A 54669-nucleotide genomic window follows, 5' to 3' on the forward strand; every position below is an offset into this window, starting at 1 on the left:
AGAACACCCGCACCAGCCGGCACCGTCGGAATCAACATCCCCGACACAGCCGTCACAAACTAACCCGAGTGGCTCCACTCAGCTTGACATCGCGCGACGAAGGTACTTTCTCCGCAACTCAGCCAACGCGCGCGACAGCGGGAGGGCACACGAAAGAGGGACCCGACCGAAGTCGGGCCCCTCTCGAGATGGAACTGGTGAAGCTGGTGAAACTGGTGAAGCTGGTGTTACTTGGCTTCTTCGGCGTCTACCGCGGCGTCTGCCTCGGCCGGAGCCTCGGTGGATTCGTCCGTGGACTCCTCGGCGACCGGAGCCTCGGTGGGCTCCTCGGCAGCGGGCTCTTCGACAACCGGCGTGGCAGCCTTGGCGGATGACATCTTGGACTTCTTCACCTTCGGCGTGACGGGCTCGAGAACGAGTTCCATCTGAACCATCGAGGCGTTGTCGCCCTTGCGGAAGCCGAGCTTCGTGATGCGGGTGTAGCCACCCTCACGAAGAGCAACCTGCGGCGCGATCTCGGTGAAGAGCTCGTGCACGACGGTCTTGTCGCCGATGGTGGCGAGCACGCGACGACGAGCGTGCAGGTCGCCCTTCTTGGCGAACGTGATCAGTCGCTCGGCAACCGGACGCAGGCGCTTGGCACGGGTCTCGGTCGTCTTGATCGACTTGTGGGTGAACAGGGACGCGGCCAGGTTGGCGAGCATGAGGCGCTCGTGGGCCGGTCCGCCGCCGAGGCGGGCTCCCTTAGTGGGCGTAGGCATTGGTAATCTCCAGTATCAAAAGTCGAAAGTCAGTCTGAACGACTGCTTTAGATGGTTTCTTCGTCGTAACCGCTGTAGAAGTGAGCGCCGTCGAATCCGGGCACCGAGTCCTTGAGCGACAGGCCGAGCTCTACGAGCTTGTCCTTGACCTCATCCACCGACTTCTGACCGAAGTTGCGGATGTTCATCAGCTGGGTCTCCGAGAGGGCGACCAGTTCGCTGACGTTGTTGATGCCCTCGCGCTTGAGGCAGTTGTACGAACGGACCGACAGATCGAGGTCTTCAATCGGGATCGACAGCTCGTTCGAGAGCACGGCGTCAACCGGCGCGGGGCCGATTTCGATGCCCTCGGCGGCGGTGTTGAGCTCGCGGGCCAGGCCGAACAGCTCGGTCAGGGTGCGACCGGCGGATGCGATGGCGTCGCGGGGGGTGATCGCCGGCTTGGTCTCCACGTCAACGACGAGGCGGTCGAAGTCGGTGCGCTCACCGGCACGGGTGGCCTCAACGCGGTAGGTCACCTTGAGCACGGGCGAGTAGATGGAGTCGACCGGGATCTGGCCGGCTTCCGAGTACTCGTTCCGGTTCTGGGTGGACGACACGTAGCCGCGGCCACGCTCGATGGTCAGTTCGAGTTCGAACTTGGCCTTGTCGTTGAGGGTCGCGATGACGAGCTCGGGGTTAAGAACCTCGACGCCGGCCGGAGCCGAGATGTCGGCGGCGGTGACCTGGCCGGCACCCTGCTTGCGCAGGTACGCGGTGATCGGCTCGTCGTGCTCGCTGGAGATGACGAGGCCCTTGATGTTCAGGATGATCTCCGTGACATCTTCCTTGACACCGGGAACGGTGCTGAACTCGTGCAGCACACCGTCGATGCGGATGCTGGTGACAGCCGCGCCGGGAATCGAGGAAAGAAGGGTGCGGCGCATCGAGTTGCCGAGGGTGTAACCGAAACCGGGCTCAAGCGGCTCGATCGTGAACTTGGAGCGGAACTCCGAGACGTTCTCTTCGGTGAGCGTGGGACGCTGTGCGATAAGCACTATTGATTCCTTTCGGCTAAGTGTCCGCTATATGACACTTGCGATGATGTTTTGAGTTATGAAAGAAAACGAAGAACCGGTGAAGGAGCAGGCCCGCGAAGGCCTACTCCTTCACCGCAGGGTGGTTAGACGCGGCGACGCTTGGGCGGGCGGCAACCGTTGTGCGCCTGCGGGGTGACGTCGTTAATCGAACCGACCTCGAGGCCTGCGGCCTGAAGCGAGCGGATCGCGGTCTCGCGGCCGGAGCCCGGTCCCTTGACGAAGACGTCAACCTTCTTCATGCCGTGCTCCTGCGCCTGGCGGGCTGCCGACTCGGCGGCCAGCTGTGCGGCGAACGGGGTCGACTTGCGCGAGCCCTTGAAGCCAACGGCGCCTGAGGACGCCCAGCTGATGACCGCACCGGTGGTGTCGGTGATCGAGACGATGGTGTTGTTGAAGGTGGACTTGATGTGGGCCTGGCCCACAGCAATGTTCTTCTTTTCTTTCTTACGCGGCTTCCGTACGGCCGACTTGGGTGCTGCCATGAATTTCTCCTGAATCCTAAAGGCGTGGGCGCGCTGGGCCGAGGCCTAGCGAGCCTTCTTCTTGCCGGCTACGGTGCGCTTCGGGCCCTTGCGGGTGCGAGCGTTGGTCTTGGTGCGCTGGCCGCGAACGGGCAGGCCCTTGCGGTGGCGAATACCTTCGTAGCTACCGATCTCGACCTTGCGGCGGATGTCAGCGGCAACCTCGCGGCGGAGGTCACCCTCAACCTTGAAGGTTCCTTCGATGTAGTCACGGAGCAGGACGAGCTGGTCGTCGCTCAAATCCTTGACTCGGATGTTTCCATCGATTTCGGTGTCGGCGAGGGTCTTGAGGGCCCTCGTGCGTCCAACGCCATAGATGTAAGTCAGTGCAACTTCCACGCGCTTGTCGCGGGGAATGTCAACGCCGGCTAGACGTGCCATTGTGGCTTCTCCTGTAGATGAGTGGAGGTCTGTAGCAGCACCTGTGCATCGGCCTCCAACCGATGGTGTCGCCCCGAAGGGTTCCCGGTGCTGCTATGAAACTGTGGTGGTCGAGATCCGGCCGGCTGGGCGCCGGGTCGGACTCTAACCCTGGCGCTGCTTGTGACGCGGGTTTTCGCAAATCACCATGACGTTTCCGTTACGGCGAATTACCTTGCACTTGTCACAGATCTTCTTGACGCTGGGCTTGACCTTCATGGTGATTCCTTGTGTTCGCTGTCTTCGTACCCACGGGATGCCGCGGGCCGTTACTTACAGCAGCCGTTACTTGTAGCGGTAAACGATCCGGCCGCGGGTCAGGTCGTACGGGCTCAACTCAACGATCACGCGGTCCTCGGGGAGGATGCGGATGTAGTGCTGACGCATCTTGCCCGAAATGTGGGCAAGAACACGGTGGCCGTTGGTCAATTCAACGCGAAACATCGCGTTGGGAAGAGCTTCGACTACTGCGCCCTCAATTTCGATGACACCGTCTTTTTTCGCCATAGCCTCACTGTCGCTCAATGCATTGGTTGCTGGTCATGCGTGGATTGTGATGTAAAGACACGCCGGATTCGACGGTGCAAGACACCAAGGATCAACTCTAAGGTATGAAGTTGCCTTATAGCAATTCTCTCCTATAATCCCCGGCCTCCCGAGGAGGGGAATTAGGGGATCGGGACGGGCGTGATGCCGAGCGGCTTCAGGCCGGATGCGCCGCCGTCTTCGGCGGTGAGCACCCAGATGCCGTCCTTGTGCACGGCAACGCTGTGCTCCCAGTGCGCGGCGGCCTTCAGGTCGCTCGTGGCGACCGTCCACTCGTCCTCGCGCACGAACGTTTCAATGGAGCCGAGCACCACCATCGGTTCGATCGCGACGACCAGGCCGGGCTTGACGTCCGGGCCCTTCTGGCGCACCCGGTAGTTGAACACCGGCGGAGCCTCGTGCATCGAGCGTCCGATGCCGTGGCCGACGTAGTCGGTCAGGATGCCGTAGCTGCCCTGCGACTCGACGTAGTCCTCGATGGCCTCGCCGACCTCGTTGAGGTGCCGGGCCACGGCCAGGCGGGCGATCCCGTGCCACAGCGACTGCTCGGTGACCCGGGACAGCTCCTCGCGCGCGGCGACGAGCTCCGGGCGGGACGGGTCGGGGATCACGAAGGTGAAGGCGGCATCGCCGTTCCAGCCGTCGATGACGGCGCCGCTGTCGATCGAGACGATGTCGCCGGCGGCCAGGCGCCGTTCGGTCGGGATGCCGTGCACGACCTCTTCGTTGATCGACGCACACACGGTGTGCCGGTAGCCGGGTTCCAGCTTGAAGTTGGAGGTGCCGCCGAGGGCGACGATCGCGGCCTCAGCGGCCGCGTCGAGCTCCAGCGTCGAGACGCCCGGCCGCATGACGGCCCGGGCCGCGACCAGCGACGCCGCGGTCGCGAGGCCCGGCGCGATCATGAGGCGCAGCTGCGCCGGCGTCTTGTAAATCGAGCGTCGGAGGCTCATCGGATTCCCCGCGAACCGGTCAGGATGCTTCGACCGGGCGAACGGCATGCAGCCCCCGCGCGGCGAGGCCGACCAGGATGCGGTCGGTCACCTCGTCCACGGGACCAAGCCCGTCGACGGTGAAGACGAGGCCGCGCGACCCGTAGACCTCGGTCAGCGGCGCGGTCTGCTGCTCGTAGATGTCCATCCGGTGACGGATCACCTCGACGGTGTCATCCGCCCTGCCCTGTTCGGCGGCCCGCTTGAGCAGCCGGGCGACGACCTCGTCGGTGTCGGCGACGATCTGGACGACCGCGTCGAGTGCCGTGCCGTCGGCGAGCAGCAGGCGATCGAGTTCGTGCACCTGCTCGGTCGTGCGCGGGTAGCCGTCGAGGAGGAATCCGCCGGCGGCGTCGACCTCCTGCAGGCGGTCGTGCACGATCGCGTTGGTCAGGGAGTCCGGCACGTACTCGCCGGCATCCATGAACTTCTTCGCTTCGAGACCCAGTTCGGTGCCGTTCTTCAGGTTCGCCCGGAAGATGTCCCCGGTGGAGACGGCGGGAACGTCGAACGCCTCGGCGAGGCGCGCGGCCTGGGTTCCCTTGCCGGCGCCCGGCGGGCCGATCAGGAGCAGTCGGGTCATCGGAGAAGCCCTTCATAGTGACGTTGCTGGAGCTGCGAGTCGATCTGCTTGACCGTCTCGAGGCCGACGCCGACGATGATCAGGATGCTCGCGCCGCCGAACGGGAAGTTCTGGTTGGCGCCGATCGCGACGAACGCGATGAGCGGTATGAGTGCGATCAACCCCAGGTAGATCGATCCGGGGAGCGTCACTCGCGTCAGCACGAAGTCGAGGTACTCGGCCGTCGGGCGCCCGGCACGGATGCCCGGGATGAACCCGCCGTACTTCTTCATGTTGTCGGCGACCTCTTCGGGGTTGAAGGTGATCGCGACGTAGAAGTAGGTGAACCCGACGATGAGCAGGAAGTACATGAGCATGTAGAGCGGGTGATCGCCCTTGGTCAGGTAGTTCGTGATCCAGACAACCCAGGCTGCGGGCTCCTGGCCGGCCGCCGGCTGGTTGAACTGGGCGATCAGCGCCGGCAGGTAGAGCAGCGACGACGCGAAGATGATCGGGATCACGCCCGCCATGTTCACCTTGATCGGGATATAGGTGTTGTTGCCGCCGTAGGTGCGCTTGCCGACCATCCGCTTGGCGTACTGCACCGGGACGCGACGTTGCGACTGCTCGACGAAGACCACGGCCGCGACGATCAGCAGGCCGATCGCAAGCACGATAAGCAGGATGTCGATGCCGCGCTGCTGGGCGATCGACAGGAGCGAGTTCGGGAACTGGGCTGCGATCGAGGTGAAGATGAGGATCGACATGCCGTTGCCGATGCCGCGCTCGGTCACCATCTCACCCATCCACATGATGACGCCGGTGCCGGCGGTCATCGTGAGGACCATCAGCATGATGGCGTACCAGGCGTCATTGGTGAGCAGCTGCGAGCACTCGGGGCTGCCCGACGTGCCGAACAGGGCGCCACTGCGGGCGACGGTGATCAGCGTGGTCGACTGGAGGATGGCCAGCGCGATCGTCAGGTAACGCGTGTACTGCGTCAGCGTGCCCTGGCCGGACGCACCCTCCTTGTAGAGGGTGTCGAAGTGGGGGATGACCACGCGCAGCAACTGCACGATGATCGAGGCCGTGATGTACGGCATGATCCCCAGGGCGAAGATGGAGAGTTGCAGCAGTGCGCCACCGCTGAACAGGTTGACGAGCTGGTAGAGGCCGCTGGCGTCCTGGTTGGCTGCGAGACAGGCCTGGACGTTCCCGAAATCCACAAAGGGGGTCGGGATGAACGAACCCAGGCGGTACACCGCAATGACGATCAGGGTGAACCCGATCTTCCTGCGAAGGTCCGGTGTGCGGAATATCCGCGCAATGGCGCTAAACAAAAGGCCTCCAGTTAAATGCGTTGATCGAGCTTGTCGAGATCCGCCACTAATTTCTTGGTGGGATCACTCAACAAGCTCGACCAGCGTCTACGGACTTACTTGATCGAGCCACCTGCTGCGACGATCTTCTGCTCTGCTGAGCCGGAGACCTTGTCGACTGCAACTGTCAGCTTAACCGCAATGTCCCCGTTACCGAGAACCTTGACCTTCTCATTGTCGCGAACGGCACCCTTGGCAACCAGGTCGGCGACGGTTACGTCCCCACCCTTCGGGTACAGCTCGGCCAGGCGCTCCAGGTTGACAACCTGGTACTCGACGCGGAACGGGTTCTTGAACCCGCGCAGCTTCGGGGTGCGCATGTGCAGGGGCATCTGCCCACCCTCGAAGCCGATACGCACCTTGTAGCGTGCCTTGGTGCCCTTGGTGCCACGACCCGCGGTCTTACCCTTGGATCCTTCACCTCGGCCGACGCGCTGCTTGGCCTTCTTCGCACCGGGAGCCGGGCGAAGGTGGTGAACCTTCAGCACGTGCTCGCGGGTCTCGGTGGGCTCGGCGGCGGCCTTCTTCGGCGCGGCAGCCTTGGCCGGAGCCTTGGTTGCAGCAGCCGTCTTGGGCGCGGCGTCCTTGGCCGGAGCCTTGGCAGCAGCCTTCTTCGGCGCGGCAGCCTTGGCCGGAGCCTTGGCAGCTGCCTTGGCAGCAGCAGCCTTGGGGGCAGCCTTCTTCGCGGTGGCGGGCTTGTCGGCTGTCTTCTTGACAGCGTCCTTCTCGTCAGCCATTAGTCAATCTCCTCGACCTTCACAAGGTGAGCGACGGTGTTGACATAGCCACGGTTCTGCGAGTTGTCCTCGCGAATAACCACGGCGCCAATGCGTCGGAGACCCAGGCTGCGAAGCGTGTCGCGCTGGTTCTGCTTCTCACTAATTTTGGACTTGATCTGCGTCACTTTGAGGCGAGCCATCAGGCACCTGCCTTTGCTGCCGCTGCAGCAGCTGCTGCGTCGGCGTCGGCGCGCAGGAAACGGGCCGGAGCCACATCTTCGTACGCGAGGCCACGACGAGCTGCGACTGCACGCGGCTCTTCGAGCTGGTGCAGCGCCTCGACCGTAGCGTGGACGATGTTGATGGTGTTCGACGAACCGAGCGACTTGCTCAGCACATCGTGGATGCCGGCGCATTCAAGCACGGCGCGAACCGGACCACCGGCGATAACGCCGGTACCGGCAGCGGCGGGACGGAGCAGGACAACGCCTGCTGCTGCCTCGCCCTGCACCGGGTGCGGGATCGTCAGGCCGACGCGGGGAACGCGGAAGAAGTTCTTCTTCGCTTCCTCGACGCCCTTGGAGATCGCCGTCGGGACCTCGCGAGCCTTGCCGTAGCCAACGCCTACCAGGCCGTTGCCGTCACCGACGACAACGAGCGCGGTGAAGCTGAAGCGACGACCACCCTTGACCACCTTGGAAACGCGGTTGATGGTGACAACCCGCTCCAGGAACTGGCTCTTCTCGGCGTCGCGGCTGCCGCGGTCCTTGTTCGGGCTGCGCTCACGTCCGCCACGACGAGCCTCGCGGGGCTCGTTCTGGGGCGGAGTCGTTGATGCAGCGGTCTCCACTGGTGCCTCTGCAGCCACCACGGTCTCTTTTGTTGCTGTCTTAGCAGTTTCAGTGCTCACAGGTTCAATCCACCCTCTCGAGCTCCCTCGGCGATGGCCGCGACGCGACCCGCATACTTGCTGCCACCACGGTCGAATACGACGGCGTCGACACCGGCTGCCTTGGCGCGCTCGGCGACGAGTTCGCCGACCTTACGAGCCTTGGCGGTCTTGTCACCATCGAAGGTGCGCATGTCCGCTTCGAGCGTCGAAGCCGAAGCGAGGGTGAAACCCTTGCTGTCGTCAACGACCTGCACGAATACGTGGCGAGCCGAACGGGTGACGACGAGGCGCGGACGAACCGCGGTGCCCTCGATTTTCTTGCGAAGACGTGCGTGCCTGCGTCCGCGGGCAGCCGACTTGCTTTTTCCTCTAGTTCCGAGACCCATGGTTACTTACCACTCTTTCCGGCCTTGCGGCGAACAATCTCGCCGGCGTAACGCACACCCTTGCCCTTGTAGGGCTCAGGCTTGCGAATCTTACGGATGTTGGCGGCAACCTCGCCGACGGCCTGCTTGTCGATGCCACCGACCGTGAGGCGGTTGACGCTGTCCACGGTGAGGGTGATGCCGGCGGGCGGTTCGATGAGGACCGGGTGCGAGAAGCCGAGGGCGAACTCAACTGAGGTGCCCTTCTGCGCAACGCGGTAACCGGTACCGACGATCTCGAGGCCCTTGGTGTAGCCCACGGTCACCCCGATGATCTGGTTGGCGATCAGGGTGCGGGTCAGTCCGTGCAGCGAACGCGAGTTGCGCTCGTCGTCGGGACGCGTGACGACAACCTGGCCGTCTTCGACCTTGACCTCGATGGGCTTGGCGACGGTGAGCGCGAGCTCACCCTTCGGGCCCTTGACGCTGACGGCCTGGCCGTCAGCCTCCACCGTGACCCCCGCGGGGATCTGGATGGGAACTCTTCCAATACGTGACATTGTCGGCTACCACACGTAAGCGAGAACTTCTCCGCCTACGCCCTTCTTCTCAGCCTGGCGGTCCGTGAGGAGTCCGCTGGACGTGGACAGGATGGCAACGCCGAGGCCGCCGAGAACCGTGGGGATCTCGGTCGACTTTGCGTACACGCGAAGGCCGGGCTTGGAAACCCGCTTGATGCCGACGATGGAACGCTCGCGGTTGGGGCCGAACTTGAGGTTCAGCGTGAGGGTCTGGCCTACCTTGGCATCCTTGACGTCCCAGGCGGAGATATAACCCTGAGCCTTGAGGATGTCAGCGATGTGCGCCTTGAGCTTGCTGTGCGGCATCGACACTGTGTCGTGGTACGCCGAGTTAGCGTTGCGCAGTCTGGTCAGCATGTCTGCGACCGGATCTGTCATTGTCATGTTGTGGTGCCTTTCTCGCCTGGTTTCGTGCACCCGTTACACGGATGACGACCTTCGCGGCTGTGGGGCTGAACGGCTGTCCAGCCCCCGGGGGTAATACTGGCCCGTGTTACGGGGTGTTCTCGGCCGTCTTGAAGGGGAAGCCGAGCGCCTTGAGCAGCGCGCGTCCCTCTTCGTTGTTGCGGGCGGTCGTCACAACTGTGATGTCCATTCCGCGGATACGGTCAATCCGGTCCTGGTCGATCTCGTGGAACATTACCTGCTCGGTGAGACCGAAGGTGTAGTTACCGCTGCCGTCGAACTGCTTGTCCGAGAGGCCGCGGAAGTCACGGATACGGGGAAGCGCGAGGCTCAGCAGGCGGTCGAGGAATTCCCACATGCGGTCGCCACGAAGCGTGACGTGGGCGCCGATGGGCTGTCCCTCACGCAGCTTGAACTGCGCGATCGACTTGCGTGCCTTGGTGACCTGCGGCTTCTGGCCGGTGATCTTGGTGAGGTCGGCGACGGCGCCGTCCATGATCTTGCCGTCGCGGGCAGCCTCGCCGACACCCATGTTGACGACGATCTTCACCAGGTTCGGCACCTGGTGCACGTTGGTGAAACCGAGGTCCTTGGAGAGCTGGGCGGAGATCTCGTCGCGGTACTTCTGCTTGAGACGCGGCTGGATTTTGCCAGCTGCAACTGCTGTGTCAGTCATTACAGGTCCTTACCAGACTTCTTTGCGTAACGAACGCGGACCGTCTTGGTGACGCCGTCCTTCGTTACCTCTTCAATGCGAACTCCGACGCGAGTCGGCTTCTTGGACTCCGGGTCGACCAGGGCCACGTTGGACACGTGGATCGGGGCCTCCATGGTCTCGATGCCGCCGGTCTTGGTGCCGCGCTGGCTCTGGCCGACGCGGCTGTGCTTGGTGACGAAGTTGATGCCCTCAACGAGGACCCGGTTCTTCTCTACCTGCACTTCGAGGATGCGACCCTGCTTGCCTTTGTCGCCTCCGCGAGCCTGGCTGCGGCCGGTGATGACCTCAACGAGGTCACCCTTCTTGATTCTGGCCATGACTAAATAACCTCCGGTGCCAGCGAGATGATCTTCATGAACTTCTTGTCGCGAAGCTCGCGACCGACCGGTCCGAAGATGCGGGTGCCACGAGGGTCCCCGTCAGCCTTCAAGATCACTGCGGCGTTCTCATCGAACTTGATGTACGAACCGTCTGAACGACGGGTCTGCTTTTTGACTCGAACGATGACGGCTTTGACGACGTCACCCTTCTTGACGTTGCCGCCCGGGATGGCGTCCTTGACCGTGGCGACGATGACGTCACCGAGACCGGCGTAACGACGGCCTGAGCCGCCGAGCACGCGAATGGTCAACAGTTCCTTGGCACCCGTGTTGTCGGCAACCTTGAGTCGTGATTCCTGCTGAAGCACTTTCTAACTCCTTATGTCAAGCAAGCGCGAGGCTTACTTGGCCTTCTCGAGAATCTCGACCAGGCGGAAGCGCTTGGTGGCACTCAGCGGACGGGTCTCGCTGATCATGACCAGGTCGCCGACGCCGGCGATGTTCGCCTCGTCGTGCACCTTCAGCTTGGAGGTACGGCGGATGACCTTGCCGTACAGCGGGTGCTTCACGCGGTCTTCGACCTCAACGACGATGGTCTTGTCCATCTTGTCGCTGGTCACGAATCCGCGCATGGTCTTGCGGTAGCCGCGCTCGAGAGCCGTGGCCTCGGCTGCGACGACCTTCTCGTCTGACTTCGCCATGACTAGGCCTCCTTCGTCTCGACGGCCTCGGCTGAGACGTCATCCGTTACGGGTGCAGTCTCGGCCTTGGCCTTCTTGGTCGTCTTCTTCTCAGCCTTGGCCGGAGCCTCGACTGCGACGGGAGTGGCACGAATGCCCAGCTCGCGCTCACGGAGAACCGTGTAGATACGAGCGATGTCCCGCTTGACCGCGCGGAGGCGGCCGTGGCTTTCGAGCTGGCCGGTGGCCGACTGGAAGCGCAGGTTGAACAGCTCTTCCTTGGCCTTCTTCAGCTCGTCGAACAGTCGTTCGTTTTCAAAAGTGTCGAGCTCGTCTGAGGCGAGCTCCTTGGATCCGATCGCCATTATGCGTCGCCCTCCTCGCGCTTGATGATGCGTGCCTTGAGGGGCAGCTTGTGAATTGCGCGGGTGAGCGCTTCGCGAGCGACGGCGTCAGAGACACCGCTCAGCTCGAAGAGCACGCGACCCGGCTTGACGTTCGCAACCCACCACTCGACGGAACCCTTACCGGAACCCATGCGGGTTTCGGCCGGCTTCTTGGTGAGCGGACGGTCGGGGTAAATGTTGATCCATACCTTGCCGCCGCGCTTGATGTGACGCGTCATGGCGATACGAGCGGACTCGATCTGACGGTTGGTCACGTAAGCGGGGGTGATGGCCTGGATGCCGTATTCACCGAACGAAACGGTGGTGCCACCGGTTGCATGGCCACTACGGCCGGGGTGGTGCTGCTTGCGGTGCTTGACTCTGCGTGGAATCAACATGGTTATGCCTCAACTCCTGCCGCTGCGGCCGGAGCCGCAGGTGCCTCTGCGCGGGGCGCACGGCGGGGACGGTCGTCGCCGCCGCGGCGCTCGGGGCGCGATGACTTTGCGCTTGCCTGCTCGCGGGCGAGTTCCTTGTTCGTGATGTCGCCCTTGTAGATCCAGACCTTCACGCCGATGCGGCCGAAGGTGGTCTTGGCTTCGTAGAAGCCGTAGTCGATGTTCGCGCGAAGCGTGTGCAGGGGCACGCGGCCTTCGCGGTAGAACTCCGACCGGCTCATCTCAGCGCCGCCGAGACGGCCCGACACCTGGATGCGAACACCCTTGGCGCCGGCACGCTGGGCGCCCTGCAGGCCCTTACGCATCGCGCGGCGGAAAGCCACACGAGCGGAGAGCTGCTCGGCAATACCCTGGGCGACGAGCTGGGCATCCTGCTCGGGGTTCTTGACCTCGAGGATGTTCAGCTGGATCTGCTTGGCGGTGAGCTTCTCGAGGTCGGAGCGGATGCGCTCGGCCTCGGCGCCACGGCGACCGATCACAATGCCCGGACGGGCGGTGTGAATGTCGACGCGGACGCGGTCACGGGTGCGCTCGATCTCGATGCGGGACACGCCCGCACGGTCGAGGCTCGTGCTCAGCAGACGACGGATCTTGACGTCTTCAGCAACGAAGTCGCTGTAACGCTGGCCCGGCTTCGTGCTGTCAGAGAACCAACGCGACACGTGGTCGGTCGTGATTCCCAGACGGAAGCCATAGGGATTTACTTTCTGACCCATTACTTCGTCCCCTCCTCAGGAGTGGTGAGCACAACCGTGATGTGGCTGGTGCGCTTCTTGATCTGGAATGCGCGGCCCTGTGCCCGTGCCTGAAAACGCTTGAGGGTGGTTCCCTCATCGACGTATGCCTGGCTCACGAACAGGTCCTGCTCGTCCAGGTAGGTGTTCGCCGCGTCTGCCTTGACCCTCGCGTTAGCGATGGCCGAAGCAACCAGCTTGTACACCGGGTCGCTTGCACCCTGCGGTGCGAACTTCAGAATGCCCAGGGCTTCCTGCGCCTGCTTGCCGCGGATCAGGTTGACAACGCGACGAGCCTTCTGGGGGGTAACGCGGATGTGACGCACGCGTGCGATCGACTCCACCATTTCTTCTCCTCCTTCACGTCCCCGCGTTAGCGGCGACGGCCCTTCTTGTCGTCCTTCACGTGTCCACGGAAGGTGCGGGTGGGAGCAAACTCGCCGAGTTTGTGCCCAACCATGGTCTCGGTGACGAACACCGGGATGTGCTTGCGCCCGTCGTGCACGGCGATGGTGTGTCCCAGCATGGCGGGGATGATCATCGAACGGCGCGACCAGGTCTTGATCACATTTTTGCTGGAGGCTTCATTCGCCCTGACAACCTTGCGAAGCAGGTGGTCGTCAACGAAGGGGCCCTTCTTAAGACTTCTTGGCATCGTCTACTCCTACTTACGCTTCTTGCCGACGGTACGGCGACGAACAATGAGCTTGTCGCTTTCCTTGTTGATGTGCCGGGTGCGGCCTTCCTTCTGGCCCCAGGGGCTCACAGGATGACGTCCACCGGAGGTCTTGCCCTCGCCACCACCGTGGGGGTGGTCGACCGGGTTCATGGCGACACCACGAACTGTGGGGCGAACGCCTTTCCAGCGCATGCGGCCGGCCTTGCCCCAGTTGATGTTCGACTGCTCGGCGTTGCCGACCTCGCCGATCGTGGCGCGGCAGCGGGCGTCGACGTTACGGATTTCTCCGGACGGCAGGCGCAGCTGGGCGTAGATGCCATCCTTCGCGACGAGGCGAACCGATGCACCAGCGGAGCGGGCCATCTTGGCACCGCCGCCGGGGCGGAGTTCGATCGCGTGAATGATGGTACCGGTGGGGATGTTCTTCAGCGGCAGGTTGTTGCCGGGCTTGATGTCAGCACCGGCGCCCGACTCCACAATGTCGCCCTGGTTGAGCTTGTTCGGGGCGATGATGTAGCGCTTGGAACCATCCAGGAAGTGCAGCAACGCGATGCGTGCCGTACGGTTCGGGTCGTACTCGATGTGAGCGACCTTCGCGTTGACGCCATCTTTGTCATTGCGCTTGAAGTCGATCACGCGGTACTGGCGCTTGTGGCCACCACCGATGTGACGAGTAGTGATTCGACCCTGGTTGTTGCGGCCACCGGTCTTCGACAGGGGGCGGAGCAACGACTTCTCGGGGGTCGAACGGGTGATCTCTGCGAAGTCCGCAACAGATGATCCGCGACGACCCGGGGTCGTGGGCTTGAACTTACGAATAGCCATTTCTTAGTCCTCTTGTCCGCGCCGCTTAGCCGACGGCCGTGAAGATGTCGATGGAGCCGGACTTCAGCGTGACGATGGCACGCTTCGTGTCCTTGCGCTTGCCGAGTCCGAACTTGGTGCGGCGAGTCTTGCCCTGACGGTTCAGGGTGTTGATCGACGCGACCTCGACCTTGAAGATCTTCTCGATAGCGAGCTTGATCTCGGTCTTGTTCGCGCGGGGGTCCACAACGAAGGTGTACTTGCCTTCATCGATCAGGCCGTAGCTCTTCTCAGAGACGACCGGAGCGATGATGACGTCGCGGGGGTCCTTCTGGATCTGGGTAGCCATTATGCGGACACCTCTTCCTTCTTGGTCTTGCTCTCCACGAACGCGTCGAACGCGCCCTTGGTGAAGACGATGTCGTCGCTGACGAGCACGTCATAGGCATTCAGCTGGTCCCACGAAAGAACGTGGACCGTCGGGACGTTGCGCACGCTGCGAAGCGTGAGCTCATCGGTGCGCTCCAGGACGACCAGCACGTGCTTGCTGGTGGCAATCTTGGTGAGCAGCTCGATGGCGCCCTTGGTGCTGGGCGTCTCGGCGCTGAAGAGCGCCGTGACGACGTGCAGGCGGTCACCGCGGGCGCGGTCGGAAAGCGATCCGCGCAGTGCTGCCGCGATCATCTTCTTGGGGGTGCGCTGCTCGTAGTTGCGCGGCGTCGGGCCGTGCACGATGCCACCACCGGTCATCTGAGGGGCGCGGATCGAGCCCTGACGAGCGCGACCGGTTCCCTTCTGCTTGAACGGCTTGCGCCCTGCACCGGAAACCTCGCCGCGACCCTTGGTCTTGTGCGTGCCCTGGCGTGCGGCAGCGAGCTGCGCGACAACGACCTGGTGGATGAGCGGAACGTTGGTCTGAACGTCGAAGATCTCGGCGGGCAGCTCAACGGTGCCGGCCTTCTGACCCTTCGCGTCAATGAGGTCAAGTGAGTTAGCCATAGTGACTACGCTCCCTTCACTGCGTTGCGGACGAATACGAGGCGGCCCTTGGCGCCGGGAACGGCACCTTTGACCAGCAGGAGGCCCTTCTCGGCGTCAACCGCGTGAACCTTGAGGTTCATGACGGTAACGCGCTCTCCACCCATACGACCGGCCATGCGCATGCCCTTGAAGACACGGCTCGGGGTCGAGGAAGCACCGATGGAACCGGGCTTGCGGTGGTTACGGTGTGAACCGTGCGAAGCGGAAACACCCTTGAAGTTGTGGCGCTTCATGACCCCGGCGAAGCCCTTGCCCTTGCTGGTGCCCATGACGTCGACCTTGGTGCCGGCAACGAAGACACCGTCAACGGTGAGTTCCTGGCCCAGGGTGTAGTCAGCGGCATCCGCGGTGCGGAGCTCGGTGAGGTGACGGCGCGGCGTGACGCCGGCCTTGTCGAAGTGGCCTGCGGCCGGCTTGTTCACCTTGCGCGGGTCGATGGCGCCTGCAGCGATCTGAACGCCGGCGTAGCCGTCGATCTCCTTGCTGCGGATCTGGGTCACAACGTTCGGCGAGATCTCGATGACGGTGACGGGTACGAGCTTGTTGTTCTCGTCCCACACCTGGGTCATGCCGAGCTTCTTGCCGAGCAGACCCTTGGTGGTCTTGGTATCGGAGTAAGACATACCGGCCCCTACAGCTTGATCTCGATGTTGACGTCGGCCGGGAGGTCGAGACGCATAAGCGAGTCGACGGCCTTCGGCGTCGGGTCAATGATGTCGATCAGACGCTTGTGGGTGCGCATTTCAAAGTGCTCCCGGCTGTCCTTGTACTTGTGAGGCGAACGGATGACACACACCACGTTCTTCTCGGTCGGAAGCGGCACGGGGCCGACGACGGTGGCACCCGCACGGGTGACTGTGTCGACGATCTTGCGCGCCGAGGTGTCGATGACCTCGTGGTCATACGACTTAAGCCGAATGCGGATTTTCTGTCCCGCCATGTCGAACTCTCTCTCTGTCAAGGCTTCTTACATCCCGAAGGCTGCATTGGACGCCGTAGTAGCACTACTGCTGAAGCACCACTGTTCTTCTGTCAATTTCAGCTCACACCGAATGATCGGTCTTCGCCAAGGCCAACTCCCACGCACCGGCGAACCGGAGGGCGGACGTGGTTCTACCCACATCTTTTGAAGAGTTGATTCAAGCTGTGCTCTGCTACCCGCGGCCTAACCTGGGCTCCCCTGGGGAGCGGTTATGCACTGCCTGGCAGTGATTCCAGCCGCTGCGCAGAACGCGGGCCGAAAGTGTTGAACTAGAAGAGTCTGCCACACGGTTGATGCTTTCTGCAACCCGGGCGTGTCGCTTTGGGCGTGTCCCTCTCGCTCAATGCCCGCCCGGGAGTCGCGCGACGACGGTGCGGACGCGGGAACCCGCGCGCCGATGTGCATTCCTGCGAGTTTCTCCCGAATCTCGCGTTGCGCGGGTGGTGCGCCGCTGCGCGGGTGGCGCACGTCCCGCGCAGCGGCGTATTACCCGCGATTCAACCGCGAAGGTCCGACCGGAAGCCCGAGCTGGAGCAAACGCGCCCGTAGCCGGTACTGATTCAGCCCGGTGGCGGTGTCCCAGCGTGTGAACGCACGTACCTGTCGCCGGATGCCGTCCTCCCGCAGTTTCTCCGCGTACACCACCTCGGCCGGCGTCCGCCCCCCGAGCATCACCGGGTCGAAGTATTTGCCTGCACCGTCGCACTCGCCGACGGAGTCGTAGTCCCGCCAGAAGAAGTCCGTTTCCACGGCTCGGCCGTCAACCTCGAAGCGATGCTGGAGTTCCGGGACCGGGAATCCGCTCAGCGCGATGTTGACGCGGCTCCCCGATTCGCTGGAGGATCCGGACAGGTGGGTGCCGAAGTCGATGATTGCGCGCGCCCGAACGGATCCTCGGAAGGGAAGCATCCTTTCCCAGGTGTCAAATAGCTCCTCCTTGGTCGTCAAAGGGAGCACTCGGCCGAAGCGGTCGACTGCGAGCGCACGATCGACCGCCGCGACCGCCGACTTCAGATCCATGGTGGCGGCGAGATCGACGACCGTTCGCCCGACGGTCGTCAGGAGCACTCCATCGCGTTCGGTCACGTCTGCCTCGTGAATGCCCAATGCGTGCTTTCGAATCCCGGGATCAGACCGACCGCCGGCCGCGCGTTCGATCAGGAAGTGGACCTCCCGCGGCCATGGCACAAGAATCGGCAGCCCCCAGAGGACCGCGGCAGATTGATGGGATACCGGCAGGGAGCCCCTGCGGGCCAGCGCGCACCGCGCACCCGAAGCTCGTACTGCTGGTCCGGCGTGAACTCCCGCCAGCGAGCAGCAACGATGTACTGCCCGCGGTAGAACCGATATAGGTGCCCACGCCCAGCCAGGCGACGCAGACGAAGGTCTTCGCCGAAGGCACTGTTGAGGTCGGAGGCGAGCACGAGCCCGTCGGTGAGGGCGTCTGCGTCATTCGGCTCGAGCATCCGTTCAGTCTGTTCGACGGACACGCACGCCGAGTGGGTACGGCGCCAATCGGGTGGAGGATCCCCATGCGCGCCCACTGGGGAGGACTCCCGTCCGCCCGAGTTACGCGGGCGTTGCGCCCGTGCGCGGGCGGCGCAACGCCCGCGAAGCGGCGCACTACCCGCGCTCGGCCCGGCTGCCGCTATTCGTTGCCGACCTTCTTGTCGGCTGCGTCGCGGGCGCCCTCGATCTGTTCGTCGAACTTGCCGCCCGTGACCTTCTTGACGGCATCCGCTGTTCCGCCGAGCAGCTTGTCGCTGATGTCTTCGGCCTGCTGGCTGTTCAGCGCTTCCTTGACCTTGTTGTCGTCCAGGAATTCCTGGGCCTTCCTGGTGATGTCCTCGAGTCCCACGATCGCTCCTCCGCCCTCGGCCGCCCTGCGCGGCCCCTCCCGTCAAAGCTAGAACGACCCGGCGCCCTGCGCAATGCCCGGCGCCGGGCACGGCGCCCGGGCACGCAAAAAGGGGCCGGGCCCGAAGGCCCGACCCCTTTCGGATCGACTAGCTCAACATGCGAGCCGGCAGAAGGTTGTTACTTGAGTACCTTGGTGACGGTTCCGGCGCCGACGGTGCGGCCACCTTCACGGATAGCAAAGCCGAGGCCCTCTTCCATGGCGATCGGCTGAATCAGCGTGACCGTCATGTCGGTGGTGTCGCCGGGCATGACCATCTCGGTGCCCTCGGGCAGCGTGATGACGCCGGTGACGTCCGTGGTGCGGAAGTAGAACTGCGGGCGGTAGTTCGCGTAGAACGGGTTGTGACGGCCACCCTCATCCTTTGACAGGATGTAGGCGGTGCCCTCGAACTCGGTGTGCGGCGTAACCGAACCCGGCTTGACGACGACCTGGCCGCGCTCGACATCTTCGCGCTTGGTGCCACGAAGAAGAAGACCACAGTTCTCGCCGGCCCAAGCCTCGTCGAGCTGCTTGTGGAACATCTCGATACCAGTGACCGTGGTCTTCTGCGTCGGGCGGATGCCGACGATCTCGACCTCGGAGTTGATCTTGAGGGTTCCACGCTCGGCGCGGCCGGTGACAACGGTTCCACGACCGGTGATCGTGAAGACGTCCTCGACGGGCATGAGGAACGGCTTGTCCTTGTCGCGGACGGGGTCCGGGATGAAGTCGTCAACAGCCTTCATGAGCTCAAGGATGTTCGCGGTCCACTTGGGGTCGCCCTCGAGCGCCTTGAGTGCGGAAACGCGCACGACGGGAGCGTTGTCCCCATCGAAGCCCTGGGCGGAGAGGAGCTCGCGAACCTCGAGCTCAACGAGCTCGAGGATCTCTTCGTCATCGACCATGTCGGCCTTGTTCAGCGCGACCATCAGGGACGGCACGCCGACCTGCTTGGCGAGAAGAACGTGCTCGCGGGTCTGAGCCATCGGGCCGTCAGTAGCGGCAACCACGAGGATTGCGCCGTCCATCTGAGCAGCACCGGTGATCATGTTCTTGATGTAGTCAGCGTGGCCCGGGGCGTCAACGTGTGCGTAGTGACGCTTCTCGGTCTCGTACTCAACATGCGAGATGTTGATCGTGATGCCGCGCTGGCGCTCTTCGGGAGCGGAGTCGATCGACGCGAAGTCGCGCTGAACGTTGGTCTTGGACGGATACGTGTCGGCAAGGACCTTTGAGATCGCTGCAGTCAGCGTGGTCTTTCCGTGGTCAACGTGACCGATCGTTCCGATGTTTACGTGCGGCTTGGTCCGCTCGAACTTGGCCTTGGCCACTGTAGGTCCTCCTCAGGATCCTCGTGCAGTCCACCGGCCGCTTTTCACGGCGACCGGTGACGCTGCTGGAGATGTGTCTACTTATGTTACTTGGGCCAGGCGGCCTAAGCGATTCGGCCCGAAGGCCAGGGGTTGGGCTATTCGCCCTTGTTCTTCTGGATGATCTCGTCGGCGACAGCCCTCGGGACCTCCGCATAGCTCTCGAAAGTCATCGAGTACACGGCGCGGCCGGAGGTCTTCGACCTCAGGTCACCGATGTATCCGAACATCTCCGAGAGGGGCACGTGGGCGCGAATTACCTTCACGCCCTGCGCGTCCTCCATGGTCTGGATCTGCCCGCGACGCGAGTTGAGGTCTCCGATGACGTCTCCCATGTATTCCTCAGGGGTACGCACCTCGACGGCCATCAACGGTTCGAGCAGAACGGGGTTTGCCTTGCGAACGGCTTCCTTGAAGCCCATCGATCCGGCAATCTTGAACGCCATCTCCGAGGAGTCGACGTCGTGAGCGGCACCGTCGAGCAGGCTCGCGCGGACGCCGACCATCGGGTAGCCGGCCAGGACGCCAACGTGCAGCGCGTCCTGGATACCAGCGTCGACCGACGGAATGTACTCGCGCGGGATGCGGCCACCGGTGACCTTGTTCACGAACTCGTACGTCTTGTCGACGGTGATTTCCATCGGCTCGAGTGCGATCTGGATCTTCGCGAACTGGCCGGAACCACCGGTCTGCTTCTTGTGCGTGTAGTCGTGACGCTCAACCGACTTGCGGATGGTCTCACGGTAGGCAACCTGCGGCTTGCCGACGTTCGCCTCAACGTTGAATTCACGCTTCATGCGATCGACGAGGATGTCGAGGTGAAGTTCACCCATTCCCTTGATAACCGTCTGGCCAGTTTCCTGGTTCTGCTCGGTGCGGAAGGTGGGGTCTTCTTCGGCCAGCTTCTGGATCGCGAGACCCAGCTTTTCCTGGTCCTGCTTCGTCTTGGGCTCGATGGCAACCTCGATGACCGGCTCCGGGAACGTCATCGACTCGAGCACGACCTGTGAGTTCGGGTCGCACAGGGTGTCGCCCGTGGTCGTGTCCTTGAGGCCGATGACAGCGTAGATGTGACCGGCGGTCACGAAGGCCACCGGGTTCTCCTTGTTGGCGTGCATCTGGAAGATCTTGCCGATGCGCTCCTTCTTGCCCTTGGTCGAGTTGATGACCTGGGCTCCGGAGTCGAGGCGGCCGGAGTACACGCGCACGTAGGTCAGGCGACCGAAGAACGGGTGCACGGCAACCTTGAAGGCGAGAGCGGTGAACGGCTCGTCGGCATCCGGGTGACGCATGACGACCTTCTCTTCGTCGCGTGCGTCGTGCGCCTCAATGGCGGGCACGTCGAGCGGCGTCGGGAGGTAGTCAACGACTGCGTCGAGCATCGGCTGGACGCCGCGGTTCTTGAATGCGGAACCGCAGAGAACCGGGTAGATCTCGCTGTTGACGGTGAGCTTGCGGATGGCGCCCTTGATCTCGGCGACAGTCAGCTCTTCGCCGGCGAAGTAACGCTCCATGAGGTCATCGTCGGTCTCGGCGACGGTCTCGAGGAGGAGCTTGCGGTACTCGGCAGCCTTCTCAACGAGGTCGGCGGGGATCTCTTCGATGGCGTACTTGGCGCCCATCTCGACGTCACCCTTGGAGTCGCCGCGCCAGGTCAGCGCACGCATCTGGACGAGGTCGACAACACCCTCGAAGTTCGACTCTTCACCGATGGGCAGCTGGATGACCAGCGGCTTCGCGCCGAGGCGCTTGATGATCGTGTCGACCGTGAAGTAGAAGTCGGCGCCGAGCTTGTCCATCTTGTTGACGAAGCAAATGCGGGGCACGTCGTACTTGTCGGCCTGGCGCCAGACGGTCTCGGACTGGGGCTCAACGCCCTCCTTGCCGTCGAACACGGCGACGGCGCCGTCGAGGACGCGGAGCGAACGCTCCACCTCGACGGTGAAGTCAACGTGACCGGGGGTGTCAATGATGTTGATCTGGTTGTTGTCCCAGAAACACGTCGTCGCAGCAGACGTGATCGTGATGCCGCGCTCCTGCTCCTGCGCCATCCAGTCCATCGTCGAGGCGCCGTCGTGGGTCTCGCCGATCTTGTGGTTGACACCCGTGTAGAACAGGATGCGCTCAGTCGTGGTGGTCTTGCCGGCATCAATGTGCGCCATGATGCCAATATTGCGGACCTTGCTCAGGTCGGTCAGCACGTCAAGTGCCACGGGAGTCCTCCGGAAGTCTGTGGTTTGGTGGGGCTAAACAAGCACGGTGATCGAGCTTGTCGAGATCTGTGACCTCGACAAGCTCGATCATCGAAACGACTACCAGCGGTAGTGTGCGAAGGCCTTGTTCGCCTCAGCCATCTTGTGAGTGTCTTCGCGACGCTTCACCGCGGCGCCGAGGCCGTTGGATGCGTCGAGAATCTCGTTGGTGAGACGCTCGGTCATGGTCTTCTCGCGACGCGCCTTGGCGTAGCTGGTCAACCAGCGGAGGGCCAGGGTGTTGGCGCGGTGAGGCTTGACCTCAACCGGCACCTGGTACGTGGAGCCACCGACGCGGCGCGAACGCACCTCGAGGGTCGGGCGCACGTTGTCGAGTGCCTTCTTCAGCGTGACAACGGCATCCGCGTTGTTCTTGGCGGTGACTCCTTCGAGTGCGTCGTAAACGATGCGCTCGGCGAGTCCCTTCTTGCCGTCGAGGAGGATCTTGTTGACCAGCTGGCTGACGATGGGAGCACCGTAAACCGGGTCAGCGATAACGGGACGCTTGGGCGCTGGGCCTTTACGAGGCATTACTTCTTCTCCATCTTGGCGCCGTAACGGCTACGAGCCTGCTTGCGGTTCTTGACGGCCTGGGTGTCCAGTGCGCCGCGAACGATCTTGTAACGAACACCCGGGAGGTCCTTAACGCGACCGCCGCGGACGAGCACCATCGAGTGCTCCTGCAGGTTGTGACCCTCGCCTGGGATGTAGGCGGTGACCTCTGTGCCGTTCGACAGCTTGACGCGGGCGACCTTACGCAGAGCCGAGTTCGGCTTCTTCGGGGTGGTGGTGTAGACACGGGTGCAAACGCCGCGCTGCTGTGGGTTGGACTTCAGGGCGGGAGCCTTGGTCTTGGTGACCTTGGGGCTGCGGCCCTTTCTGACCAACTGCTGAATGGTGGGCACTAATTACTCCTTGATATAACTGCACGGTGACAGCTCATTGATGGCTAGCATTCGTTCCGCACGTCTCCGGGCGAATCGAGTTCATCTGGACCCACCAGCGCGCGCGGAACGTGTTTCCGCGATTCAGGTGGGTATGCCGTGGGGGCTGCTCGGAGAGCAAACCCTGGTGCATGGTCCTGTCGACGGCATAGTTCAACCGCACGACAAAGCGCACACCTCGAAATACTAACCCGCGCCTGCCCACCCGGTCAAATGGACGCCGGTGATCGAGCCCGTCGAGATCCCGCTACCCGCTACTCGGCCAGAGCGGCGAATCCAGCGCGCTCTCGAGGTCGGCGAGCAGCGCCTTCACCTGCGGTTCGACGTACTCGGAGACCGCCCGGTGGATCCGTTCGCGGTGCTCGGCGAGTTCGGCGCAGACCCGCTTGCCCACGAGGATTGCGTAGTCGTCGGCGAGCTTCAGTTCGGCGCGGATGGCCGCCTTCTCCTCGAGTGAGAGCGGCGGGGGCGGCGGCTGAACGTCGACGGGTTCCTCGGCGTTGGCGAGTTCGCCGAAGGTGAAGAGGTACGGGGCATCCGGGGCGGCCGGCGGGTCGAGGTCGAGGCCCTTGAACTCGGGCTCGAGCCCCTCGGCCGGCCGGTATTCCGTGGAGGCCTTGCGGGCCTCATTGAGGCGGAGCTCCCGGCTGAGCAGCGGCAGGTTGCGGTCGGTGTACTCGTCGACGGAGGCGTCGATCACCAGTTTCATGCGCATCGAGAGCGCGTGCTGAACCGCGTGCGGGACATCCGTGGCCAGGCCGGCGGCGGCGACGATCGGCGACCCGAAGCATTGCCGGCAGAGCCGGGCGCGGCCTCGGTGCGTGCCGGGGCGCCAGCGGGGAACCCAACGCAGCCAGTTGTCAACCTCGTGGCTGACGCGCGACTCGATGGACCCTTCCATGGATACTGAGGATACTCCCTGCGGCTACTCGCCGCGGCGTTCCCACGGCCACAGCGGGCGACCGTTTTCGCCCACGCGGGCCGCGAGGATCCAGGAGTAGACGAGCACGACGATGAAGGCGAGGATGCCGGTGGCCGCGGCGTAGGGGCCGAGCAGCATCGATGACGCGAAGGTGAGCATGCTGATCGACTGCCCCTCCCCCACCGCGTAGAGCACGGCGCCGGCGGCCACGAAGGCGGCGACGGCGGCCAGGCCGGTGCCGACGGCGAATCCGACCGCGATCCGCTGCCGCTCCGGCGGGGCGTTCACGCCGAGCACGAGCAGGAGGATGAAAACGAGCAGCACGGCCGTTCCGGTCATGCCGGGCCCGACGAGGGGCCCGGCATCCGGCTGGGTGATGACATCCGTGTTGGTGGCCAGGCTGATCAGGCCGAAGGCGGCGACCACCAGCGCGAGGTAGAGCACCGCCGTGAAGACGGCGAGGATCGTCGCGTATTTCTGGTAGTCCCGCACAAGGGCGAGCTTAGGCCGAACGGGTGAGCTGCGGACCTTCGGCGAGCTGGCGCTCGTACTCGGCGCGGGATTCGGCGTTGCGGGCGGTGACGGAGCGTCCGCTGCGGGCGATCCAGGCGCCGGCCCAGATCGGCACCTCGCGGGCGATGACCGCCGCGGCGATGGCGAGCGGGTTCAGCCAGAGCGTGTTGACGAACCGCAGGGCCTCATCCGGGGAGTAGTTCCACGCCTGCACGGTGAGCAGGGCTCCACCGATGTAGGAGAAGTACACGACGGCTGCAACCACGAAGCCGAAGAGCACGTAGGCCCACCAGCCGCCGCGGTTGACGAGGGCGACGAGCACCGCGAGGGCGAGGAAGAAGAAGAAGACCGGGATGTAGAACACGGGCCGGATGACGAACTCGGTGAACCGTGCGGTCGCTTCGGCGGCGCTGTCAACGTTGACGCCGACGACGATCATCGCGACGAGCGCGTAGACGGCTGCGTAGACGACCGTTGCGAGTGCGGCGACGAGGATGCCCGGGGCGCGGTTGCCGCGGTTGCGCGGAGGCGTGGGGGCCTGCACGTAGATGGGCTGCGCGGTGGGGGTCTGGGCTGCCGTCGGCGTTTCGGCCTGAACGGCCGGTTGGGTCTTCGTCGGGGAGTACTCGGGGTACTCGTCGCGCGGCGTGTACTCGGGGGCCGGGGGCGCGGCGGCGGCTGCGGCGGCTGTCGCTGCTCCTGTGCCGACCGTGGCGGCGGGCCGGTACGGCTCGTGCGTGAGGGTCTCGTCCTGCCCGGTGTCGGAACGGTCCGCGGACGCGGCCTCCGGCTCGGACGCGGCGGCGTGCGAGCCCGTTCCCGTGAAGCCGTTCGGGTCGGTCTCGGTGGCGGCGTGGCGCTCGTCGGAGTGCTGCTCGGTGGACTCCGGGGAGTCGGCGGGCTCGCGAGCCTCGCCGGCATCCGACGGGTTCTCGTCCCGGTTCTGGTCGTTCCGGTTGCCGTTGTTGGGCGTTGTGTCGCTCATGCTGCGCTCCTCGTGGCCTGCGCCGTAGTTCTCTGCAGCAACTGTAGCAACGCGCCGGCCCGGATCAGCGAACGACTGGGCGCGCGGCGCGCCTAACCCGTCTCGACGAGCGCGTTCGCACTCGGGTCGAGCAGCACGTAGACGAAGGCGGTGATCGTGCCGGTCACGTTGCCGGAGTCTTCTTCCTCCGAGGTCTTGAACGTGGTCACCATGACCAGTCGCTTGCCCTTCTGCAGCCCCTCGACAAAGGTGAGCACGTCGTCGTAGCGACCGTTGACCTCGAGCGAGATGGGTACGGCGACGAAGTTCTGCGCAGTCACCAGCGGATTCACGACCGGGGCAGGAACCGCGGCGGCTGCCGCCGCTTCTGCCGCGACTGCTGCTGCAGCGGCAGCGTCGACAGGTGCCGCGGCCGCGGCATCGCCCGTAGCGGCGCCCTCATCCGCCGCAGCCTCGGCGGCGGGGGCAGCGATGACGGGCACATACGGCTGGGCGTCGCTGACTGTGAGCTGGGTGAGCGCGACCCTGTGCTTCTCAGCCATCGTGCCGAGCTGGCCGACGAACGCCGGCATGTCCGGCCCGCTCGGCACGGACTCCCGAAGGTCCGCGAGCTCGTCGCGGAGGTCGTCGATGCTCTCGAACTGTTCTTTGAGCGTCACCAACTGGGCCTCGAGATCGGTGTTCTGCGTCTCCACTGTCTCCTGTTGGGCCTTGGCCTCCCGCGCTTCGCTGAGCTTGGGCGAAATGCCGAGCATCCAGCCCAGCACGGCGACGATGCCGATCAGAAGGACAGCTCCGAGCACCCACAACCTGTTCATGTTCATGGCTACTTCTCCTCGGTGTCGGCGAAGCGGTTGGAGTACGCGCCTTCATTGATGTGCAGGGTGAGGTCGACCTGGTACGCGCCCGTGTCGGCGCGCCTGATTGAGGTCGGTGAGCCATCGGCATAGCCCGGCAAGGCCTTCATCCCCTCGAGCCAGTCGGGCACAGTCGGCAGGCCCGGGCTGGTCATCGTGATCATGATGGTGGCGATCCGCGCCGCCTGTAGCGGAACGGTCGGCTGTTCGAAGAGCACGAGCGGCGACGCCGCGCTGATGTCGACCGTGTCGATCGTCACATCCGATGGCAGCACGTCGCGGATCTCTTCGAGGTAGGCCTTCCAGTCCACCTCGGTGGAGGCGCCGACCTGGCGTGCGGCCATCGACAGGTCCACGTCATCCTGCACCTGGCGCACCTCCACGAACTTGGCCTGTTCGGCCAGGAGTTCGGTAGTGCGCTGCTGCACGGAGGCGAGCTGCGCCTGGCTCACGGCGGCCTGCCAGAACGCCACACCCGCGCCGGCGGCCACGAGCACGACCACCGCGACAACGGCAAAGCCGAGGTTCCGGCGGAGGACCTTGCCTCGCTGTCTGGCCTTGACGATGGGAGGCAGCAGGTCGACCCGCGGCTCCCCGCCGATGATCAGTTCGTCGGTTTCGGATGTGCGGCTCATGCTTTGCTCCCCAGCGCCAGGCCCAGCGCGACCAGGAATGCGCCCCTGGTGTGCGTCAAGGCAGTTGCGTCCACGCCGCGACCGAGGGTCACGGACCCGATCGATTCCGGAGCCACAACCGGAAGCCTCGTCATCTCCCCGAGCGCCTCGGCGAACCCGCCCAGTTGCGCCCCGCCGCCGGTGAGCACGATGCGCGTCACCGTGAGGTGGTCGCGTGTGTTGGTGAAATAGTTGACGGTGTTCCGCAGGCTGTTGAGCAGCTCGGTCGTGACCTCGCGGATGATCGTGACGGCAGCGTGGTGTTCGGGCAGAGCGCCCGCCGGGGACAGGCCAAGGTTCCTCTTCATGGCCTCTGCCTGTTCGGCGTCGATGGTCAGGCGAACGGTGAGGGCCTGGGTGAGGTCGTCGCCGCCGGTCGGGATCAGGCGCACGAACTGGGGCACGCCGGCGATGGTAATGACCACGCTCGTCGTTCCGGCGCCGACGTCGATCTGCACGACCGCCCCATCGGTGTTCTCGCCTCGGTGGATGGCTCGGCTAAGCGCGAACGGGATGAGGTCGACTTCGACGGGTGTCAGCCCGGCGAGCTCGGCTGCGAGCACATTGCCGAGCACCGCTTCCTTCACCGCCGCGATCAGCAGGCCATTGATCTGCGGGCCGGTTTCTCCCTCGCTCTCGGAGATCGGGTAAAAGTCGAGCAGCGCGTCGGCGACCGGCACGGGCAGCATGTCCTGTACCTGGAAGGGCAGCGCCTCGCGGATGTGCTTCATAGAGGCCTTGGGCACCGCGAGATCCCGAGCCAGCACCCGGTGGTTTCCCATGCCGAGCACGACGTTCTTGCTTTTGAACCCCCCGGCAGACCACAGCTGCTTGATGGCGGCCGCGACGGTGTTCGGCTCGACCACTTCGCCGCGGTTGACAGCACCACCCGGGAGCGCCACCTCATGGAAGCGCACCAGGGTTGGCTTCGCCTTGCCCGCGTCGCTCAGCTCCACGGCGCGCACCGCGGCGCTGCCGATGTCGATCCCTACGACGCTGGTCGTCATGGCTTCTCCCCCGCTATTCGTGTCGTCATGCCAAACCAAAGAGTGACAGGTACCACATGGCGATCGTCTCGCCGCCGAAAATGCCCAGCCACGCTCCGGCCAGCATCCACGGACCGAACGGAATACCGCTCTTCCTATTTGCCCTGCGGGTGATGACAAGCACAAGACTAAAGACACCGCCGAGCAGGAACGCGCTGAACACGCCGACGGCGAGCGGAGCCCAGCCGAGCCAGCCGAGGTAGAGGCCGAGCAGCCCGGCCAGTTTCACGTCACCCAGGCCCATGCCGCCGGGGTAGATGAGCGCAAGCAGCAGGTAGAGGCCGAACAGCGCCGCCCCGCCCGCCAGGGCTGTGAGCAGGCGCTCGGGCGTTCCCGCCAGGAGGGCGCCGCCGGTCAGCAGCACCGTCGCCACCGGGTACGCCGGCAGCACGATCCGGTTCGGCAGGGTGTGCGTGTCCAAGTCGATCATCCCGAGCGCCACGCTCACCGCCGCCAGGTACAAAAATGCCACGAGGACAACCACGAGCCCCGCGGTCGCGGTGGTCGAGCCCAGCCCGGTGGTCGAGCCTGTCGAGACCAATCCCCCCGACAACGCCCACAACGCCACAACCCCGAAGAACACAGCAGTCCCCAGCTCAACTAGCGGATACCGCACCGAGATCCCCGCCGCACAGTCGCGGCACCTCCCGCGCAACACCAGCCACGAAAACACCGGAACGTTGTCCCACGGCCGAATCCGCTCGCCGCAGCTCCCGCACGCGCTCGGCGGCGCGACGATCGAGCGCCCAGCAGGAAGACGGAATATCACCACGTTCAGAAACGATCCGATGAGAGAGCCGAAGACCCCGGCCACACCGGCCAGTGCGCCGACCATCAGCTAGCTCAGGTCCCGGAAGCTTGTTCTGCTCCCCAGGTGCGCGGGGATCGGCGGGGTGGGCGGCGGCCCGCCGAGGTTCACGCCCGGGATTCCCACCGGTGCGAAGTTCATCTGGGCCTGTTGGTTGAACTGCACCTTCGCCCCGTACAGCTGACCGCGCCAGTTGTTGCGGTCAATCAGGATATTGCAGGGCGTGTAGACCATCACGGACAGGGTCACGTCTGTGTTCGTCTCGTTGTTGAGGTAGATGTCCCCGGGTGCCACGCAGGTCGGTGCGTTGTTTGCGGTGTTGTCGGGCACAATGAGCCAGAGCTTGCGGCTACCCCCCGTCCCGGTGGCCTCGAGCTTGGTGATCGTAAAGCTCTTGGCAATGATGGCGACGTTGGCGTGCAGGGCAATCGGCTTGATGCTGCTCTCCGTCGTTATCCCGTTGGGGCAGTTCAAGGCATTGATCACGGTGGGAACGACAATGGCCTCCATCCACGCGGCTTCGAGGTTCTTGATCGAGCAGCTGGCGGGCGCCCCACCCCAGGGGATCTCCACATACCCCTGCCCTTTCCAGGTCGAGGTGAGGAACCACGCCGCCGAGGCAGGAGAGGCGTAGGGGTAGGGCACATCCACCCAGCTCGGAATGACCGGTGCCGGCGGCGGCGTCAGGCTCCCGACGCCGGTGCGGACAGTGCCCTGAACGGCGCCCGTGGCGACGGTGGCAGTGCCGCTCGAGAGGAGGTCACCCATGACCGTGGAACCCGCGGTGACGGTCGCGACGCTGGTTGCGGTTCCCGCCAGGATGATCGATTTCTTCACAGTGCTGCTCGACACGGTGGTGTTGCCGCCGGCCCAGATGCTGCCGTTGACGGTTCCCCCCACCGTCACGGCGCCATTTGCGATCACGTCGCCGTGGACCGTTCCTCCGGTGAGGGTGACGTTCTTCGACGCGTGAATGGAGCCGGTGACGTCGCAGTTGTTCAGGATGATGGAGCCGTCGCCCGCCATGACGCTGCCGGCGATCCCGCCGTTGGTCTTGCAGTCGATGTCGATGTCACCGTTCCCGACCTGCACGTCGGCAAGGATGCTGTCCGTGATGATCGGGTCGACGATGCCGAACTGGCTGTGCGTGGCCGCGAAGGTTTCCGCGTAGATCGCGGCCCCGGTCGCGGCAATCTGGGGTATGCCCGGGTAGGCGGGGATGTAGTCATAGAGGACCTCAATGCGTCGGGTGTCTCCGGATGATGCCCCGGACACGCCGTTAGCTTGTGCAAATCCGGTCGATGTGATGCGCACTTGTGAGGTGGTCGGGGACGGACAACCGGCCACCCAGCTGCCCGCCGTCAGCCCCGGAATCTCAACAATCGCGCTGTACTTCGGAATCTGCCCGGTCGGGGATGTGCTCGTGGGCGAACAGCCTCCGGCCGTCTGAAGGCCCACGAGTGCGACATCGATTCCGGATTCCGCGGCCGCTCGAGCCTGGACGGAGGCCTTGCTGCTGCTGGTGGCTTTGAGCCCGTTTATGCTCGCAGCAGTGATCGTCAGTCCGATCACGACGGTAACTGCCATCACACCGAGTACAGCCATGAGCGCGCTTCCGCCTTCCCCGTGGCGAACGTTCTTGACTCCGTGGGCTAGAAACATGGCGCGCTCACTTCCACTCCTGATACGGGCACGGGCTGGCGGCTGGTCAAAGTTGTGCTGATGCGTACGGCTTTGCCCTGTCCGCTTTTCACGTCCAGGGTGAGGTCCACCTGGCGACCAGACTTCGGGAAGACAGGGGCACCTGAAACCGGCGCTATTCCGGCTCCCAAGAGCGTCCAGCTGGCCACGCTCGCTGGGATGGTAGAGATCAACGTTGTCGAGGTCTTGGTGCGTACTTCGCCGTTGGCATACGACCACGCCTGGCAGTACCAGCTCGCCGTGGCGCCCGCGCCGGCCGTCCGGACAATGAGCAGTTCCGGTTGCACGCCGGCCGGGGTGTGCCAGATTGCACTCGCATTGCGAACGCCCTGGCCCAGGGATTTCGAGATGAGCTGCCCCGCAGTGCTGGCCTGGGTCGCGTCTCGCACGGTTCTCTCGGCGTTCAGCGAGTTGATCAGGAGCCCTCCGACAATCAGGAGGACCACCACCGAGAGCACCATGTAAATGAGGAGCTCGATGAGGGTGAAGCCACTGTCGGCGGAATCCCCGGCAGCAATCTGCCGGCGGGCGGGCATCAGGGCGCCCTCAGGTAGACCAGAGTCGTCGCTGACAGCGCCGGAATGGACGATCCCGTCACGGCGACCGACACGGTCACTTGTGTCGTCCTGGGGAAGACCGGCGACCCCGAAGTGCAGTTCGCCACTGTACGGGAGGCCTGGAAGGTCACGCCGCGAGCGTCGGTCACGCTTGGGACGGCGACAGCCCCAAACGATGTCAGGGATGCGCAGGTGTCGCCGGCTTGTCGGGCGGCATCCATCTGCTGGCTGACCATTTGGGTTGCTGTGGCTATCGTGGAATTGGTGAAGGAGGTCTTCATGGCACCGATCAGGAGCGGCAGAAATGCGATTGAGAGGAGGGCGAGCAGGAACATCGACACAACGATCTCGATCATGCCGAAACCGTTCTCTCGAGTTCCACGCGCTTGGCTCGACGGTGCGTGCTTCACGGCTGCGGATCTCCTCTCCCGAACCCATTGGACTCGTCTCCATAGGACAAGTGGGGCGCCGCGTGTGCGACGCCCCACCCCCATGTGGCTGCTTAGCAGGCAGTGCCTACGGCTACCCCGGTGCTGTCGGTGGTGCGGAAGATCGTCGCGCCGGCGCCGTTCGCGGTGCTCGTGCCGGAGATGCAGAACGCGGTGGCCGTCGCCGTCATGGTGAGGTTCGAATCGGCGCTCTTGGTGAAGTCAGCGGAAAGCGCCGCAAGGTTCGCCGGGGGAGTGCCGTTGTTCTTGACCATGTAGGAAACAGCGGCCGTCTTGGCGTTGGTGAGGTCCGACTTGACCGCGCTGTCGCGGGCTCCGGTCTGCTGGCCGAGGAAGACGGGGATGGCGATCGCGGCGAGCACGCCGATGATGAGAACGACGACAAGAAGCTCGATCAGAGTGAAGCCCTTTTCTTTGCTGTCCTGGTTGGAGCGCTTGCGGGCAAGCGCCTCAGTGATACTTTTGATCATGTGAGTGTCCTTTGCTGGATGGGTTCTGGGAAAGGCTTTGCGTTGCCTGATTTGAAGCTTATGGGCCACGGCGTGGGGGAATATCCCACGTACAGGGGGTTTAGCGTCTGATCACGCCCCCAGTGCGGGGGCGGCTATTTGACGTATTGGAAGATTGTGAACATGGGCATGTAGAGCGCAACGATCATTCCGCCCACCACTATGCCGATGAACGCGATCATCAAAGGCTCGATCAGGGCCGTGAGCTGCTCGGCCGTGGCCTGCACCTCCTGGTCGTAGAAGTCGGCGATCTTGCCGAGCATCTGCTCCAGAGCGCCGGCGTCTTCTCCGACAGCGATCATCTGAGTGACCATGGCAGGGAAGACCGGCTCGAGGCTGAGCGGACCGGCGATCGACCTGCCCTGGCGCACAGATTCCTGCACCTTATGCAGGGCCGATTCCACTACCCAGTTGCCCGAGGTCTCGCCAACGATGCTGAGCGATTGCAGAATGGGAACACCCGCGCCGATCATGGTGGAGAAGTTACGACTGAAGCGGGCTATCGCCAGCTTCTTCATCAGCGGCCCGAAGACGGGCAGTCGGAGCTTGAGCGGGTCGACGATCTTGCGAACCCGTTCGGTGTTCTTGTTCTTCTTCCACCAGACGGTGAAGCCAACCCCGCCGATGATCAGCAGCGGCAGAAGCCACACCATTGCCTTCGAAACGACCACGAGCACCATGGTCGGCGCCGGCAGTTCGCCGCCGAAGCCTTTGAACATCTTCTCGAACACCGGAACGATAAAGGTGAGCATGCCGATCACGGCGACCACCGCCATGCAGAGCACGATTGTCGGGTAGGCCATCGCGGACTTGATGGTGTCGCGGAGCTTGCCCTCCGCCTCGAAGTTGCCCGCCACCGAGTTGAGCGAACTCTCTAGGAACCCGCCGGTCTCCCCCGCTTTGACCAGGTTGATCATGATTGGAGGGAAGACCGTGTTGTGTTTGTCCATGGCCTCGGACAGGGACACACCGGTCTCGACGTCGTTGCGGATAGTGGTCAGGATGCGGGCAAGTTCTTTGTTCTCGGTCTGCTCCGCGAGGATGTTCAGCGTGCGGAGCAGCGAGAGTCCGGCAGAGGTCATCGTCGCCATCTGGCGGCTCATGATGGCAAGGTCCTTGAGCCCGACGCCCTTGCCGAAGCCCGGAATCTTGATCTCCATGCTAAGGCCGGTGCCCACCGGGACTTCGGACACGGTGATCGGCGCCAGCCCCATGGTGCGCATGCGGCCCATGGCCGCTGCCTCCGAGGCGGCGTCCAAACGACCCTTGACGACCTTGCCGGCCGCGTTGCGGCCCTTGTAGGCGAAGGCCAGGCTGGGGGCCACTTACTTTCCCTTGGGCGAGAAGGAGTCGCCGAAGTCGATGCCGCCGGACATGGGAGAATCGGAGGGGTCAATTCGGCGGATCAGTTGCGCGAGCCCCTCGAGGTCCTGCGCCTTCTCTTCTGCGGACAGGCGCGTGATCAGGCCGCTGTTGACGAGCTCGGCCAGGTGCTGGTCCATGGTGTGCATGCCCTGGGCGCGACCAGCCTGCATCGCCGAGGCGATCTGGTAGGTCTTGCCCTCGCGGATGAGGTTCGCGATCGCGGAGGTCGTGGCAAGGACCTCGGTGGCGACCACGCGGCCGCCGCCGACCTTCTTCACCAGGGTCTGACAGACGACGCCCTGCAGGGTGGCGGCGAGCTGCGCCCGCACCTGCCCCTGCTGGTGCGGCGGGAAGACGTCGATGACCCGATCGATCGTCTGCGCGGCCGACTGCGTGTGCAGGGTGGCGAAGACGAGGTGGCCGGTCTCGGCGGCGGTCAGGGCGACCGAGATGGTCTCAAGGTCGCGCAGCTCGCCGATCAGGATGACGTCGGGGTCCTGCCGCAGCACGTGCTTGAGCGCGGCCGCGAAGCTGTGCGTGTCGCTGCCGACCTCGCGCTGGTTGACCAGCGACTTCTGGTGCCGGTGCAGGAACTCGATCGGGTCTTCGACGGTGACGATGTGGTCGGCGCGGGTGCGGTTGACGAGGTCGACGAGCGCGGCCAGGGTGGTCGACTTGCCCGAACCTGTGGGGCCGGTGACGAGCACGAGACCACGCGGGATCGCCGCGAACTGGGCGACCGACTCGGGCACGCCCAGGTCCTTCAGCTGCTTGATCTCTCGCGGGATCAGTCGGAAGGCACCGCCGATCGAGCTGCGCTGCTGGTAGTAGTTCACGCGGAACCGCGCCCCACCGGCGGTGTAGGCGAAGTCGAGTTCGAGTTCACGCTCGAACTCCTCGCGCTGCGCCTGGGTCAGGATGCTGTAGAGCGCCGACAGGACCTTGTCGCGCATCCACTTAGTCGAGCCGTCGATGGGACGCAGGCCGCCGTCGACGCGGATGCTCGGCGGCGCGCCTACCGTGACGTGCAGGTCGGAGGCGTTGAGGTCGAGCACCTCGGCGAGGGCGCCCATGAGGTCGGGGTCGGGCGCGTTCGTGTCGCCGGCGCGGCTGCGGCGCGGGCGATCGGAGAAGGTCACGATCTCCGCCTCGGGGACGCCGCCGAACTGACCGAGCTGGCCTTCGGGGAGACCCGAGGGCGGGCGCAGGGCAGGCGTGTTGAAGTCCGACTCCACCTCGGTCGCCGCCGCGGCCTCGGCATCAACGGCGGCAGCCGCGCCGAGCTCGGGCTCGCTGAGACTCCAGCTGGCCGCCGTGGTGCCCGGCGGCGTGACCGGAATCTCGTAGATGGGCTGGTTCATGCGGATTTCCCCTTCGGCACTATGCGACCACCCGGAGAATTTCCTCGATGGACGTCAAACCAAGTCGAACTTTCGCCCAACCGTCTTCACGCAGCGTGAGCATCCCCTGCTCGCACGCGGCCCTGGAGATGTCCGCGCTCGACGCGCGGGCAACCGTGAGGCGTTCGATCTCTTCCGAAACCGTCATGACCTCGTGCACGGCGACGCGCCCTCGGTAGCCGGTGTTGGAACAGCTCGCGCATCCAACCGGCTTGTACAGCGTCGGCGGCGGAAGACTCGGATCGAAGCGTATGCCCAGGCTTTGCAGCTCGGCCGCGTCATGCTCGCCCGGCGCCTTGCAGCGCGGGCAGAGTCGCCGCGCGAGCCGCTGGGCCACGACGCAGTCGAGCGCGGAGCCGACCAGGAACGGCTCAATGCCCATCTCGGTGAGGCGGGTGATCGCGCTGGGCGCGTTGTTGGTGTGGAGCGTGGAGAGCACGAGGTGGCCGGTGAGGGCCGCCTCGATGGCGATCTGCGCGGTCTCGTGGTCGCGGATCTCACCGAGCAGCACGACGTCGGGGTCCGAACGCAGGATCGAGCGCAGGGCGCTGGCGAAGGTGAGGCCGGCCTTGACGTTGACCTGCACCTGGTTGATGCCCGCCATCCGGTACTCCACCGGGTCTTCGACGGTGATCACGTTGATCTCCGGCCGGGCGACCGAGTTCAGGGTCGTGTACAGCGTCGTCGACTTGCCGGAGCCCGTGGGCCCGGTCACGAGGATCATCCCGTACGGCTTGGAGTACGCCGTCTTGTAGGCCTCGGCGTTGTACTCGAGCAGGTTGAGGGCCGAGAGGCTCATGGTGGTGCTCGCGTTGTCGAGGATTCGCATGACGATCTTCTCGCCCCACACCGTGGGCAGGGTCGCCACGCGCAGGTCGATCTTGCGGCCGCCGTGGCTGACCGACATGCGGCCGTCCTGCGGTTTGCGTCGCTCGGCGATGTCGATGTCGCTCATGATCTTGAGCCGCGAGATCACGCCGTTCTGGATGCTCTTCGGCGCGGTTTGCATTTCGTGCAGCACGCCGTCGATGCGGTAGCGCACGCGGAGGCTGTTCTCGGCCGGCTCGATGTGGATGTCGGAAGCCAGGTCCTGGATCGCCTGGCTCACCAGGAGGTTCACGAAACGCACGATCGGGGCGTCGTCGTCGCCGGCATCGGCCAGCCCGAACGAGGAGCTTTCGATTGCGGCGTTCTCGTCCTCCAGGGTGGAGGTGAGGTCGCTGAGTTCGTCGTCGGCGCGGTGGTAGCGGGCGAGGGCGCCGAGCAGGTCGGAGCGTTCGGCTACGACCGGGACCACGCGCATCCGTGCCGCTTCGCGCACGTCGTCGATGGCGAAGACGTTGCCGGGGTCGACCATAGCGAGCACGAGGTGGCCGCCGTCGATCTTGATCGGGAGCACGTTGTGGCGTCGGCAGACTGCGGCGGGAACGAGCGAGACGGCGAGCCGGTCAACCGGGTAGTCGAGCAGCTCGACGAAGGGCAGGTTCGCCTGCGCGGCGACGGCCCTGGCGAACTGGATCTCGCTGATCACGCCGCTCTTGACCAGGGCGCGCACGGCGCTCTCGTCGGCCGGATCGCCGGACATGAGGGTGTCGAGCACCTCGATGGGCAGGAGGCCGTGCAGGATCAGGATTTCGGTCAGGGTTGCCACGTTGGTACTCCCCCCGGGTCGGGCGCTGCATGCGGAACCGTCGGGCGGTGCAGGGTAAGGCTGTGCCCGTCGTGTGATTTAGCTCAAGGCTAACGGTACCGGCGGCCCGACACGCTCGACAGTCCCGCGATCTGGGGGTGAGTCGGCGCCGGATGTCTCGCGAAGCTACGCGGCCTTCCAGACATTGGCGATGATGTCGTGCGTGTAGCCGTCCGGGCCGGCGTTCGTGTACTTCGTGGCCAGCCAGATGCCGTCGCGCAGGAAGTGCGATTCGCCGAACGTTCCGGACTCCGTGGTCGTCTGGATGACGCAGCGGAGGCCCTCGAGCTCCTCGTAGCAACGGAGGCCGGCCTCCTCGAGCCGGGCCTTGACCGCGGCGCCCTGCTCCGGTGTGACCCAGACCAGGTCGGTGACGACGCCGGTGTCGGAGCCGCCCGCCGCGGCGCCCCAGATACAGTTCAGGTTCTCGGCCGTGTCAATGACCGTGCGGAGCTCTGCATCGTCGGATCCGTAGAGTACCTCGCCGCCCGGGGCGGTCGTCCAGACCGGGTTCAGCACGAGGTCGCCCATGGCCGCCACCATCGACGGGCTGTAGAGCTCGTCGCAGCTCGTCGGCCGCGGCGTCCCGTCGTCGGGAACCGGCGTAGGGGTCGGCGTGATCGGCAGGGCGGTCGCGGGAGAGCTGGGCACCGGGCGCGCGGCGGGGGCATCCGGGCCGGTCGGAGTGGTCGGGCTGGTCCCCCTGGGCAGGAGGGCCAGGACCACTAGGGCGACGACCGCGATCACGGCGACCGCAAGCAGCACGAAGACCCAGGGCCGCGGCGCCCCGGCGGGCCGCCCGGCACCCGGTGCGCGTCGAGGTCGATCAGCGGCCACCGGTTACCCCTTCGAGATTGGCTCTACCTTATCGCTCAGCGTTAACAGCGGATGGCCCCCTGCCGAAGCAGGGGGCCATCCGCTGGATGAGACGAGGTACTAGTTGTACGTACCGGGCGTCGCGTCGTCCGACGAGAAGCTTTCGAAGTCGACGAAGCTCAGGTCACCCTCGTTGAACGACGCATCATCGGTGAAGATGCGGTTCGGGTAACGCTCAGCCTTGGCTTCATCCGTTGCCTCGACGGTGACGTCGCGGTAGCGGGGAAGACCGGTGCCGGCCGGGATCAACTTACCGATGATCACGTTCTCCTTGAGGCCCATCAGCGGGTCGCTCTTGCCTTCCATGGCCGCCTGGGTCAGAACCCGCGTGGTCTCCTGGAAGGAAGCGGCCGACAGCCACGACTCGGTAGCCAGCGAAGCCTTGGTGATACCCATGACTTCCTGACGAGCCGAAGCCGTCTTCTTGCCCTCGGTGAGCGCGGTGCGGTTGAGCTCGTTGTACTTCAACCGGTCAACGAGCTCGCCCGGCAGGAGGCCGGTGTCGCCGTGGTCGACGACGGTCACCTTGCGGAGCATCTGGCGAACGATGACCTCAATGTGCTTGTCGTGGATCGGCACGCCCTGCGAACGGTAGACATCCTGCACGCCACCAACGATGTGCTTCTGCACCTCGCGCACACCCTTGACTCGAAGAACTTCCTTCGGGTCGACGGCGCCGATGATGATCTGCGTGCCGAGCTCGACGTGCTGGCCATCCTCGACGAGGAGGGTCGAACGCTTGAGCACCGGGTAGGCAATCGCTTCGTCGCCGTTGTCGGGGGTCAGGATCACCTTGCGGCTGCGGTCCGTGTCCTCGATCGTGATGCGACCGGCGGTGTCGACGATCGGCGATGCGCCCTTGGGGGTACGCGCCTCGAACAGTTCCTGCACGCGCGGCAGACCCTGGGTGATGTCGTCGGCGGATGCCGAACCACCGGTGTGGAAGGTACGCATCGTGAGCTGGGTACCCGGCTCACCGATGGACTGTGCGGCGATGATACCGACGGCCTCACCGATGTCGACGAGCAGCCCGGTGGCAAGCGAGCGGCCGTAGCAGACAGCACACACACCGACGGCCGACTCACACGTGAGCACCGAACGCACCTTGATGTTCTCAACGCCCGCTTCGACCAGCTTGCCGATGAGCACGTCGCCCACGTCGGCTCCGGCGTCTGCGACGACCTCGCCCTTGGCGTTGACCGCGGGAGCGGCCAGGCTGCGAGCGTAAACCGCGTTCTCGACGTTGGGGTGGCGAACCAGTGCCCCGGTCGAGTCGGCGACAGCGATCGGCAGCTCGAGGCCCTTGGTCGTTCCACAGTCGTCTTCGCGGATGATGACATCCTGCGAGACGTCCACGAGACGACGCGTGAGGTAACCCGAGTCGGCGGTACGAAGCGCCGTGTCGGCCAGACCCTTACGAGCACCGTGAGTAGCAATGAAGTACTCGGCGACGGACAGGCCTTCGCGGTAGCTCGAGATGATCGGGCGAGGGATGATCTCACCCTTCGGGTTGTTCACCAGGCCTCGCATACCGGCGATGTTGCGCACCTGCAGCCAGTTACCACGAGCACCGGATGTCACCATGCGGTTGATCGTGTTGTCTTCCGGGAAGTTCTCCTGCATGGCCTTGGCAACGTCTTCCGTTGCGCGGGTCCAGATCTGGATGAGCTCCTGGCGACGCTCGAGGTCGGTCGTGAGACCCTTCTCGAACTGCGACTGGACCTTGGCGGCCTGCTTCTCGTAGCCGGCAACGATCTGCGGCTTGTTCGGCGGGGTCAGGATGTCGCTGAGGGCGACGGTCACGCCCGAGCGGGTAGCCCAGTAGAAACCGGCGTCCTTGACGCGGTCAAGCGTCGCGGCAACTTCCACCTTCGGGTAGCGCTCGGCGAGGTCGTTGACGATCCCGGAGAGCGTGCCCTTGTCGGCCACCTTCTCGAAGTACGGGTAGTCGACCGGCATGGCCTCGTTGAAGATCGCGCGTCCGAGCGTGGTGGTCACGAGGACCGTTCCCACGGCCTGGCCGTTGACAAGCTCGACACCCTCGGGCTGCGTGCCCTCGGAGAAGTACTTGTCGGTCAGGCGGATGCGCACCTTGGCGTTGAGGTCGAGCGACTTCTGGTCGAAGGCGAGGATCGCCTCTGACGTGGAAGAGAACGCTCGGCCTTCGCCTTCGACGCCTTCCTTGAGCGTGGTCAGGTGGTGCAGACCGATGATCATGTCCTGTGTGGGCAGGGTCACCGGGCGGCCGTCTGACGGCTTCAGGATGTTGTTCGACGCGAGCATCAGGATGCGCGCTTCGGCCTGGGCTTCCATCGACAGCGGCAGGTGGACTGCCATCTGGTCACCGTCGAAGTCGGCGTTGAACGCGGCACAGACGAGGGGGTGCAGCTGGATGGCCTTACCCTCAACGAGCTGAGGCTCGAACGCCTGGATGCCCAGGCGGTGAAGCGTCGGTGCACGGTTCAGCAGCACGGGGCGCTCGCGGATGATCTCCTCGAGCACGTCCCAGACCTGCGGGCGGCTGCGCTCAACCATGCGCTTGGCGGCCTTGATGTTCTGAGCGTGGCTCAGGTCGATCAGACGCTTGATCACGAACGGCTTGAACAGCTCCAGCGCCATCTGCTTGGGCAGACCACACTGGTGCAGCTTGAGCTGCGGGCCGACGACGATGACCGAACGGCCCGAGTAGTCGACGCGCTTGCCGAGCAGGTTCTGACGGAAGCGACCCTGCTTGCCCTTGAGCATGTCGCTCAGGGACTTGAGGGCGCGGTTGCCGGTACCGGTGACGGGGCGGCCACGACGACCGTTGTCGAACAGCGCGTCAACGGCTTCCTGCAGCATCCGCTTCTCGTTGTTCACGATGATCTCGGGAGCACCAAGGTCAAGCAGACGACGCAGGCGGTTGTTGCGGTTGATCACACGACGGTAGAGGTCGTTGAGGTCCGAGGTCGCGAAGCGGCCACCGTCGAGCTGCACCATCGGGCGCAGTTCCGGCGGGATGACCGGCACGACGTCGAGCACCATCGCGGCCGGCGAGTTGCCGGTCATGATGAATGCGTTGACCACGCGGAGGCGCTTGATCGCACGGATCTTCTTCTGGCCCTTGCCCTCGGCGATCTGCAGGTGCAGGTTTTCGCTTTCGGTGACCAGGTCGAAGGCCAGCAGGCGCTTCTTGATGGCTTCGGCACCCATGTAGGCGTCGAAGTACATGCCGAAGCGGTCCTGCAGCTCGTGGAAGACCGAGTCCTCGGGCTTCAGGTCGCCGACCTTGAGGGTGCGGAAGTCTTCCCACACGCGCTCGAGGTGAGCGATCTGCTCGTCGAGGGACTTGCGGACCTGGCTCATCTCCTTCTCGGCCGAGTCCTTGGCACGCTTCTTCTGGTCGCTCTTGGCGCCTTCGGCCTCCAGTGCTGCGAGGTCGGTTTCGAGGCGCTGCAGGCGGTCGGCGATCCGGGAATCGCGCTGACCCTCGATGGTCTTGATCTCGAGGCGCAGTTCGTTCTCCAGGCCAGGCATGTCCTGGTGGCGACCGTCTTCGTCAACCGTGATGACCATGTACGCCGCGAAGTAGATGACCTTTTCGAGGTCCTTCGGGGCCATGTCCAGCAGGTAGCCGAGGCGCGAGGGAACACCCTTGAAGTACCAGATGTGGGTGACCGGGGCGGCGAGCTCAATGTGGCCCATGCGCTCACGGCGCACCGACGACTTGGTGACCTCTACGCCACAGCGCTCACAAACGATGCCTTTGAAGCGCACTCGCTTGTACTTGCCGCAGGAGCACTCCCAGTCGCGGGACGGGCCGAAGATCTGTTCGCCGAACAGTCCGTCCTTTTCCGGCTTGAGCGTGCGGTAGTTGATGGTTTCGGGCTTCTTGACCTCACCGTGCGACCAACGACGGATGTCGTCAGCGGTAGCCAGGCCAATGCGAAGCTCGTCAAATGTTGTTACGTCGAGCAATTTCTCTCCTTGGAAAGTTTTCGAAGTCTCTTCAGTGGCCAGGCTTAGATGTCGTCAATGGATGACGACTCAAACCGGGTGGAAATGTTGATGCCCAGTTCCTCCGCAGCGCGGAAGACCTCGTCATCCGTGTCGCGCAGGCTGACTGCGGTACCGTCCGCCGAGAGCACCTCGACGTTCAGGCACAGCGACTGCATTTCCTTGATCAGAACCTTGAAGCTCTCCGGAATACCGGGCTCCTGGATGTTCTCGCCCTTGACGATCGCTTCGTACACCTTGACGCGGCCGAGGATGTCGTCCGACTTGATGGTCAGGAGTTCCTGCAGGGCGTAAGCGGCTCCGTATGCTTCGAGCGCCCACACCTCCATCTCACCGAAACGCTGTCCACCGAACTGCGCCTTACCACCCAGCGGCTGCTGCGTGATCATGGAGTACGGACCGGTCGAACGTGCGTGAATCTTGTCGTCAACCAGGTGGTGGAGCTTCAGGATGTACATGTAGCCAACGGAGATCGGCCGCGGGAACGGCTCGCCGGAGCGGCCATCGAACAGCATGGTCTTTCCGGTGGAGTCGATCAGGCGGTCGCCATCGCGGGTCTTGGTCGTCGAGTCCAGCAGACCCTCGATCTCGGCCTCGAGCGCGCCGTCGAACACCGGGGTCGCAACCTTGGTGCCCGGGGCTGCGCTGTGCGCCTGCTCGGGGAGCTTGGCAGCCCACTTGGGCTTGCCCTCGACGTTCCAGCCCTGCTTGGCGATCCAGCCGAGGTGGGTTTCGAGCACCTGACCGAAGTTCATTCGACCGGGGATACCCAGCGGGTTGAGGATGATGTCAACCGGGGTTCCGTCGGCGAGGAACGGCATGTCCTCGACGGGCAGGATCTTGGAGATGACACCCTTGTTGCCGTGACGGCCGGCAAGCTTGTCACCTTCGGTGATCTTGCGCTTCTGGGCGATGAAGACGGCAACGCGCTGGTTGACGCCCGAGCCGAGCTCGTCGTCGCCATCCTGCGAGTCAAACACCTTGACGCCGATGATCGTGCCGCGCTCACCGTGGGGAACCTTCAGGCTCGTGTCGCGAACTTCGCGGCTCTTCTCGTTGAAGATGGCGCGCAGCAGGCGCTCCTCGGCGGAAAGCTCGGTCTCGCCCTTCGGCGTGACCTTGCCCACGAGGATGTCGCCGGGGCGAACCTCGGCGCCGATCCGAATGATGCCACGCTCGTCGAGGTCGGCGAGGAGGTCAGGCGACACGTTGGGCAGGTCGCGAGTGATCTCTTCCTTGCCCAGCTTGGTGTCGCGGGCGTCGACCTCGTACTCCTCGATGTGAATCGAGGAGAGGGTGTCGTCCTTCACCAGGTTCTGGCTCAGGATGATCGCGTCCTCGAAGTTGTGACCCTCCCACGGCATGAATGCCACGAGGAGGTTCTTTCCGAGGGCGAGCTCTCCGTTGTCGGTGGCCGGGCCATCGGCGATGACCTCGCCGACCTCAATACGGTCGCCCGCATTGACGATGACGCGGTGGTTGTAGCTCGTTCCCTGGTTGGAGCGGGCGAACTTGCGCAGGTAGTAGTCCTGCGTTCCGCCCTCGTCCAGCTGGATGGTGACGACGTCGGCCGAAACCTCCATCACCACACCGGCCTTGTCGGCGGTGAGCACGTCGCCGGCGTCGATGGCCGCGAAGACCTCCATACCGGTTCCGACCAGCGGGCTGTCGCTGAGAAGAAGCGGCACGGCCTGACGCTGCATGTTGGCACCCATGAGCGCACGGTTAGCATCGTCGTGCTCGAGGAACGGGATGAGCGAGGTCGCGACCGACACCATCTGGCGCGGCGAGACATCCATGTAGCCGATTTCGTCGGCGGGGAAGAGGTCGACCTCTCCACCCTTCTTACGAGCCAGCACGCGGTCTTGCGCGAAGTGCGAGTCCTTGGTGAGCGGCGCGTTTGCCTGGGCGACGATGAACTCGTCTTCCTCGGACGCGGTCAGGTAGTCGATATCCGTGGTGACGTTGCCGTTGACTACACGGCGGTACGGGGTCTCGATGAAACCGAAGGCGTTGATGCGGGCGAACGATGCGAGCGAACCGATCAGGCCGATGTTCGGGCCTTCCGGGGTCTCGATCGGGCACATGCGGCCGTAGTGCGAGGGGTGAACGTCTCGCACCTCGACGCCGGCGCGGTCACGGGACAGACCACCCGGGCCGAGCGCAGACAAGCGACGCTTGTGCGTGAGGCCCGCGAGCGGGTTGTTCTGGTCCATGAACTGCGAGAGCTGCGAGGTACCGAAGAACTCCTTGATCGCGGCAACGACGGGGCGCACGTTGATCAGGGTCTGCGGGGTGATCGCTTCGATGTCCTGCGTGGTCATGCGCTCGCGAACGACGCGCTCCATGCGGGACAGGCCGGTGCGGACCTGGTTCTGGATCAGCTCGCCGACGGCGCGGATACGACGGTTACCGAAGTGGTCGATGTCGTCGATGTCGATCCGGATGTCGGTCTTCTTGCCCTCGCGGGTGCCGACGATCGTCGTCTGGTTGTCGTGCAGCGCGACGAGGTACTTGATCGTGGCCAGGATGTCCTGGAGCGTCAGTACGGAGTCGCTGAGCGGGGCCTCGAGGCCGAGCTTGCGGTTGATCTTGTAACGACCAACCTTGGCCAGGTCGTAGCGCTTGGAGTTGAAGAAGAAGTTGTCCAGGAGCGCGCGTGCGGCCTCGGCGGCAACCTGCTCGCCCGGGCGGAGCTTGCGGTAGATGTCCTTGAGGGCTTCTTCCTTGGTGAGGATGTTGTCCTTCTCGAGGGTGAGCTCGATGGACGCGAAGCCCTTGAACTCCTCGAGGATTTCCTCGCTGGTGAGTCCGAGCGCCTTGAGGAAGACGGTCACGGACTGCTTGCGCTTGCGGTCGATGCGAACGCCGACCTGGTCGCGCTTGTCGATCTCGAATTCGAGCCAGGCACCACGGCTCGGGATGACGCGAGCGGAGTAGATGTCCTTGTCGGAGGTCTTCTCCTGCTGGCGGTCGAAGTAGACGCCGGGCGAACGCACGAGCTGCGAGACGACGACACGCTCGGTGCCGTTGATCACGAAGGTGCCCTTGGGCGTCATGAGGGGGAAGTCACCCATGAACACGGTCTGGGTCTTGATCTCACCGGTGAGGTGGTTCATGAACTCAGCGTTCACATAGAGCGGTGCGGAGTAGGTCTTGCCCTTTTCCTTGCACTCGTCGATGGTGTACTTCTCCGGCTCGAGCTCCGGGTTGGTGAACGACAACTGCATCGTTTCGCCGAGGTCCTCGATGGGAGAGATCTCTTCGAAGATTTCGTCGAGTCCGGTACGGCTGGGCAGGTCCTGACGACCGGCCTTCTGCGCCTCAGCGAGGCGCGCCTTCCAGATGTCGTTCCCGACAAGCCAGTCAAAGCTCTCGGTCTGCAAAGCGAGCAGATCCGGAACAGTGAGGTTGTCGCTGATCTTTGCGAACGAAAGACGCTCTGCTGAGCGACCGTTCTTGGGTGAGTTGGTGGTTGCGTTGCGCGCAGCAGCCAAGAAAATAACCTCCGTGGACCCCGTCAGGCCTAGTTACTGTTATTAAGGGATTACTCCACAGACCCTCTGAAGTCTGAGACCTCGTGGAAGATGTGCCGCAAGTTGGCTTGAGCACGCAAAGCCGACCGCAATATGAAGGCAGAGTTAATCTGGGAGCGCAAAGATCAATCATATTGTTTTTGAATCGCCGTGTCCACTGGATTCTTGACCTTGTGCAAATTCTCAGGTATAACCCCGCTTCGCCCCCCTCCTCCTCTCCCCGCCTCCGCCTCCGCCTCCCCCTCCCCCTCCGCGAAACCGCACTTGTGCGCGTTATAACCCCCGAATAACGCGCACGACTGCAGGTTCGCGGGGGTCGAACGCGTTCGACGGGGGAAGATGGGGGGATGAGCAGGGGCGAGCAGCAGCATCCGTCGATCGTTTTGAAGCTGAGCGGGCACGTGGCCGTGATCGAGCCCGACCGCTTCACGCCGGGCAGCTTCCAGCTGATCGTGGACGGCACGCCGCAGTCGCACGTGAACATGGACAACCCGGGCGAGCTGTTCTTCGAGTACGTGCAGCGCATCGGCCACGTCATCGACCTGATCGGCGACCCCGGCGAGCCGATCACCGCGGTGCACCTCGGCGGCGGCGCCCTGACGCTCCCCCGCTACGTCGAGGCCACCCGGCCCGGCTCACGCCAGCAGGTGGTTGAACTCGAGAGCGACCTGATCGACCTGGTGCGCGCCGAGCTGCCCTGGGACAAGCGCGCCCAGCTGCGCGTGAGGCACGGCGACGCCCGGGAGGTGCTCGGCAAGCTGCCCGCGGGGCTGCGGGGCGCGGTCGACCTCGTGGTCGTCGACGTCTTCTCCGGCGCGCGCACCCCCGCGCACGTGACCAGCCGCGAGTTCTACGAACTGGCCGCGCCGCTGCTGAGCCCGCGCGGGGTGCTCGCCGTGAACGTCGCCGACGGCCCCGGTCTGGCCTTCGCCCGCGGCCAGGCCGCCACGCTGTCCGCCGTGTTCGCGCACGTGATCGGGCTGGCCGAGACGCAGGTGCTCAAGGGCCGACGCTTCGGCAACATCGTCTTCGTGGCCGCGAACACGTCGATCGACACCGACTGGATCCCGCGGCTGCTGGCCGGCGGGCCGCACCCGGCGAAGGTGATCGAAGGCGCCGAGTTCCGTCAGTTCATGGCCACGGCCGCCGTGTCGACGGATGCCACGGCCACGCCGTCGCCGCTCCCCGGCCGCACGGTCTTCCAGATCGGCAACTGAGCCCGCGCCCCTCGTGCGCCGAGTTTGCCGGTTGCGGTCGACTTTGCCAGGCGCACCGGCCAATCTCGACCGCAACTGTCAAAGTCGGCGAGCCGAACGGCGGCCCGGGGCGCGTCTGGGGCACAGTCCGCGGCGGCCGAGTTAGTGTGGAAGACTCACCCCCCGTACGCGGCACGTGCCGCCTTGGACTACAGGAACACGCCCTGAGCATCATCATCGGTTACGACGCAGTCACCCTGCGCGAAAAGGTCGACCTCCGGGCCGCCGCGGAACGCCTCGACGAACTCGGGGCGCTGCGCAGCCTGTCCGCGCTCAACGAGAAGGCCGCGCTGCTGCGCCTGCTCGGCCGACTCGACGAGGCCTGGGACCTCGCCAACGAGGCCACCCGCCAGGCCCGGTTCACCGGGTCCCGCGAGCAGCTCACGGCATGCCGCATCCGTCGCGCCCAGGTGCTGCAGGCCCAGGGCAAGCTCGACGATGCCGCCTACGAACTGACGCACTGCGTGGCCGACGCCGAGACGCACGACTGGACCCACGTTGCCGCCTTTGCCCGGCAGCACCGGGGCAAGGTGCATTTCGACCAGGGCAACCTCGAGGACGCGCTGACCGACTTCACCGCGGCCGTGTTCCTGCGGGAGAAAGGCGGCGCCCCGGCCGACCAGCTCGAGAGCTCGCTGATCGCGGTCGCCGTCGTCGAATCCTTCATCGCCGAGCGCGACCAGGCGCGCTGACCCGCACTCCTCGGCTGCGGAGGCAGCGCCGAGCGCGCAGACCCGCGCCATGCCTCGCCGCACTCGCCGCACTCGCCGATCTGCGCCATGCTGTCACCAGCGGGTGTCGACCTGCGAACGTCAACGAGGTGGAACGTGAACATGCGGGCGGGGTCTGTGGCACCGGCTGCGCTGGCAGCAAGTGTGCTTCTCGCGCTCTCCGGCTGCATGGCGAGCGCCCCCGCACCGTCCGCCTCGACATCGACGCCGAGCCGGGACGTCCCGTCCTCGAGCCCGTCGCCCGGAGCCGTTCCGCGCCCGGTGCACCCGGTCGGCGACCCCGTCGTCATCGCCTCCGGCCTGGCCGCACCGTGGTCGATCCTGCGCATTCCCGGCGGCGGCACCCTGATCAGCGAACGCGACACGACGCTCATCCGTGAACTGCGCGGCGACGGAAGCCTGCGGCGGGCCGGTGCCGTCGCCGATGCCCGGCCATCCGGTGAGGGCGGCCTCCTCGGCCTGGCGTTCCTCGCGGACAACGCGGCCCCCGGCGGGCAGGGCTGGGTGTACGCCTACTTCACGGCCGCCGACGATAACCGCATCGTGCGGATGCCCCTCGACGGCCCCGCGGGACGCCTCACCCTGGGCGCTCCCGAGCTCGTGCTCGACGGCATCCCGAAGGCCGGGAACCACAACGGCGGCCGCATCGCGTTCGGACCGGACGGACTGCTCTACGCGACGGCCGGTGACGCCGGGAACGGTGCGAACGCGCAGGACCGGGACTCGCTCGGCGGCAAGATCCTGCGGATGACGCCGACCGGCCGGGCGCCGACCGACAACCCGTTCGGTACGCTCGTCTACTCCTACGGGCACCGCAACCCGCAGGGGATCGCGTGGGACTCCCGGGGTCGGCTCTGGGCGAGCGAGTTCGGCCAGAACACCTGGGACGAGCTCAACGAGATCACGGCGGGCGCGAACTACGGCTGGCCGATCGTCGAGGGGACCGGGGACCGCGAGGGCTTCGTCGACCCCCTGGTCCAGTGGCCGACGGACCAGGCCAGCCCCAGCGGGATCGCGATCGCGGGCGACACCGTCTTCATGGCGAGCCTGCGCGGCCAGCGGTTGTGGCGCATCGACCCCTCGACAGGCGAGTCCAGCGACTGGTTTGTGCACAGTTACGGGCGGCTGCGCGATGTGGTGCCGGGTCCGGATGGCACACTGTGGTTTGTGAGCAACAATACGGATGGCCGGGGCAGCCCCGCTCCCGGCGACGACCGGCTGTACCAGGTGGAGGTGGCGCCCTGATGGCAGACCTCGACCGAGTGCGCCGGTGGGCGAATGCGCTCATCGCCTTGCACCTCGACCCCAGCTGGACCTTCGACTTCGACAACGCGAAGAAGCGCGCGGGCCTCTGCAACTTCACCGCCCGGCGCGTCACCGTCTCCCGCTACCTTGCGGCCCGGTACGACGACGACGAGATCCACCAGATCCTGCTGCACGAGGTCGCCCACGCTCTCGCCGGCCCGCGCGCCGCCCACGGCCCGAGGTGGAAAAAGGTCGCCCTCGACCTCGGCTACGACGGCAAGCGCACGCACGACGGCGAGATCGCCGACGAGCTCGCTCCCTGGGTGGGAACCTGCCCGGCCGGGCACACGCATTACCGGTACCGGCAGCCGACCCGCGCGCTCGCCTGCGGGCTGTGCGGCCGCGGGTTCAACCGCGCCCACCTGATCACCTGGGACCGGCGCGAGATCACCGCGGCGGCCCGGCGCCGGGCGGCAGCGGCCGCCAGCTGACCGCCCGGGGTTCAGGCTGGAAAGGTAAATTCCCCGAGTGCCAACACGGTGCAGGAGTCGTCCAGCCGCCCCGCGGCTTCCACCTCGAGCTCCCGGCCGGCTCGGGCGAGCGCCTGGCCGGTTTCGGAGGCGCTGGTGAGGTGCCGCAGCGCGCGCTTCAAGCCCACGAAGGCCGCGGATGCCGCGGCCGCCTCCGGAGAACAATGGTCGATGCCGAGGCCGGTGAGGGCGTCGATCACGGCACCTGCGACGAGGAGGTCTTCGACGGCGACGCGCGGTGTGCCGTCGGGGCGGCGCTCCCCCACGGCGATGACGGCGACGGCGAATCGGTCGCCCTTCTCGGTCTGGCGGGCGAGCACCCACTCGGCCACGGCGCTGCGATTGCCGAACCCGGCGGCGATGACCTGGTGCGCGGCGAGCGGTGTCGGGTAGCCGCTCTCGGCATCGGTCCCGGGCAGCGCGTCGGCGAGGATGACGACGTCCGCCTGCGCCGCGAGGGCCTGGAACCCCGCCAGCCCCCAGTCGAACCTCACCTGGTACTTCTGCTGCGGCTGCTCGTCAATCACCCCCCAAGGCTAGCTAACTCCGCGTGAGGGGTCGCATATCGACCTTCGTTGCCCCCGGGAAGGTCGATATGCGACCCCTCATGGGCGGGAACGGCGGGCGGACCGCTCAGGCGGCGTCGTAGTGGGCGAGGGCCTCGGCATCCGTCCCGAGGGTCATGGCCCGGCGGGCGGCGTCGAGGGCGGTGACCGGGTCGGCCTCGGCCTCGGCGAGCGCGAGCTGCCGTTCGGCCTCGGCGAGACGGGTGCGGGCCGCCGCTCCCACCCGGCCGCGGTGCCCGGTGATGAAATCGCGGGTGAGCGTGATCTGGCTGCGGGCCGCGAGCAGCGCGCCGCCCAGCGCGGTGCGCGCGTTCTCGAGGCGCAGCTGGCGGTTCCGTGCCGCGGAGCGCATGACGTCGAGGCCGTCCATCGCGTCCCGGAGACGGGCGAGGTCCACCGACGGATGGCTCAGCCTGGTCGGATCCCGCAGCTCGCCGAGCACCCGGCCGGCCTCGGCGATGACCTGGTTGAGGTCGGCGCTCGTGTCGGCTTCCTCGTGGCGGTCGCGCAGCGCGCGCGCCTCGGCGAGTTCCGTCTCGGCCGCGTCGAGGGCGGTGACCAGGCCGGCGTGGCCGATGTGCAGCTCGTCCTCGCCGGTTTCGATCGCATCGAGCAGGCGGGTGGCGAGAAACAGGCCGCGCTCGGCCTCGCGCATCTGTTCTCCCACCGGCTCGGTCGCCCCGCGCTCCAGCCGGTCGGCGGCGACGTCGGCCGCGGATCGTGCCTCGTCGAGGGCGCCCTTCGCCCGCGCCACATTGCCAATGATCGGAGCGAGGGCCGGGGCGTCGTACGTCCGGCCCAGGCGGTCCAGGCTCGCCGCCCCGGATTTGAGGCGGTCGGCGACCCGGTCCAGGCGCCGGCTCAGCTGGTCGAGCCGGCGCGGGGCGTCCAGCTCCATGCCGCGTTTTGCGTCGAAGTCCCGGGTCTGCTCGTCCAGGCGCGCCGTGGCCTCCGCGGTGAGCTCGATGATCTGCTCGCTCCAGCGCCGCCGTTCGGCGGCGCTGTCGGGCATCGCGTCGTCGAGTTTCTGCTGCACGGAGAAGGCGTCCCCCAACTGGCGGCGGGACACGGCGAGCGCCGCCGCGAAGTCGCCGGTGGCCTTCTCCCCGAACTGCGCGATCGCGAAACCCAGTTCGTCGGTGGCAGCCTGGATGACGTCATCGGCACGCACGAGGCCGATCGAGGCCGTGCGGGCGAGGTCGGCCGCCTCGGCGTCAGCGACCCCCTCACGCTGCCGGCGTCGCCGCCCGGCGAGCATCACGATGAGCGCGACGAGGGCCAGTACCGCACCGAAGACAATGACCGAAGGTACCCACCACAGTTCGCCAGTCATAGTCGCGAGTCTAACGATCCCCCGGGGCCCGGCCCGGCGCATCCGCCGGCCTGCGCCGAGTTGACCGGTTCCGGTCGAGTTGCCCGGGTGCGCCGGCCAAACTCAACCGGAACGGGCAAACTCGGCGAGCCAGGTGCCGGCGCTACCGGTCGTCGGCCGAGGGTCGCCGCATCTGCCGGCGGATCTCCTCGAAGTCGTGCCGGGAGATCTCGAGCAGGCCGCGCCTGAGCTGATACCCCCAGTCCGGATTGCCGCGGGTGAGGTCGAGCAGGGGCAGGAGCGGGCGGATGGGCGCTTCCACGGCGCCCGGGTCGTACTCAATCCGACGCCGCCACGGCCGGTAGCCGCCCGCCGGGGACTCGGCGGGCTGGAAGACCGTGTCGTCGGCCACCCACCCGATCGCGGTGAACGATTTGAGCGGCTCGCCCTCGAAGTCGGATCTGGGCGAGTAGTAGACGATCCCGTCCGAGTCGCGCATGCTTTCCAGCGCCTCCCGCGCGCCGTTACTGACCTGGGCGATGCCCATGGCGACCCCGCGCCGCACGTTTTCGCGCTGCGCAACTCCCAGCCAGTATCGGATTGCCACGCTCCAGTTGTATCCCATCCCGCTTCCACAGAGACTGGGGGCATGCGCGTGCTGCTGAAAGAAATTCTCGACTGCCCCCCGGATGCCGCCTGGCGCGCCATCCGAAGCCCCGCCGTTTTCGCCGAGGTGAGTTCGCCGCTCGTCCGGATGGAGTCGCTCGGCGACGAGGGCTTCCCCACCGTGTGGGAGTCCGGCGAGCACCCCGTCGCGCTGCGCGGGCTCGGCCTGGTGCCACTCGGCGAGCAGATCATCCGGCTGACCATGGCGACCACGAGGCCCGACGGCGTGCGCATCCTGCGCGACACCGGGCGAGGCACGTCCGGCTCGCTGGCCGCGGTGACCCTCTGGGACCACCAGATGGCGGTCGCCCCCGACCCGGCCGGCACCGGCAAGACGCTCTACCGGGACCAGCTCGTCTTCCGAGCCGGCCCGGCGACCCTCGCCCTGTGGCCCGCTTTCTGGGCGTTCTGGCAGTGGCGGGCGCTCCGGCTCAAGCGCCTCGCCCCCACCTGGCGCCTCGACCTCGGCGCCGACATCCCGCTAGCCTGACGGAATGAGTTCAACACTGGGCGCCCTGCAGCTCGTCGATTGGCGGCGCCGGGTCTTCGGCCTCTACGCCGGAGTGCGGCAGCTCAGCGTGCAGAACCCGGCCGCCGGCCACGAGCTGTGGCGCTCCGGCCGCGACGAACTCTTCGCCGGGCATCCGTCGTCGCCGCTGCTTCCGGATAACCGCGCCGCGTTCACCGGACTGCCCATCGCCGCCTACGACCCCGACTGGCGGTTCGAGGCCGAGGTGCACCGCGCCGAGGAACCGCTGCGCATGGTGGTCGAGACCGGAACGGATGGCGCGGTCCCGTTCGACCTCGTCGGCACGGTTCGGCTGCCCTACATCGGCGTGCTGGACGTGTGGCGCCTCGCCGGCTACGCGGGCGGCCTGTTCCTGCCGCTCAAAGACGCCCTGGCCGGCAAACCCGGCGGAACCTACGGCGGCGGGCGCTACCTGCTCGACACCGTCAAGGGCGCGGACCTCGGCCCAGGCGTGGACCACGACACCCTCATCCTCGACTTCAACTTCGCCTACAACCCATCGTGCGCCTTCGACCCGATGTGGGCCTGCCCGCTCCCCCAGGCCGGCAATATCGTTCCGGTCGACGTGCCGGTCGGCGAGCTGTACCACTCGCGTCAGTACTAGCTTTCTGACCCGACTTGACAGCATCCGCTAAGCTGGAATCACTTGCGAGTGCATTGCTGCGCTTGCTGCGTCGTAGAACGCCCTCTTCTTATCGAGGCCTCCCGCATCACCTGCAGGCCCGGCCCGATTTTTCGAATGTCACTTTCTTACGGCGAACGGATGTGCCCTTCGGCACCTTCGCCATGTGATTCCTCCCTGATCCCGGCTCGTCGCCATCGCGGCGTGCGATCCGGCGAGGACTCTGATGCCCGAAAGGCACCACTTTGTCTGCAACTTCTTCATCTTTCAGCACGCTCGGCGTGCCGGCTCCCCTCGTCACCATCCTGACGAGCCAGGGAATCGACAGCCCCTTCCCGATCCAGGTCGACACCCTGCCCGACACCCTCGGCGGACGCGACGTGCTCGGCCGCGGGAAGACCGGCTCCGGCAAGACCCTCGCGTTCTCGCTGCCCATGGTGGCGCGCCTCGGCGGCAAGCTCGCCGGCGGCAAGCGTCGCCCGGGTCGCCCGCTCGGCCTGATCCTCGCCCCGACCCGCGAGCTGGCCACCCAGATCACCGCGGCGCTCACCCCGCTGGCCGAGGCCTACGGCCTCAACACGACAACCATCTTCGGTGGCGTCTCGCAGGGCCGCCAGGTGCAGGCCCTCAAGGCCGGCGTCGACATCGTCGTGGCCTGCCCCGGCCGCCTCGAGGACCTCATGAAGCAGGGCTTCGTGAACCTCGACTCGGTCGAGATCACCGTGCTCGACGAGGCCGACCACATGGCCGACCTCGGCTTCCTGCCCGTTGTCACCCGCATCCTCGACAAGACCCCCAAGGGCGGACAGCGCCTGCTGTTCTCGGCGACGCTCGACAACGGCGTGGACAAGATCGTCCGCCGCTTCCTGAACAACGAGGTGCTCCACTCGGTCGACGAGGCCACCAGCCACGTTTCCGCGATGACCCACCACGTGTTCGAGGTCGACGGCACCGACTCCAAGAAGGCGCTCGTGCAGAAGCTGGCCTCGGGCAGCGGACGCCGCATCCTCTTCATGCGCACCAAGCACCAGGCCAAGAAGCTGGCCAAGTCGCTCACCGACTCCGGCATCCCCTCGGTCGACCTGCACGGCAACCTCTCGCAGGTGGCCCGCGACCGCAACCTGGCCGCGTTCAGCGCCGGTACCGTCAAGGTGCTTGTCGCCACGGATGTCGCCGCCCGCGGCGTGCACGTCGACGACATCGAACTCGTCATCCACGTCGACCCGCCCGCCGAGCACAAGGCGTACCTGCACCGCTCGGGCCGCACCGCCCGCGCCGGCAGCGCCGGTGACGTCGTCACCGTCGTGCTCCCCGAGCAGAAGCGCGACACGGACGCCCTGCTGAAGAAGGCCGCCATCAAGGTGACTCCGCAGCGCGTCACCGCGAGTTCGCCCGCCGTGGACGCCCTCGTCGGCGAGGTTGCCGCGTATGTGAAGCCCGTCCCGCGCATCGAGCAGCCGCAGGACCAGTCGCAGGGCGGACGCTCGCAGGGCGCCAACGCCCAGCGCAAGCGCGTCAACCGCGACGACCGTGACAACGGCCGTGGAGGTCAGGGCGCCGGTGGCCGCGGTGGCCGCAGCAACGACGGCGCCCCCGGCGGGAACCGCCACGAGCGCGGCGAGCGCCCCGCAGCATCCGTCCGCGGCCACGCACCCCAGGGCAACGGCGGACGCTCGGCTCAGGGCTCCGGTCGCACCGGCGGCCTGCAGGTCGGCGGCCTCGTGCGCGGCGGCGGTTCCACCGGCGGCGCACGCCGCTCGGCACCGCGCCGCGCCCAGGGCTAAGCGCCCGGCGTTCCAGCACTCCGCACGCAAACGGGTCGGTCTCTCACGAGGCCGGCCCGTTGTGCGTTGCCGACGGCGTCGGCATCCGCCGGTAAAACCACCCCGCGGGCCTCGGCTAGTGTCGGTTCATGGACACCACAGTCGTCGTTCGGCCCGCCGTAGAAGCGGATGCAGACAGCCTTGGCCGCGTACACGCGGCCTGCTGGCATGAAACCTACGATCACCTGCTGAGCGCCGCCGCCCTCTCGCAGCTGCACCCGGAGCGGCTCGCCGCCATGTGGCGCCGGTACACGTCGCAGGGGCCGGAGTACCGCCAGGTCGTGGCCGTCGTCGACGGGGAGATCGTCGGCTTCGCCGGCAGCGGACCCGGCCACGACGCCGACCTGCCCGGCGTCCCGGAGCTGTACTTCGTCTACCTGCTTGACGCCTACCACGGCACCGGAATCGGCCAGACGCTCTTCGACGCGGTCGTCGACCCGGGACCGTCGTCGCTCTGGGTGGCCGCAGACAACTCCCGCGCGCACGGTTTCTACGCCCGCAACGGGTACACGCCCGACGGCCGGAACAAGGTCGAAGAGGTGCTCGGAGAGCAGCTGAGCGAGGTGCGTCTCGTTCGCCAGGCTGTGGCGCAGACCGGGGGCGATGGGGGGATTGAGCATGAGCGTCAGTATTCGTGAGGCGCGTCCGGACGATGCCGCCGCGCTCGGCGTCGTGCACGTGCAGTGCTGGCGGGAGAGCTACTCGCACCTGCTCTCGCAGCAGCTGCTCGACAGCATCCGCCCAGAGGACCGGGCGAGCCGCTGGGAGCAGATCATCGCCAGCCCGACCGACCAGCAGTGGGTCGCCGAGGTCGACGGCGAGATCGTCGGATTCGCGGGCACCGGGCCCGGCCGTGACGACGACGCCCCGCGCGAGCTCGAACTGTATGCGCTCTACGTGCTGACCGCCCACCACGGATCCGGGGCGGGCCAGGACCTGCTCGACGCGTCGATCGGCACGCTCCCGGCGTTCCTCTGGATCGCCACCGACAATCCCCGGGCCGAGGCCTTCTACC

65 protein-coding genes (1 of these 65 only partly in view) are annotated in these 54669 nt (G+C 65.5%); 10 read left to right on the forward strand and 55 right to left on the reverse strand.

Features of this window, described 5'->3' with window-relative positions; genetic code table 11:
• Positions 1 to 227: 227 nt before the first annotated feature.
• From rplQ to E3T54_RS08660, 43 genes are all read right to left on the reverse strand, one after another.
• A complete protein-coding gene (rplQ, locus tag E3T54_RS08450) occupies positions 228 to 761 on the reverse strand; it encodes a 50S ribosomal protein L17 (protein ID WP_134475329.1) in 534 nt (177 codons plus the stop codon).
• 47 nt (positions 762 to 808) lie between these two features.
• Entirely contained in the window at positions 809 to 1798 is a 990-nt protein-coding gene (locus E3T54_RS08455) for a DNA-directed RNA polymerase subunit alpha (protein WP_092322344.1), read from the reverse strand.
• Between the two features lie 125 nt (positions 1799 to 1923).
• Positions 1924 to 2322: a 30S ribosomal protein S11 gene (rpsK, locus tag E3T54_RS08460; RefSeq protein ID WP_092322345.1), complete on the reverse strand. Its 399-nt coding sequence runs from the start codon at positions 2320 to 2322 to the stop codon at positions 1924 to 1926.
• Positions 2323 to 2367: 45 nt separating this feature from the next.
• Positions 2368 to 2742: a 30S ribosomal protein S13 gene (gene rpsM, locus E3T54_RS08465; protein WP_092322347.1), complete on the reverse strand. Its 375-nt coding sequence runs from the start codon at positions 2740 to 2742 to the stop codon at positions 2368 to 2370.
• Positions 2743 to 2886: 144 nt separating this feature from the next.
• Entirely contained in the window at positions 2887 to 3000 is a 114-nt protein-coding gene (gene rpmJ, locus E3T54_RS08470; RefSeq protein WP_035834639.1) for a 50S ribosomal protein L36, read from the reverse strand.
• Between the two features lie 66 nt (positions 3001 to 3066).
• Positions 3067 to 3288 carry a translation initiation factor IF-1 gene (infA, locus tag E3T54_RS08475; protein ID WP_055811571.1) on the reverse strand — a complete coding sequence of 74 codons (222 nt, stop codon included), beginning with the start codon at positions 3286 to 3288 and terminating at the stop codon, positions 3067 to 3069.
• Positions 3289 to 3449: 161 nt separating this feature from the next.
• The gene (map, locus tag E3T54_RS08480; protein WP_134475330.1) at positions 3450 to 4280 is read right to left on the reverse strand and encodes a type I methionyl aminopeptidase; all 831 of its coding nucleotides are present in this window, start codon (positions 4278 to 4280) and stop codon (positions 3450 to 3452) included.
• Between the two features lie 19 nt (positions 4281 to 4299).
• Complete coding sequence (locus E3T54_RS08485) at positions 4300 to 4902, reverse strand: adenylate kinase (RefSeq protein ID WP_134475331.1); 603 nt, start codon at positions 4900 to 4902, stop codon at positions 4300 to 4302.
• Complete coding sequence (gene secY / locus E3T54_RS08490; RefSeq protein WP_092322351.1) at positions 4899 to 6221, reverse strand: preprotein translocase subunit SecY; 1323 nt, start codon at positions 6219 to 6221, stop codon at positions 4899 to 4901. Before secY ends, E3T54_RS08485 begins: the two co-directional genes overlap by 4 nt.
• Before the next feature lie 95 nt (positions 6222 to 6316).
• Positions 6317 to 6997, reverse strand: a complete 681-nt coding sequence (rplO, locus tag E3T54_RS17310; RefSeq protein WP_134475332.1) for a 50S ribosomal protein L15 — start codon at positions 6995 to 6997, stop codon at positions 6317 to 6319.
• Entirely contained in the window at positions 6997 to 7179 is a 183-nt protein-coding gene (gene rpmD / locus E3T54_RS08500; protein WP_174774754.1) for a 50S ribosomal protein L30, read from the reverse strand. Before rpmD ends, rplO begins: the two co-directional genes overlap by 1 nt.
• Positions 7179 to 7850, reverse strand: coding sequence for a 30S ribosomal protein S5 (rpsE, locus tag E3T54_RS08505; protein WP_092322354.1), 672 nt, complete (start codon positions 7848 to 7850; stop codon positions 7179 to 7181). The genes rpmD and rpsE overlap by 1 nt, the downstream gene beginning before the upstream one ends.
• A gap of 35 nt (positions 7851 to 7885) precedes the next feature.
• Entirely contained in the window at positions 7886 to 8257 is a 372-nt protein-coding gene (rplR, locus tag E3T54_RS08510; protein WP_092322356.1) for a 50S ribosomal protein L18, read from the reverse strand.
• A 2-nt stretch (positions 8258 to 8259) separates the two neighbouring features.
• Positions 8260 to 8796 (reverse strand): 50S ribosomal protein L6, encoded by a 537-nt coding sequence (gene rplF, locus E3T54_RS08515; protein ID WP_092322357.1) that lies wholly within the window; start codon positions 8794 to 8796, stop codon positions 8260 to 8262.
• Positions 8797 to 8802: 6 nt separating this feature from the next.
• A complete protein-coding gene (gene rpsH, locus E3T54_RS08520; protein WP_092322359.1) occupies positions 8803 to 9201 on the reverse strand; it encodes a 30S ribosomal protein S8 in 399 nt (132 codons plus the stop codon).
• Between the two features lie 109 nt (positions 9202 to 9310).
• Positions 9311 to 9898 (reverse strand): 50S ribosomal protein L5, encoded by a 588-nt coding sequence (gene rplE, locus E3T54_RS08525; protein ID WP_092322360.1) that lies wholly within the window; start codon positions 9896 to 9898, stop codon positions 9311 to 9313.
• The gene (gene rplX / locus E3T54_RS08530) at positions 9898 to 10257 is read right to left on the reverse strand and encodes a 50S ribosomal protein L24 (RefSeq protein ID WP_092322362.1); all 360 of its coding nucleotides are present in this window, start codon (positions 10255 to 10257) and stop codon (positions 9898 to 9900) included. The genes rplE and rplX overlap by 1 nt, the downstream gene beginning before the upstream one ends.
• A 2-nt stretch (positions 10258 to 10259) precedes the next feature.
• A complete protein-coding gene (gene rplN / locus E3T54_RS08535; protein ID WP_092322364.1) occupies positions 10260 to 10628 on the reverse strand; it encodes a 50S ribosomal protein L14 in 369 nt (122 codons plus the stop codon).
• A 33-nt stretch (positions 10629 to 10661) separates the two neighbouring features.
• Entirely contained in the window at positions 10662 to 10961 is a 300-nt protein-coding gene (rpsQ, locus tag E3T54_RS08540) for a 30S ribosomal protein S17 (protein WP_092322365.1), read from the reverse strand.
• Positions 10962 to 10963: 2 nt separating this feature from the next.
• Entirely contained in the window at positions 10964 to 11305 is a 342-nt protein-coding gene (rpmC, locus tag E3T54_RS17610; RefSeq protein ID WP_134475333.1) for a 50S ribosomal protein L29, read from the reverse strand.
• On the reverse strand, positions 11305 to 11724 hold the full coding sequence (rplP, locus tag E3T54_RS08550; RefSeq protein ID WP_092322369.1) for a 50S ribosomal protein L16: 420 nt from the start codon (positions 11722 to 11724) through the stop codon (positions 11305 to 11307). Before rplP ends, rpmC begins: the two co-directional genes overlap by 1 nt.
• A gap of 2 nt (positions 11725 to 11726) precedes the next feature.
• The gene (rpsC, locus tag E3T54_RS08555) at positions 11727 to 12500 is read right to left on the reverse strand and encodes a 30S ribosomal protein S3 (protein WP_092322370.1); all 774 of its coding nucleotides are present in this window, start codon (positions 12498 to 12500) and stop codon (positions 11727 to 11729) included.
• Positions 12500 to 12865 carry a 50S ribosomal protein L22 gene (gene rplV, locus E3T54_RS08560; protein WP_092322372.1) on the reverse strand — a complete coding sequence of 122 codons (366 nt, stop codon included), beginning with the start codon at positions 12863 to 12865 and terminating at the stop codon, positions 12500 to 12502. Before rplV ends, rpsC begins: the two co-directional genes overlap by 1 nt.
• Before the next feature lie 26 nt (positions 12866 to 12891).
• Entirely contained in the window at positions 12892 to 13173 is a 282-nt protein-coding gene (rpsS, locus tag E3T54_RS08565) for a 30S ribosomal protein S19 (RefSeq protein ID WP_092322373.1), read from the reverse strand.
• A 9-nt stretch (positions 13174 to 13182) separates the two neighbouring features.
• Positions 13183 to 14022: a 50S ribosomal protein L2 gene (gene rplB / locus E3T54_RS08570; protein WP_092322374.1), complete on the reverse strand. Its 840-nt coding sequence runs from the start codon at positions 14020 to 14022 to the stop codon at positions 13183 to 13185.
• A gap of 25 nt (positions 14023 to 14047) precedes the next feature.
• Entirely contained in the window at positions 14048 to 14350 is a 303-nt protein-coding gene (rplW, locus tag E3T54_RS08575) for a 50S ribosomal protein L23 (protein ID WP_092322375.1), read from the reverse strand.
• The gene (rplD, locus tag E3T54_RS08580; RefSeq protein ID WP_134475334.1) at positions 14350 to 15000 is read right to left on the reverse strand and encodes a 50S ribosomal protein L4; all 651 of its coding nucleotides are present in this window, start codon (positions 14998 to 15000) and stop codon (positions 14350 to 14352) included. The genes rplW and rplD overlap by 1 nt, the downstream gene beginning before the upstream one ends.
• 5 nt (positions 15001 to 15005) lie before the next feature.
• Positions 15006 to 15665: a 50S ribosomal protein L3 gene (rplC, locus tag E3T54_RS08585; RefSeq protein WP_092322377.1), complete on the reverse strand. Its 660-nt coding sequence runs from the start codon at positions 15663 to 15665 to the stop codon at positions 15006 to 15008.
• A gap of 8 nt (positions 15666 to 15673) precedes the next feature.
• Positions 15674 to 15982: a 30S ribosomal protein S10 gene (gene rpsJ, locus E3T54_RS08590; RefSeq protein WP_005050520.1), complete on the reverse strand. Its 309-nt coding sequence runs from the start codon at positions 15980 to 15982 to the stop codon at positions 15674 to 15676.
• Positions 15983 to 16510: 528 nt separating this feature from the next.
• On the reverse strand, positions 16511 to 17110 hold the full coding sequence (locus tag E3T54_RS08595; protein WP_134475335.1) for a hypothetical protein: 600 nt from the start codon (positions 17108 to 17110) through the stop codon (positions 16511 to 16513).
• Between the two features lie 562 nt (positions 17111 to 17672).
• Positions 17673 to 17882 carry an antitoxin gene (locus E3T54_RS08600; RefSeq protein WP_241977134.1) on the reverse strand — a complete coding sequence of 70 codons (210 nt, stop codon included), beginning with the start codon at positions 17880 to 17882 and terminating at the stop codon, positions 17673 to 17675.
• Positions 17883 to 18061: 179 nt separating this feature from the next.
• Positions 18062 to 19255 carry an elongation factor Tu gene (gene tuf, locus E3T54_RS08605; protein ID WP_134475336.1) on the reverse strand — a complete coding sequence of 398 codons (1194 nt, stop codon included), beginning with the start codon at positions 19253 to 19255 and terminating at the stop codon, positions 18062 to 18064.
• A gap of 137 nt (positions 19256 to 19392) precedes the next feature.
• Positions 19393 to 21507 carry an elongation factor G gene (gene fusA, locus E3T54_RS08610; protein WP_092322383.1) on the reverse strand — a complete coding sequence of 705 codons (2115 nt, stop codon included), beginning with the start codon at positions 21505 to 21507 and terminating at the stop codon, positions 19393 to 19395.
• A gap of 99 nt (positions 21508 to 21606) precedes the next feature.
• A complete protein-coding gene (gene rpsG, locus E3T54_RS08615) occupies positions 21607 to 22077 on the reverse strand; it encodes a 30S ribosomal protein S7 (RefSeq protein WP_092322384.1) in 471 nt (156 codons plus the stop codon).
• Positions 22077 to 22451: a 30S ribosomal protein S12 gene (gene rpsL, locus E3T54_RS08620; protein ID WP_055811472.1), complete on the reverse strand. Its 375-nt coding sequence runs from the start codon at positions 22449 to 22451 to the stop codon at positions 22077 to 22079. Before rpsL ends, rpsG begins: the two co-directional genes overlap by 1 nt.
• Positions 22452 to 22737: 286 nt before the next feature.
• A complete protein-coding gene (locus E3T54_RS08625) occupies positions 22738 to 23391 on the reverse strand; it encodes a spermidine/putrescine ABC transporter substrate-binding protein (protein ID WP_134475337.1) in 654 nt (217 codons plus the stop codon).
• Between the two features lie 24 nt (positions 23392 to 23415).
• Positions 23416 to 23904 (reverse strand): DUF6121 family protein, encoded by a 489-nt coding sequence (locus E3T54_RS08630; protein WP_134475338.1) that lies wholly within the window; start codon positions 23902 to 23904, stop codon positions 23416 to 23418.
• Between the two features lie 10 nt (positions 23905 to 23914).
• Positions 23915 to 24910: a hypothetical protein gene (locus E3T54_RS08635; RefSeq protein ID WP_134475339.1), complete on the reverse strand. Its 996-nt coding sequence runs from the start codon at positions 24908 to 24910 to the stop codon at positions 23915 to 23917.
• A 92-nt stretch (positions 24911 to 25002) separates the two neighbouring features.
• Positions 25003 to 25734: a type 4a pilus biogenesis protein PilO gene (locus E3T54_RS08640; protein ID WP_134475340.1), complete on the reverse strand. Its 732-nt coding sequence runs from the start codon at positions 25732 to 25734 to the stop codon at positions 25003 to 25005.
• 2 nt (positions 25735 to 25736) lie between these two features.
• A complete protein-coding gene (locus E3T54_RS08645; RefSeq protein ID WP_134475341.1) occupies positions 25737 to 26402 on the reverse strand; it encodes a hypothetical protein in 666 nt (221 codons plus the stop codon).
• Positions 26399 to 27448, reverse strand: a complete 1050-nt coding sequence (gene pilM, locus E3T54_RS08650) for a type IV pilus assembly protein PilM (RefSeq protein ID WP_134475342.1) — start codon at positions 27446 to 27448, stop codon at positions 26399 to 26401. The genes E3T54_RS08645 and pilM overlap by 4 nt, the downstream gene beginning before the upstream one ends.
• Before the next feature lie 25 nt (positions 27449 to 27473).
• Positions 27474 to 28322, reverse strand: coding sequence for an A24 family peptidase (locus E3T54_RS08655; RefSeq protein WP_134475343.1), 849 nt, complete (start codon positions 28320 to 28322; stop codon positions 27474 to 27476).
• Positions 28323 to 28325: 3 nt separating this feature from the next.
• Complete coding sequence (locus E3T54_RS08660; protein WP_134475344.1) at positions 28326 to 29570, reverse strand: polymer-forming cytoskeletal protein; 1245 nt, start codon at positions 29568 to 29570, stop codon at positions 28326 to 28328.
• A gap of 31 nt (positions 29571 to 29601) precedes the next feature.
• Here E3T54_RS08660 and E3T54_RS16770 point away from each other — a divergent pair, with 31 nt between their 5' ends.
• A complete protein-coding gene (locus E3T54_RS16770) occupies positions 29602 to 29745 on the forward strand; it encodes a hypothetical protein (protein ID WP_166804867.1) in 144 nt (47 codons plus the stop codon).
• Positions 29746 to 29947: 202 nt separating this feature from the next.
• Here E3T54_RS16770 and E3T54_RS16775 read toward each other — a convergent pair whose 3' ends face one another.
• The 9 genes from E3T54_RS16775 to rpoB form a co-directional block, all read right to left on the reverse strand.
• Positions 29948 to 30532 (reverse strand): prepilin-type N-terminal cleavage/methylation domain-containing protein, encoded by a 585-nt coding sequence (locus E3T54_RS16775; RefSeq protein WP_166804868.1) that lies wholly within the window; start codon positions 30530 to 30532, stop codon positions 29948 to 29950.
• The gene (locus E3T54_RS16780) at positions 30532 to 30909 is read right to left on the reverse strand and encodes a hypothetical protein (protein ID WP_206751260.1); all 378 of its coding nucleotides are present in this window, start codon (positions 30907 to 30909) and stop codon (positions 30532 to 30534) included. Before E3T54_RS16780 ends, E3T54_RS16775 begins: the two co-directional genes overlap by 1 nt.
• A 146-nt stretch (positions 30910 to 31055) precedes the next feature.
• Positions 31056 to 31472, reverse strand: coding sequence for a type IV pilin protein (locus tag E3T54_RS17615; protein ID WP_134475346.1), 417 nt, complete (start codon positions 31470 to 31472; stop codon positions 31056 to 31058).
• A gap of 134 nt (positions 31473 to 31606) precedes the next feature.
• Positions 31607 to 32836: a type II secretion system F family protein gene (locus tag E3T54_RS08675; protein WP_241977135.1), complete on the reverse strand. Its 1230-nt coding sequence runs from the start codon at positions 32834 to 32836 to the stop codon at positions 31607 to 31609.
• Positions 32837 to 34237, reverse strand: coding sequence for a type IV pilus twitching motility protein PilT (locus tag E3T54_RS08680; protein WP_304992067.1), 1401 nt, complete (start codon positions 34235 to 34237; stop codon positions 32837 to 32839).
• A gap of 19 nt (positions 34238 to 34256) precedes the next feature.
• The gene (locus E3T54_RS08685) at positions 34257 to 35927 is read right to left on the reverse strand and encodes a GspE/PulE family protein (protein WP_134475347.1); all 1671 of its coding nucleotides are present in this window, start codon (positions 35925 to 35927) and stop codon (positions 34257 to 34259) included.
• A gap of 165 nt (positions 35928 to 36092) precedes the next feature.
• Positions 36093 to 36803 carry a hypothetical protein gene (locus tag E3T54_RS08690; RefSeq protein ID WP_134475348.1) on the reverse strand — a complete coding sequence of 237 codons (711 nt, stop codon included), beginning with the start codon at positions 36801 to 36803 and terminating at the stop codon, positions 36093 to 36095.
• A gap of 99 nt (positions 36804 to 36902) precedes the next feature.
• The gene (locus E3T54_RS08695; protein ID WP_134475349.1) at positions 36903 to 40799 is read right to left on the reverse strand and encodes a DNA-directed RNA polymerase subunit beta'; all 3897 of its coding nucleotides are present in this window, start codon (positions 40797 to 40799) and stop codon (positions 36903 to 36905) included.
• 44 nt (positions 40800 to 40843) lie between these two features.
• The gene (gene rpoB / locus E3T54_RS08700; protein WP_092322411.1) at positions 40844 to 44335 is read right to left on the reverse strand and encodes a DNA-directed RNA polymerase subunit beta; all 3492 of its coding nucleotides are present in this window, start codon (positions 44333 to 44335) and stop codon (positions 40844 to 40846) included.
• Positions 44336 to 44721: 386 nt separating this feature from the next.
• Here rpoB and E3T54_RS08705 point away from each other — a divergent pair, with 386 nt between their 5' ends.
• From E3T54_RS08705 to E3T54_RS08720, 4 genes are all read left to right on the forward strand, one after another.
• Entirely contained in the window at positions 44722 to 45591 is an 870-nt protein-coding gene (locus E3T54_RS08705; RefSeq protein ID WP_134475350.1) for a spermidine synthase, read from the forward strand.
• A gap of 146 nt (positions 45592 to 45737) precedes the next feature.
• On the forward strand, positions 45738 to 46322 hold the full coding sequence (locus E3T54_RS08710; protein WP_241977136.1) for a hypothetical protein: 585 nt from the start codon (positions 45738 to 45740) through the stop codon (positions 46320 to 46322).
• An 87-nt stretch (positions 46323 to 46409) separates the two neighbouring features.
• Positions 46410 to 47606, forward strand: coding sequence for a sorbosone dehydrogenase family protein (locus E3T54_RS08715; protein WP_370255251.1), 1197 nt, complete (start codon positions 46410 to 46412; stop codon positions 47604 to 47606).
• The gene (locus E3T54_RS08720) at positions 47606 to 48097 is read left to right on the forward strand and encodes a SprT-like domain-containing protein (protein ID WP_092322416.1); all 492 of its coding nucleotides are present in this window, start codon (positions 47606 to 47608) and stop codon (positions 48095 to 48097) included. The genes E3T54_RS08715 and E3T54_RS08720 overlap by 1 nt, the downstream gene beginning before the upstream one ends.
• A gap of 11 nt (positions 48098 to 48108) precedes the next feature.
• On the opposite strand, the gene E3T54_RS08725 is transcribed toward E3T54_RS08720, so the two are convergent.
• The 3 genes from E3T54_RS08725 to E3T54_RS08735 form a co-directional block, all read right to left on the reverse strand.
• Entirely contained in the window at positions 48109 to 48663 is a 555-nt protein-coding gene (locus E3T54_RS08725) for a 2-phosphosulfolactate phosphatase (RefSeq protein ID WP_092322418.1), read from the reverse strand.
• Positions 48664 to 48769: 106 nt separating this feature from the next.
• Complete coding sequence (locus E3T54_RS08730) at positions 48770 to 50035, reverse strand: hypothetical protein (protein ID WP_134475351.1); 1266 nt, start codon at positions 50033 to 50035, stop codon at positions 48770 to 48772.
• Positions 50036 to 50177: 142 nt separating this feature from the next.
• Positions 50178 to 50621: an EVE domain-containing protein gene (locus E3T54_RS08735; RefSeq protein ID WP_241977137.1), complete on the reverse strand. Its 444-nt coding sequence runs from the start codon at positions 50619 to 50621 to the stop codon at positions 50178 to 50180.
• A 42-nt stretch (positions 50622 to 50663) separates the two neighbouring features.
• Between E3T54_RS08735 and E3T54_RS08740 the strand changes: the two genes are divergently transcribed.
• From E3T54_RS08740 to E3T54_RS08760, 5 genes are all read left to right on the forward strand, one after another.
• Positions 50664 to 51170, forward strand: a complete 507-nt coding sequence (locus tag E3T54_RS08740; RefSeq protein ID WP_134475353.1) for a hypothetical protein — start codon at positions 50664 to 50666, stop codon at positions 51168 to 51170.
• A gap of 4 nt (positions 51171 to 51174) precedes the next feature.
• A complete protein-coding gene (locus E3T54_RS08745; protein WP_134475354.1) occupies positions 51175 to 51813 on the forward strand; it encodes a DUF1684 domain-containing protein in 639 nt (212 codons plus the stop codon).
• 263 nt (positions 51814 to 52076) lie between these two features.
• Positions 52077 to 53615: a DEAD/DEAH box helicase gene (locus tag E3T54_RS08750; protein WP_198414453.1), complete on the forward strand. Its 1539-nt coding sequence runs from the start codon at positions 52077 to 52079 to the stop codon at positions 53613 to 53615.
• 128 nt (positions 53616 to 53743) lie between these two features.
• The gene (locus E3T54_RS08755; protein WP_134475356.1) at positions 53744 to 54292 is read left to right on the forward strand and encodes a GNAT family N-acetyltransferase; all 549 of its coding nucleotides are present in this window, start codon (positions 53744 to 53746) and stop codon (positions 54290 to 54292) included.
• Positions 54273 to 54669, forward strand: partial view of a GNAT family N-acetyltransferase gene (locus E3T54_RS08760; protein ID WP_241977138.1) — the 5' portion only. 86 nt of this gene lie beyond the right edge of the window; 397 of the gene's 483 nt are visible here — the first part of the coding sequence; it begins with the start codon at positions 54273 to 54275; its stop codon lies beyond the right edge, outside the window. The genes E3T54_RS08755 and E3T54_RS08760 overlap by 20 nt, the downstream gene beginning before the upstream one ends.

The sequence above is a fragment of the Cryobacterium sp. Sr8 genome, from assembly GCF_004403225.1.
GTDB lineage: Bacteria > Actinomycetota > Actinomycetes > Actinomycetales > Microbacteriaceae > Cryobacterium > Cryobacterium psychrotolerans.

Excerpts from the sequence above, each read along its gene's own strand:
- rplQ (WP_134475329.1), bottom strand. The coding sequence starts at position 761 with ATGCCTACGCCCACTAAGGGAGCCCGCCTCGGCGGCGGACCGGCCCAC.
- E3T54_RS08730 (WP_134475351.1), bottom strand. The coding sequence starts at position 50,035 with ATGACTGGCGAACTGTGGTGGGTACCTTCGGTCATTGTCTTCGGTGCG.
- E3T54_RS08745 (WP_134475354.1), top strand. The coding sequence starts at position 51,175 with ATGAGTTCAACACTGGGCGCCCTGCAGCTCGTCGATTGGCGGCGCCGG.
- rplB (WP_092322374.1), bottom strand. The coding sequence starts at position 14,022 with ATGGCTATTCGTAAGTTCAAGCCCACGACCCCGGGTCGTCGCGGATCA.
- rpsQ (WP_092322365.1), bottom strand. The coding sequence starts at position 10,961 with ATGGCGAAGTCAGACGAGAAGGTCGTCGCAGCCGAGGCCACGGCTCTC.
- pilM (WP_134475342.1), bottom strand. The coding sequence starts at position 27,448 with ATGACGACCAGCGTCGTAGGGATCGACATCGGCAGCGCCGCGGTGCGC.
- E3T54_RS16775 (WP_166804868.1), bottom strand. The coding sequence starts at position 30,532 with ATGCCCGCCCGCCGGCAGATTGCTGCCGGGGATTCCGCCGACAGTGGC.
- E3T54_RS08645 (WP_134475341.1), bottom strand. The coding sequence starts at position 26,402 with ATGAGCCGCACATCCGAAACCGACGAACTGATCATCGGCGGGGAGCCG.
- E3T54_RS16780 (WP_206751260.1), bottom strand. The coding sequence starts at position 30,909 with ATGATCGAGATCGTTGTGTCGATGTTCCTGCTCGCCCTCCTCTCAATC.
- E3T54_RS08655 (WP_134475343.1), bottom strand. The coding sequence starts at position 28,322 with ATGGTCGGCGCACTGGCCGGTGTGGCCGGGGTCTTCGGCTCTCTCATC.
- E3T54_RS17615 (WP_134475346.1), bottom strand. The coding sequence starts at position 31,472 with ATGATCAAAAGTATCACTGAGGCGCTTGCCCGCAAGCGCTCCAACCAG.
- E3T54_RS08720 (WP_092322416.1), top strand. The coding sequence starts at position 47,606 with ATGGCAGACCTCGACCGAGTGCGCCGGTGGGCGAATGCGCTCATCGCC.
- rplD (WP_134475334.1), bottom strand. The coding sequence starts at position 15,000 with ATGGCTAACTCACTTGACCTCATTGACGCGAAGGGTCAGAAGGCCGGC.
- E3T54_RS08705 (WP_134475350.1), top strand. The coding sequence starts at position 44,722 with ATGAGCAGGGGCGAGCAGCAGCATCCGTCGATCGTTTTGAAGCTGAGC.
- E3T54_RS08755 (WP_134475356.1), top strand. The coding sequence starts at position 53,744 with ATGGACACCACAGTCGTCGTTCGGCCCGCCGTAGAAGCGGATGCAGAC.
- rplC (WP_092322377.1), bottom strand. The coding sequence starts at position 15,665 with ATGTCTTACTCCGATACCAAGACCACCAAGGGTCTGCTCGGCAAGAAG.
- E3T54_RS16770 (WP_166804867.1), top strand. The coding sequence starts at position 29,602 with ATGCGCACTTGTGAGGTGGTCGGGGACGGACAACCGGCCACCCAGCTG.
- rpsK (WP_092322345.1), bottom strand. The coding sequence starts at position 2,322 with ATGGCAGCACCCAAGTCGGCCGTACGGAAGCCGCGTAAGAAAGAAAAG.
- rpmJ (WP_035834639.1), bottom strand. The coding sequence starts at position 3,000 with ATGAAGGTCAAGCCCAGCGTCAAGAAGATCTGTGACAAGTGCAAGGTA.
- map (WP_134475330.1), bottom strand. The coding sequence starts at position 4,280 with ATGAGCCTCCGACGCTCGATTTACAAGACGCCGGCGCAGCTGCGCCTC.
- rplO (WP_134475332.1), bottom strand. The coding sequence starts at position 6,997 with ATGGCTGACGAGAAGGACGCTGTCAAGAAGACAGCCGACAAGCCCGCC.
- infA (WP_055811571.1), bottom strand. The coding sequence starts at position 3,288 with ATGGCGAAAAAAGACGGTGTCATCGAAATTGAGGGCGCAGTAGTCGAA.
- rpsC (WP_092322370.1), bottom strand. The coding sequence starts at position 12,500 with ATGGGTCAGAAAGTAAATCCCTATGGCTTCCGTCTGGGAATCACGACC.
- rplP (WP_092322369.1), bottom strand. The coding sequence starts at position 11,724 with ATGTTGATTCCACGCAGAGTCAAGCACCGCAAGCAGCACCACCCCGGC.
- rpsJ (WP_005050520.1), bottom strand. The coding sequence starts at position 15,982 with ATGGCGGGACAGAAAATCCGCATTCGGCTTAAGTCGTATGACCACGAG.
- rpsH (WP_092322359.1), bottom strand. The coding sequence starts at position 9,201 with ATGACAATGACAGATCCGGTCGCAGACATGCTGACCAGACTGCGCAAC.
- rpsM (WP_092322347.1), bottom strand. The coding sequence starts at position 2,742 with ATGGCACGTCTAGCCGGCGTTGACATTCCCCGCGACAAGCGCGTGGAA.
- rpmC (WP_134475333.1), bottom strand. The coding sequence starts at position 11,305 with ATGGCGATCGGATCCAAGGAGCTCGCCTCAGACGAGCTCGACACTTTT.
- rplX (WP_092322362.1), bottom strand. The coding sequence starts at position 10,257 with ATGGCCAGAATCAAGAAGGGTGACCTCGTTGAGGTCATCACCGGCCGC.
- rpsS (WP_092322373.1), bottom strand. The coding sequence starts at position 13,173 with ATGCCAAGAAGTCTTAAGAAGGGCCCCTTCGTTGACGACCACCTGCTT.
- rplW (WP_092322375.1), bottom strand. The coding sequence starts at position 14,350 with ATGGCTACCCAGATCCAGAAGGACCCCCGCGACGTCATCATCGCTCCG.
- E3T54_RS08625 (WP_134475337.1), bottom strand. The coding sequence starts at position 23,391 with ATGGAAGGGTCCATCGAGTCGCGCGTCAGCCACGAGGTTGACAACTGG.
- rplF (WP_092322357.1), bottom strand. The coding sequence starts at position 8,796 with ATGTCACGTATTGGAAGAGTTCCCATCCAGATCCCCGCGGGGGTCACG.
- rpsG (WP_092322384.1), bottom strand. The coding sequence starts at position 22,077 with ATGCCTCGTAAAGGCCCAGCGCCCAAGCGTCCCGTTATCGCTGACCCG.
- rplE (WP_092322360.1), bottom strand. The coding sequence starts at position 9,898 with ATGACTGACACAGCAGTTGCAGCTGGCAAAATCCAGCCGCGTCTCAAG.
- E3T54_RS08740 (WP_134475353.1), top strand. The coding sequence starts at position 50,664 with ATGCGCGTGCTGCTGAAAGAAATTCTCGACTGCCCCCCGGATGCCGCC.
- rplV (WP_092322372.1), bottom strand. The coding sequence starts at position 12,865 with ATGGTGGAGTCGATCGCACGCGTGCGTCACATCCGCGTTACCCCCCAG.
- E3T54_RS08680 (WP_304992067.1), bottom strand. The coding sequence starts at position 34,237 with ATGAACCAGCCCATCTACGAGATTCCGGTCACGCCGCCGGGCACCACG.
- rplR (WP_092322356.1), bottom strand. The coding sequence starts at position 8,257 with ATGGGTCTCGGAACTAGAGGAAAAAGCAAGTCGGCTGCCCGCGGACGC.
- E3T54_RS08635 (WP_134475339.1), bottom strand. The coding sequence starts at position 24,910 with ATGAGCGACACAACGCCCAACAACGGCAACCGGAACGACCAGAACCGG.
- E3T54_RS08485 (WP_134475331.1), bottom strand. The coding sequence starts at position 4,902 with ATGACCCGACTGCTCCTGATCGGCCCGCCGGGCGCCGGCAAGGGAACC.
- rpmD (WP_174774754.1), bottom strand. The coding sequence starts at position 7,179 with ATGGCTCGCCTCAAAGTGACGCAGATCAAGTCCAAAATTAGTGAGAAG.
- E3T54_RS08640 (WP_134475340.1), bottom strand. The coding sequence starts at position 25,734 with ATGAACATGAACAGGTTGTGGGTGCTCGGAGCTGTCCTTCTGATCGGC.
- E3T54_RS08715 (WP_370255251.1), top strand. The coding sequence starts at position 46,410 with ATGCTGTCACCAGCGGGTGTCGACCTGCGAACGTCAACGAGGTGGAAC.